Source organism: Nonomuraea sp. KM88 (assembly GCF_052245635.1).
GTDB lineage: Bacteria > Actinomycetota > Actinomycetes > Streptosporangiales > Streptosporangiaceae > Nonomuraea.
Genome location: NZ_JBQQCC010000026.1, coordinates 57,672 through 98,443 on the forward strand (window position 1 = coordinate 57,672; position 40,772 = coordinate 98,443).

The following is a 40,772-nucleotide window of genomic DNA, read 5'->3' on the forward strand; positions in this document are numbered from 1 at the left end:
AAGGGCCTGCTGGAGGAGCGCGTGGCGCGGCTGCTGGCCCTGGGCTACCCGGTCGAGCGGGTGACCGCCCGGCGGGCGCGGGCGCTGGAGCCCGACCTGGTGCCGCCGCCCGGCGGCGCCGAGTACGTGTTCTTCCCCGGCGAGGCGTACGTGCTGCCGCTGCGGCTGCTCGGCCGGCTGCTCGGCGAGGCCCGCGACCGTGGCGCGGTGGTCGAGTGCGGGGCCGAGGTCACGGCCGTCGAGACGGCACCGGCGGGCGCCAAGGTGACGCTGGCCGACGGGCGCACGTTCGCCGGCGACGTGGTGGTCACGTGCGCGGGCCGCTGGACGCAGCGGGTGGCCGCGCTGGCCGGGGCGGACGTCCCCATGCTGGATCCCGCCGTGTCCGGGACGGTCACCAACGGGTTCCTGGTCACCACGTCGCCGGTGCCTGCCCGGCTGTCCCGGGTGCTCACCACCGGCGGGCTCAACCTGCGCCCCGACGGCGGGGGCCGGCTGCTGCTGCAGGCGCTGCAGCTGGACGGGCTGGCCGACCCGGCGCTCCCGGTGCCGGGCGAGGTCGTCGACGAGATGCTCGGCCTGCTGCCGAAGGTGCTGCGCGCGACCGAGGGGGCGACGGCGGAGCGGGCGGTCGTCGGCCAGCGGGCGATGCCGGGTGACGGGCTCACCGTGGCCGGCTTCGCCGACGCCGGCCGGCGCGTCTACACGGTGGCCACGCACAGCGGGGTGACGCTGGCGCCGCTGCTGATGGAGGAGGTGGCGGGCGAGCTGTTCGGGGAGGAGTCCGCGCTGCTGTCGCCGTTCCGCCCCGGCCGCTTCGCCGACGGCGCCGTACGTCCCGCCCCGGTCCCGGCCCGCCGCCCCGGCCAGCAGTGACCGGGACCCCGGCCGGTCCAGGACCTTGGACAGGGCCGGTTCGGGGCCCCGGACAGGCCGGTTCGGGGCGGGACGCGGAGGTCACGTGACCGGGAGCCGGGCCGTCCAGTCCGTCACCCGCCGCAGGAACGTCGTCGCGGTCGGCAGGTGAGCGTCGCCCGGGGACAGCACCACGGCGTGGAACGCGTGCGGCATGCCGTCGTAGACGTCGAGCGCCGTGTCGACGCCGGCGGCGCAGGCGGCCTCGGCGAAGCGCCGGGAGTCGTCGAGGAGCACCTCGTCGCCGCCCGCGACGATGAGGAGGGGCGGCAGGCCGCGCAGATCGCCGTAGAGAGGCGACTGCGGCCCCTGGTCGGGGCGCGCGCCCGCGAGATACTGCTCGCCGATGGGGCCCATGATGTCCGGGTCGATGAGGTCGCGGCCCTTGTTGGCGCGGATGGACGGGCTCGAAACCGTGAAGTCGGTGACGGGGGAGACCGCCACGGCGCCCCCGGGCAGAGGGTCGCCGGCCTCGGCGAGCACCAGGAGCGCCGACAGCAGCAGCGTCCCGCCGGCCGACTCGCCGGCGAGCAGGATCCGCTCGGCGGGCACCTCCTGGGCGAGCAGGCTCCGGTGGACGGCCACCACGTCCTCGACGGCCGCGGGGTAGGGGTGGGCCGGCGCGAGCCGGTAGTCGACCGCCAGGGCGGGGCGGCCCGTCGCCTGGGAGAGACGGTGGGCCATGATCTGCTCCATGGCCGGGTTGCTGTGGGAGAAGCCCCCGCCGTGCACGTAGATCGTGACGCCCGCCTCGAGCTTCGCGCCGGGTGCGGTGACCCACATGCCGGGGACGCCGCCGGTCCGCGGCAGGACGGGGGTCATGTCGGCGTCGGCGTCGAGCGTGGGCGGGTCGGTGAACAACGTGCCGAGGTGGGAGCGTACGGCGGCTTTGGCTTCGGGCGTGATGGAGACGTGTGCGAGCTGCACGAAGGGTTCCTTCGATCAAGGTGTGGACGAGCACGGGTGAGCACGGCGTGGCGGTGGCGTCGGTGCCTCGGGCACGCGGGGATGAGCCGGGGGAGGCTCATGCGGGTCCGTACCAGGGCGCTGGGCGCCGTCATGGGCACGGAGGCGTCACGCGGGGCGCGAGAAGATCAGATGAGGCCCGTGAACATAGAGATCAACCCCCGGGTGTCAGGTGCCGCCCACCCGCCGCCGTCCACCTGGCGGCGTCACACGACACGTCGAGCATTACATCCGTGCCGCCGTGCGGTGTCAAGCACCGCCTGCGTCCTCACACTGGAATATTGGGGCTTGTGGGGTGGAGTGTCCTGTTCTAGGGTGTCGTCTGTCGACAGACGACAGATTGGCAGGTTCGATGTCCCCCCCACGTGACCGCAAGGGATTGCCGGAAGGCTTCGACAGCTCGGTGTTCCAATCTCGCCGGTTCGCCGACGAGGTCGCCACGATCATCCGGCAGCTCATCCTGTCCGGCCAGTTCGAGCCGGGAGAGCGGCTGAACGAGCTCAACCTCGCCGAGACGCTGTCGATCAGCAGATCGCCGATCAGGGAGGCGTTGCAGGCGCTGGCCGCCGAAGGCCTCGTGCGCGCCGTGCCCGGCCGGGGCATGTTCGTCGCGGCTTTCGACGCCGTCGCCATCGACCAGCTGGCAGAAGTGCGCCAGGCGCTGGAATGCAAGGCCGCCAGGCTGGCCGCCGAGCGCGCCGACGACGACCTGCTCGACGCGCTCGGCCGGCTGCTGGCCAGCACCAAGGCGGCCCTGGCCGACCCCGATCACCCGTACCCACGCGATCTGGACTTCCACCAGCAGGTTCTCGACATGAGCGGCAACCTGAAGCTGGTGGAGACGGCCAGGAGCGTGTCGAGGCAGTTCCAGCTCGCCCGGGCCCGATCGGGCGAGTCCCCGCCCCGCGCCAAGGCCGCCTTCGAGGAGCACTACCGCATCTACGAGGCGATACGCGCACGCGATCCGGAGGAGGCCGACGCGGCCATGCACGCCCACCTGGAGGCGTCACGGCAGAACGTCAGGCAGTTGTTCGAGGGGATGGCCGGCGATCTGCGAGACGCCGGCGCCCGCCGGCTGAACCTGGGGCGGCAGGAGGGGGGCCCGCCGTGAAACGCGCCCGTATGATCATCGATGGCCGCGCGGAGGACGGCGCCGACCGCTTCGCGTCGATCAATCCCTACACCGGCCAGGAGTGGGCGACCGTGCCCGCCGCGACCCCCGGCGACGTCGGCCGCGCCGTCGACGCCGCCCGCGGAGCCTTCCACGAGACCTGGCGCACCACGCCGGGCGTGCGGCGCGCCCAGCTCATGACCGCCCTGGCCGACCTGCTGGAGGCGCACGGCGACGCCCTGGCCACGATGGAGAGCAGCGACAACGGCAAGGTCATCCGCGAGACCCGCAACCAGATGACCTTCGCCGCGCGCAACCTGCGCTTCTTCGCCGGCTACGCCGACAAGATCTACGGCAGGACCGTGCCGCTGGACCACCCCGGCATGTTCGACTTCACCCGCCGCCGTCCCTACGGCGTCGCCGGGATCGTCACCGCCTGGAACTCGCCGATCGCCTTGCTGGCCAACAAGCTGCCCGCCGCGCTCGCCACGGGCAACACCGTCGTGGTCAAGCCGTCGGAGCACGCGTCGGTGACGACCTGCGAGCTGGGCCTGCTGGCCGCCGAGGCCGGTTTCCCGCCCGGCGTGGTCAACGTCGTCACGGGTGACGGGGCGGTGGGCGACGCGCTGACCGCCCATCCCGGCATCGACAAGATCAGCTTCACCGGAGGGAGCGCGACGGGCGCGCGCGTGGCCGAGGCCGCGGCCCGCCGCCTGATCCCGCTCACGCTCGAACTCGGCGGCAAGTCACCCAACATCGTCTTCGACGACGCCGACCTCGACCGCGCGATCGTCGGCGCCGTCGCGGGGATCTTCGCCGCGGCCGGGCAGACGTGCATCGCCGGCTCGCGCCTGCTGGTGCACCGCCCCATCTACGAGCAGGTGAGCGAGGCCATCGTCGCGCGCGCCCGCGCGATCCGCCTGGGCGACCCGCTCGACCCGGAGACCGAGATGGGCCCGGTGGCCAACCGCCCCCAGTTCGACCGGATCCTCGCTCTCATCGAGGCCGGCCGCGACGACGGCGCCACCCTGCTCACCGGCGGCCACGCCGCGGAAGGGCCGGGCCGAGGCTTGTTCATCCAGCCGACCGTCTTCGGCGACGTCTCCCCGGACATGCGCGTCGCCGCGGAGGAGATCTTCGGCCCGGTGCTGTCCATCATCCCCTTCGACGACGAGGACGAGGCCGTCCGCATCGCCAACGCCACCGACTACGGTCTCGCCGCCGGCGTCTGGACCCGCGACCTGGACCGAGCGCACCGCGTCGCCGACCGCCTGGAAGCCGGCTCGATCTGGGTCAACACCTACCGTTCCACCGCCGCCCAGGCCCCGTTCGGCGGCGTCAAGCGCAGCGGCTACGGGCGCGAGCGCGGCGAGGAGGCGCTCGCCGAGTACACCTACGTGCAGAACGTGATGATCGACTACTCGGGCTCCGCCAGGGACCCGTTCTCCATCCGCACCTGACCACCTCCTCCCAACGCTGCGACACCCTCCATCACTCCCTCACGGAGGTGACCCATGTCCGGACAGAGCCGGCGCGTCGCGCTGGCGACCCTGGTCGGGACCACAGTCGAGTGGTACGACTTCTTCATTTACGGAACTTCCGCCGCCCTGGTTCTGAACAAGCTGTTCTTCCCCGAGTTCTCGCCCACCGCGGGCACCCTGCTGGCTTTCGCCACGTTCGCCACCGGCTGGCTGGCCCGGCCGATCGGCGGTGTGCTGGCCGGTCACTTCGGCGACAAGCTCAGCAGGAAGACGATGCTCGTCGTCACCGTCGTCGGCATGGGCGTGGCCACGATGCTCATCGGCGTCCTGCCGACGTACGCGAGCATCGGTGTCGCCGCGCCCGCACTGCTGGTGGCGCTCCGCGTGTTCCAGGGGCTGGCCGTCGGCGGAGAGTACGGCGGAGCCGTCGTCATGGCCGTGGAGCACGCCCCAGAAGGGCGCCGCGGTCTTGCGGCGAGCTGGCCGCAGATGGGGGTGACTGCCGGGCTCGTGCTCGGCACGGCCGTCTTCTACGCCTTCCTCACCGCCATGCCGGAGGCGAGCTTCCAGGCCTGGGGCTGGCGCGTGCCGTTCCTGCTCAGCTTCGTGCTCGTCCTGGTCGGACTCGTGATCAGGATGCGGATCGTGGAGAGCCCCGCCTTCGAGAACGCCAAGCAGACGCAGGCCGTCGTGCGCCTGCCGCTGGCCGAGGTCGTCAGGCGCCATCCCGGCAGGGTCGTGCTGCTCATCGCCGCACACATCGCGCCCAACACCTACTTCTACACCTTCGCCACCTTCATCCTCGCCTACGCCACGACCACGCTCGGGTTCTCCAGCAGCACCGTGCTGGTCGCGGTCAGCGTCGCCGCGCTGATCGAGACGTTCACGCTGCCGGCGTTCGCGCACCTCTCCGACCGGGTCGGCAGGCGGCCGGTGTACATCGGCGGCCTGGCCTTCCTCGCGGCGTGCACGTTCCCCTTCTTCTGGCTGGCCGGCCAGGGATCGGGGCCGCTGCTGTTCGCCGGCATCGCCGTCTGCATGGCCGTCGGGCACGCCGCGGTGTACGGCACGCAGGCCAGCTTCTTCTCCGAGCTGTTCCCGACCTCGGTCCGCTACACGGGCCTCTCCCTCGGCTACCAGGTGGCCGGCGCGCTGTTCGGCGGGCCGTTGCCCTTGATCGCGACCGCGCTCGTCGGGGTCGGCGACGGCGGTCCCTGGTACTTCGCCGGGTACATGGCGTTCACCGCCGTGATCAGCGCGGTGGCTGCGTACCTGGCGCCCGAGACCTCGCGCCTGCGCATCGCCGACGCGCGGCCGGCCACGGCGGCCGGCGAGGGCGACTCCGCGTACGCGCCGAGCCGCTGAGACTCACCCCTGACGAAAGGAAGATCCTTGTCCATGACGGAGACCGACGTCGTCGTTGTCGGCGCGGGCAACGCGGGGCTGGTGGCGGCGCTGGCCGCGCACGAGGCCGGCGCCCGCGTGATCGTGCTGGAGGCTGCCGGGGAGGACGAACGCGGCGGCAACAGCCGCTTCTCCGGCGGCATCTTCCGCGCCGCCCACGACGGCCTGGAGTCGATACGCCCGCTGCTGACCGAGTCGGACGAGAAGGTGCTGTCCAAGGTGTCCGTCGCGCCGTACAGCAGGCAGCGCTACGCGGGCGACTGGCTGGCCACCTCCATGGGCCGCCCGCCGCGCGAACTGGTCGACACCGTGGTCGACGGGTCCTTCGAGACGCTCGAATGGATGCGGCGGCAGGGCGTGGAATGGGAACTCACCGCCAACAAGCTCTTCGACCTGGACAACCTGGACGGCGTCTACGCGCTGCCGCCCGGCGGCGCCATCCGCGCCAAGGGCGAGGGGGTCGGCCTGATGGAGCGGCTGTTCGCCGCCGTCGAGCGGGCCGGCATCGAGATCCGGTACGACGCGCCCGCCGCCGGTCTGATCACCAGTGGCGCGACCGTCGACGGCGTGCTCGTGCGCCGGCAGAACGGCTTCGACGAGGTTCGCGGGGCGGTCGTGCTGGCCAGCGGCGGGTTCGAGGCCAACCCCGAAATGCGGCTGCGTTACCTCGGCCCCGGCTGGGACCTGGTGAAGGTACGCGGTACCCGGTTCAACATGGGCACGATGCTCACCCAGGCGCTGCACGCCGGAGCCCAGCCGGCCGGCCACTGGGGCGGCTGCCACGCCAGCCCGCAGGACGCCGCGCACCCGCCCGTGGGCGACCTGCGCATGACCGACAAGCTGAGCCGCTACTCCTACCCGTACGCGCTCCTGGTCAACGGGGAGGGCCGGCGCTTCGTCGACGAGGGCGAGACCGAGGTCTGGCTGACCTACGCCAAGACCGGCAGCGCGATCATGCGGCAGACCGGCGGAGTCGCCTACCAGGTCTTCGACCAGAAGACCGTCCACCTGCTCGAACCCCGCTACCGCACCGGCACGCCCGTCGAGGCCGGTACGCTCGCGGAGCTGGCCGGGCGGCTCGGCGTGCCGGCGAACGCGCTGGCCGAGACGGTCTCGACGTTCAACCGTGCCGTCTCGGCCGACGCCGGGTCCCGGTTCGATCCGATGCGGCTGGACGGTGTCTCGGCCGAGCCGGCCGGGCAGCCGCCCAAGTCGAACTGGGCCCAGACGCTGGACGAACCGCCTTTCGTGGCCTACGCGGTCACCTGCGGCATCACCTTCACCTACGGCGGGCTGAAGATCGACACCCAGGCGCGCGTCGTGGACACGACGGGACGGCCGATGCCCGGCCTGTACGCCACGGGGGAGATCGCCGGCGACTTCTTCTACCACAACTACGCCGCGGGCTCGGGGCTCGTGCGCGGCGCGGTGTTCGGCAGGATCGCCGGGGGGAACGCGGCGGCGCGGGCCGCCGGTGGTACCGGGTGAGCGCCCTTCGCGCGCTGCTCGGCTCAGGACGGCTGCTCGTCGTGCCCGGCGCCGCCAACGCCCTGACCGCGCGGGTGATCGAGGACTGCGGTTTCGAGAGCGTCTACGTCACCGGCGCGGGGCTGGCCAACAGCCATCTGGCGGTCCCCGACATCGGGCTGCTGACCTTCAGCGAACTGCTCGCACACGTGGCGGCGATCCGCGAGGCGGTGAGCGTGCCGCTCATCGTCGACGCCGACACGGGCTTCGGCAACCCGATCAACGTCCGCCGCACCGTCCGCGACCTGGAACGGGCCGGCGCAGGCGCGATCCAGATCGAGGATCAGAGTTTCCCCAAACGGTGCGGCCACTTCGCCGGCAAGAGCGTCGTCCCCACCGGGGAGATGATCGCCAAGATCCGGGCCGCGGTGGACGCCAGGCGCGACGACGGCACCCTGATCGTCGCGCGCACCGACGCGCGCGCCGTGGCCGGGATAGAGGAGGCCTGCGCCAGGGCCAACGCCTACCGCGCGGCGGGCGCCGACGTGGTGTTCGTCGAGGCGCCCCGCTCGGAAGCCGAGGTGGAGCAGGTCGCGGCCAAGGTGCGCGGGCCGCAGGTCATCAACCTGGTGCACGGTGGTGTCACGCCCATGCTGCCCGAGCGGCGGCTGCGCGAGCTGGGGTTCGCGATCGCGCTGCACGCCAACCTGCCGCTGCTGGCCGGGCTGAAGGGCATCCAGGACGCGCTGCACACGCTGCGCGCGGGAACCGCTCCCGGCGAGTCGCAGCTCGCCAGCTGGGCCGAGCGGCAGCGGCTGGTCAGACGGCCGGAGTTCGAGGTGCTCGAGGCCCGCTACGCCACCTCGTCCCCGTCGGAGGAAGGAACGTCATGAGCACCAGACTCGGTTTCGTCGGCCTCGGCGTCATGGGCGGGCCCATGTGCCGTAACCTCGTGCGCCGCGCGGGCGTCCCGGTGACCGCGTTCGATCTTGACGCGAAGGCGCTGGACGCCTCAGGGGCGGACAGGGCGGGCTCGGCCGCGGAGGTGGCCGAGCGCAGCGACCTCGTCTTCCTGTCGCTGCCCGGCGGACCCCAGGTGGAGGCCGTCGTCCTGAACGAGCTGCTGCCGCGCGCGCGGGCGGGACAGACCATCGTGGACCTGAGCACCTCGCCCGTCGAACTGGCGCAGCGCCTCGCGGCGCGGCTGGCCGAGGCGGACGTCGCCTTCCTCGACGCGCCCGTCGCCCGCACCCGGCAGGCGGCCGTCGACGGCACGCTGAGCATCACCGTGGGCGCGCCCGACGCCGCCGCGTTCGCCCGCGTCGAACCGTACCTGCGCCACCTGGCGACCGAGGTGCGGCACTGCGGCCCGCCCGGCGCGGGCGCCCTGGTCAAGCTGGTGAACAACCTGGTCGTCTTCGAGACCGTCGTGGCGCTGGCCGAGGCCGTCACGCTGGCCAGGCGCACGGGGCTGGTGGACGACGCCACGCTCTTCGACGCGCTCGCGGCCGGCTCGGCGGCGAGCTTCGCCCTGGACAACCACGGCCGCAAGGCGCTGCAGCCGGACACCCACCCGCGCGGCGCCTTCCCCGCCGCCTACATGCGCAAGGACATCGGGTACGCCCTCGACCTGGCCGAGCGTGCGGGCCTGCGACTGCCCGCCGGGCGGCTCGCGCACGATCTGCTCGGCACCGCCTGCGCGCGAGGGCATGCCGAGGAGTACCACACCGTCGTCGTCAAAGTGATCGACCAGTGAGGTGAAGACCATGACAGCCCCGGCGCACGAGGTCTACGCGGTCAAGTTCGGCCAGCATCCCGGCGGCAAACGAGCGCAGTACTTCCACGGCTCCGCCGCCGAGCCGCTGGAGAAGCCCACCCAGCTCGACTACTTCGTCTGGCTGATCAGGTCGCCCGGCCAGGACCCGAGCCGCGACATCGTGGTCGACGTGGGGTTCACCGCGGAGACGGCGGCGCGCCGCGGCCGCGAGCACTGGCAGGCCCCGTCGCGGGCGCTGGAAGGGCTCGGCGCCGACTGCTCGGCCGTGCCGTACGTGATCCTTTCCCACTTCCACTACGACCACGTCGGCGACGTGGAAGCGTTCACCGGCGCCAAGTTCGTCGTTCAGGCCAGGGAAATGGCCTTCTGGACCGGCAGGCACGCCGCCCGCCACGAGTTCCGCAGGCTCGTCGAGCGCGCCGACATCGAGCGGCTGGCCGGATACGCGCTCGACGGCCGGGTGTTGTTCGTGGACGGAGAGCACGACGTGGTGCCCGGTGTGCGCGTGCACCACGTCGGCGGGCACACCGCCGGGCTGCAGATCGTCAGCGTGGCCACCGCGCGCGGCACCGTCGTGCTGGCCGCCGACGCCTCGCACCTGTACGCCAACGTCGAGGACGACGCGCCTTTCGGCGTCCTGACCGACCTGCCCGCGATGTACGACACCTTCGACCGCATGCGCGCCCTGGCCGCCGCTCCCGAGCTCATCGTGCCCGGGCACGATCCCGAGGTGCTGGCCAGGTTCGACCCGGTCGACGGCTTCGAGGGCCGGGCCGTCCGCATCGCATGAAACTGGGGAGGAACACCGATGGCTGACAACATGTGGGAGCCCGTGTGCGTCGTGGGGCTGGGCGCGATGGGCGGCGCCGTGGCGGCCCGCCTGGCCGCCGCCGGTCGCGAGGTCGTCGGCTATGACCTGGACGAGGTGGCCGTGCGCCGGGCGGCCGAGGCGGGCGTGACCGCCTCGGCCGGCCCGGCCGAGGCGGTCACGGGCGCGCGCACCGTCATCACCAGCCTGCCCGACGCGGCGGCGGTGCGCGCCGCGTGGTGCGGGCCCGGCGGACTCGTGCGGCATGCGGCGCCCGGTACGTTCGCCGTCGAGCTGAGCACGATCGACCCCGGCACGATGCGCGAGATCGCCGTCCCGGCGCGCGCGGCTGGGCTGCGCGTGGTCGACTGCGCGGTCAGCGGCGGGCCGGAGGAGGCGGCCGCGGGCGCGCTGGCGCTGATCGCCGGGGCCTGGGAGGCGGACCTGCGTGACCTCGAACCGCTGCTGGGCCGGATCGGCACGTCCATCGCGCACACCGGTGACATCGGGACGGGCAAGGTGGTCAAGCTCGTCAACAACCTGATGTCGATGGCCAACGTGCTCGTCGCGGCCGAGGCCTTCCAGATCGGCGTGGCCGCGGGCGTCGAACCGGAGCGGCACTTCGACGTGTTGTCGCGGAGCGGGGGACGCTCGCACCATTTCACCAAGAGGTTCCCGTGGGCCATCGCCGGCGACTTCCGCCCGCGCTTCACCGTCGCGCTCGGCGAAAAGGACCTCGGGCTCGGGCTCGACCTGGCCCGCTCGGTCGGCGTGCCCGCTCCCGCGGCATCCGTCGCGCGCTCGATGTACGCGATGGCCGTCGCTGAGGGGCTGGCCGGCCAGGACATCGTCGCGCTGAACCGGCTGTACCAGCGGTGGGCGGAGCGAGCGCATGAGTGAGCCGATTCCCGCCGTGCTGATGCGCGGCGGCACGAGCAAGGGCCTGTTCCTGCACGCCCGCGACCTGCCGCCGGCGGGCCCCGCCCGCGACGCCCTCATCCTCGACCTCATGGGCAGCCCCGACCCGATGCAGATCGACGGGCTCGGCGGCACGCACTCCAGCACCAGCAAGGTCGTCGTGGTCGAGCCTGGGGGCGACGGCGACGACGTGTGGTACTGGTTCGCCCAGGTCGGGGTGGACCGGCCGATCGTGGACTGGTCGGGCAACTGCGGCAACCTCACCTCGGCCGTCGGGCCGTTCGCCGTGGACGAAGGACTGGTGACGGCCGTCGAACCGGTGACGCGGGTGCGGCTGCGCAACGGCAACACCGGCGTGCGCATCCTGGCCGAGGTGCCGGTGCGCGACGGCAGGGCGCGCGCCGCCGGGACGCACCACATCCCGGGCGTCAGGCGGCCCGGCGCCCCGATCGTCACCCGCTACCTCGGCCTCGGGCCCTGCTATCCCGCGTCGGGGCCCGTGTCGCTGCTGGACGGCGAGGACGGGCCCGTCGAGGTGACCATCCTGGACGTCACCCACCCGTACGTGTTCGCCCGCGCCGAAGACCTGCGAGTGGACCTCGGCGCCGCGCCGCCCGCCGCGCTCGGCGCGGACGGCGCCCTGCTGGCCAGGCTGGAACGGCTGCGCGGCGCGGCGGCGGTGGCGCTGGGCCGCGCCGCGCAGCCGGACGAGGCGGCCAGGGACTCGCCGATCGTGCCGCGCATCGCGCTCGTCGGCGAACCCCTGGACGACGGTCACCACGTCGCCGCGCTCGGCGTGTCCATGGGCAGGATCCACCACGCGCTGCCGATGACGGCCGCGCTGTGCCTGGGCGCCGCCGTGCGCCTGCCCGGCACCGTCCCGTCGGGGGTGGCGCGCGGTGTGAGCGACGCAACGGTCCGCGTCAGGCATCCGCGCGGTGTCGTCGAGGTGCTGGCCGACGTCGACCCCGCGGCGTCGCCGCCCGTGCGGTCGGTGGGCGCGGTCAGGACCGCCCGCCGTCTCATGGAGGGGCGGGTGTACCCGGGCGGCGACTGATCGCGGCGACGCGGGTTCCCGTCCGGGCTGAGCGGGTACGCGTACCTCCTCCCGTGAGAAAGGCCTGGGGTACGGCGATGATCGAGAAACTGGCCGAGCTGGGCGAGTTCGGCGCGCAGGCCGCCGTCGCCCTCACCCGCAACGGGTTGCTGCGACCGACCCATCCGGCCGCGCTCGCCCGCGTGGTGGAGGCGTACCGGCATTTCCACGTGACCCCGGCCGCCGGGCTGGCGATGGCGGCGGCGCGCTGGCCGGACCGGCAGGCCGTGGTGGACGAGGACGGCGCGCTCACGTTCGCCGAGCTGGACGGGCGCGCCGCCGCGCTGGCCGCCGGCCTGCACCACCGGCTCGGCGTGGAGCCGGGAACGACGGTGGCGGTCATGTGGCCCAACCACCGCGGGTTCGCGGAGGCGGTCGCGGCCGTGTCCCGGCTGGGCGCGGACCTGCTGCTGCTCAACACAGGGCTGGCCGGGCCGGCCCTGCGCGACGTGCTGCGCCGCGAACAGGCCGACGTGCTCGTCGCCGCGCCCGGCCTGCCGCCGGTGGACTTCGCCGGGCGGCGGGCCGGCGACCTGGACGAGCTCATGCGCTCCGCCGCCCCGCCCCCTCCGGTGCCGCGGCGGCCGGGACGGCTGGTGCTGCTCACCTCGGGCACGACCGGCCTGCCCAAGGGCGCGCCCCGGCGGCTGTCGGTGGCGGGGCTGGCCGAGCCGTTCGTCGCGATGCTGGCCACCGTGCCGGTGCGCGGCGGCGAGCCGATGCTCATCGCGCCGCCGCTGTTCCACGGGCTCGGCATCCTCTGGTACGCGGTCGCGCTCGTGCTCGGATGCCCCGTCGTCCTGATGCGCCGCTTCGACCCCGACGCCGTGCTCGACGCCCTGGAGCGGCACCGGGCCGGCGCGCTGGTGGCCGTGCCGGCCATGCTGTCGCGGCTGCTGGCCCGCGAGCCCCGTGACCTGCCCGGCCTGCGGGTGGTGGTCTCCGGCGGTGCCGCGCTCCGGCCCGACCTGGCCACCGCGTTCATGGACGCCTACGGCGACGTGCTCTACAACCTGTACGGCTCCACCGAGGCCGGCTGGGCCGCCCTCGCCACGCCCGAGGACTTGCGGGAGGCCCCTGACACGATCGGCCGCCCGCCGCGCGGCGCCACCGTGCGGATCGCGGGACCGGACGGGGAGGAGCTGCCGGCGGGCGAGACGGGGCGGGTTCTGGTCGGCGGCGGGCTGGCGTTCGGCGCGCGGGCGGGCGAGCTGATGGGCACCGGCGACCTGGGCCACCGGGACGGGGGAGGGCTGCTGTTCATCGACGGCCGCGACGACGACATGATCGTCTCCGGCGGTGAGAATGTCTTCCCGCAGGAGGTGGAGAACCTCCTGGCCCGCCTGCCGGGCGTCGCCGACGTGGCCGTGCTGGGCGTGCCCGACGAGGAGTACGGCCGGCGCCTGGCGGCATATGTGGTCGCCGAGGAGGGCGTCACGCTGTCGGCCGACGAGCTCAAGAGCGCGGTGAAGGCGGAACTGGCGGGTTTCAAGGTGCCCCGCGACGTCGTGTTCGTGCCGTCGGTCCCGCGCAACCCGACCGGCAAGGTCGACCGCTCCCGGCTCACCGGCCGCTGAGCCCGCCGCAGGGCTCACCGGCCGCTGGGCGGGCAGTGGGGCTCACCGGCCGCGGGACCCGGAGGCCCGGGGGCCCGCCGGGGCCCGCCGGGCGCCCGGGCCCGCGCGTGCCTGCGCGACCGGCGGGTCAGGCGCTCTCGGGGAACGAGGCCGTCCCGTGAGGGTTGTCGATGACGTAGCGCCACTGGCCGTCGGGGTCGCGCCGGACGACGTCGGTGGCGGTGCCGGACATGTCGATCCGGCTGCCGTCCCCGGCGGTGCCCCGCATCGACCAGTCAACGATGAGCAGGGCGATGTCGCCGGCGACGTACACGTGCCGGGGGCGCGCCTCGATCGGCAGGCCGAAGCTTCGCAGGTGCTGGTTGGCGGCCAGGCGGCCGGCACCGGTGACGGGATGGCCGGGGACCGGCACGAGGACGGCGTCGTCTTCGTAGACGTGGTCGAGGGCCTGAGCGTCACGGGCGTTCATGGCCGCCACGAAGCGGGCGGCGGCGCTGCCGGGGTCGCCTGCGAGCATCACGCGAGGCCGGGAAGTGTCATGAGCGTTCATGACAAAATGATCATATCACGGATGGGGGTCGCCGGCGTCGGCGAGGGCGAGGGCGAGGTCGAGCGTGGCCAGCGCGCCGCCTTCCGGCGGGTTGGCGAAGGTGAGGCGGGCGCCCAGCACGCCGGCCTGGCCGGCGGCGATGGTCAGGCCCAGGCCGTGACCAGCGGTCGTCCGGTCGCCGCCCTTGCGGAAACGCGCCGGCCCGTCGCGCAGCAGATGGCCGGGGAATCCGGGGCCGCGGTCGTGGACGGTGACGCGGGCTCCGTCGACCACCACGGTGATCGGCGGCCGGCCGTGGAGGGCGGCGTTGGTGAGCAGGTTGGCCAGGATGCGCTCCAGGCGGCGCGGGTCGGTGGCCACGACGGCGGCGGCGCGGACCACGACCCGCGCGTCCGGGGCGAGCGCCGCCGCGCGGTGCGTGGTGAACTCCCCGAGGGCGACGTCGGACAGGGCGGGGCGTTCCGTGGCGGTGTCCAGGCGGGCCACCTCCAGCACGTCCTCGACGAGGGCGCGCAGGGCCTGGGTGCGCTCCCGCACGATGTCGGTCATCCTGCCGGGCGGCAGGAGCTCGGCGGCGGTGGTGAGGCCGGTGAGCGGGGTGCGCAGCTCGTGGGCGATGTCGGCGGTGACCCGGCGTTCGGCTTCGAGGCGGGCCCGCAGGGCGCCGGCCATCGCGTCGACGGCGTGGGCGAGCTCGGTGGCCTCGTCGTGGGAGCGGCCGCCGATCGCCGCGCCCACCCGGACGGTGGGGTCGCCGGCGCTGACGTGGCGGGCGGCGGTCGCCGCCCGGCGCAGCCGGTCCGACAGGCGCGCGCCGATGGCGATCCCGGCCAGGGTGCCGCCGGCGACGACCGCGGCCGAGCCCAGCAGCAGGACCCGGTCGAGCGCGGCCAGGTCATCGAGGCTGTGCCGGTAGTCGGAGCGCAACGACAGCACGTGGTCGCCGGTGCCGGCCGCCGCCCAGACGAAGGTGCCCTCGGAGGTCTGGCGCAGCGCGGTGGCGACCTGCCCGTCCCGTACCGCCGCGCGCAGATCAGCCGGCACGGCCGGGTCGTCCAGCCGGCTGCCGAAGGCCGGCTGGCTGCCGCGGTGATATTCGCGCAGCAGCAGCTGGATGCGTTCGGCCTGCAGGCGGTGGGCGTCGTCGGCCTGCTTGCGGGCGTAGGCGAGATGGACGATGAGGCTCAGCGCCACCGCCACGACGACGCTGACCGCGGCGACCGTGGCACTGATCTTCCAGCGTAGGCTCATCCGCCGTGCCCCCGTGGCCCGCCGCAGCCTCACTCGCCCTCCGCGCGCAGCTTGTAGCCGAAGCCGCGCACCGTCTCGATGCGTTCGCCGCCGATCTTGTTGCGCAGCCGCTGCACGTGGATGTCGGCCAGCCGGGAGTCGCCGCCGTAGGCGTAGTCCCAGACGCTTGCCAGCAGCACGTCCCTGCTGAGCACCGTGCCGGGCGACTCGGCGAAGCGCAGCAGCAGCCGCATCTCGGTCGGGGTGAGCGCCACCGGCCTGCCGCCGCGCAGCACCCGCATGCCGTCGACGTCGATCTCCACGTCGCCGAAGCGCAGCGGGCGGGCGCGCCGCCCGGCCGGAGCGCCGCCCTGAGCGGTGCGAGCGCTGCGGCGCAGCACCGCGCGGATGCGGGCCAGCAGCACCGAGCCGTCGAAGGGCTTGGTCACGTAGTCGTCGGCGCCCGCCTCCAGCCCGACCACCACGTCGACGGCGTCGTCCCGGGCCGACAGCATGATCACCGGGACGAGGCTCTCCTCGCGGATGCGCCGGCACAGGCTCACTCCGTTCATGCCCGGCAGCATCACGTCCAGCAGCACCACGTCGGGGGTGCGGGCGCGGAAGGACTCCAGGCCGGCCATCCCGTCGGCGGCGGTCGTGACCGTCAGGCCGTCGCGTTCGAGGGTCAGCTGGGTCACTTCCCTGATCACCTCGTCGTCCTCGACGAACAACACGTGCGGGGTCTCGGTGGCGTCCATCAGAGTCTCCCGAGGGGACCGTCGCCTTGAGGAGACGGGTGAATCGGGAGCGGGAGGGCCGTCAAGGCCCGAGCGTGCCCTGACCTGTCACATCTGCGCATCGCGGATGTCCTTTCTGGTTTTGTCGGCGCCAGCCGATATCGTGGCGTTGTCGTTACCGAACGTGACGGGAGGTGGGGTGTGCGCAGGTCGTTCCGGTTCCTGTTGCGCCCCACTGCCCGGCAGGCGGCGGCGCTGGCGGCGTGTCTGGAGGATCACAGGCAGCTCTACAACGCTGCCTTGGAGCACCGGCGCACCGCCTACGCCAGGGCGGGCGTGAGTGTCCGGTACGGCGATCAGTCGGCCGAGCTGAAACACATCCGTGCCGACGACTCGGGCGGGCAGGGGCGTTGGTCGTTCTCGTCCCAGCAGGCCACCCTGCGACGGCTCGACAAGGCGTTTCGCGCGTTCTTCGACCGCGTCAGGGCCGGACGCGCGCCGGGGTTCCCGCGGTTCAAGGGGCGTGGCCGGTTCGACACGGTTGAGTGGCCGAAGGACGGCGACGGCTGCCGGTGGGACTCCCAGCCCGAGCACCCGACCGTCGCCTACGTGCGCCTTCAGGGGGTCGGGCATGTCCGCGTTCACCGGCACCGGCCCGTGCGCGGCCAGGTGAAGACGATCAGCGTCAAGCGCGAGGGGTCCCGCTGGTTCGTGGTGCTGTCGTGCGACGACGTGCCCGCCGAGCCGCTGCCCGCCACCGGCGCGGTGGCCGGGATCGACATGGGCGTGGCCTCGCTCGTCACCACCTCCGACGGTGGCCGGGCGGCCAACCCCCGCCACCTGGCCGCCACCGCCGGCCGTCTGGCGGACGCCCAGCGAGACCTCGCCCGCAGGAAACGGGGCTCCAAGCGGCGGCGCAAGGCGGTGGCCCGCGTCACCGCGCTGCACGCCAAAGTCCGCCGTCAGCGGCTCGACCACGCCCACAAGGCCGCGCTCGCCCTGGTCCGCATCTATGACGTGATCGTGCACGAGGACCTGCGGATCGCGAACATGACCCGCTCGGCGTCCGGCACGACCGAAGCCCCCGGCCGGAACGTCGCCGCCAAGTCTGGGCTCAACCGGTCGATCCTGGACGCGGGCTGGGGGGTGTTCCTGACGATCCTCGCGCACAAGGCTGAAAGCGCCGGTCGAGAGCTGATCGCGGTGGACCCCGCCGGCACCTCCCGCACCTGTGCCCGCTGCGGGCACTGCGCACGGGAGAATCGCGTCACCCAGGCCGCGTTCGCCTGTACGGCGTGCGGGCATGCCGCGCACGCTGACGTGAATGCGGCGGTCAACATCGTGAGGGCAGGGCTTGCCCTTCGCCAGGCTGCGCAAGCGGCTTAGCGAGAAGCCGCTTCCTTCAGGGAGCGGAGGAGTCACGAAATCTCTGTTCAGCCTTTCGGGTCGTCTCACGCGCCGTCGAGGACGAGCGTGCGGCCGCTCCAGCGCAGTGGCGTCGTCCGCGTCGCGGTCGGGCAGGAGGCGGCGTCGCCCGGCCGGTATTCCGGCCGCACCAGGACCAGGGCCGCGTCGCGGACCTCGACGCGGCTGCCCGCGCCCTCGTGGGCGTAGACCCGCTCACCCGGCTGATCTCCGGCGAGCCGGTAGACATAGGTGCCGCGGGTGCCCTCGTATCCGCAACTCCGGCCCGGGCAGGTGTAGACGGTGACGGCCACCAGGCGGACGTGCCCCCAGTCGCCGGACAGGGAGATCTCCTCGGAGTAGACGGGGAACTTGCCGTGCTCGCACCGCCTGATCGCGGACGTGCTCTTGGTGCCCAGCCGTGGATCCTCCCGCAGCACCTGCAGGCCGTCGAGGTCGGACGGCGTGCCGGCAGCCGTCTGCGCCGGCGCGGGCGAGGCCCGCTCATGACTGGCCCGCCCCTCCACCCGCACCCGCGGATCGATCCCGCAGCCGGCCACGGCGGCCGATCCGGCCAGGGCGAGAGCGCACAGCAAGGCCCCCGCGACGGCGGACGGTTTTCTCAGCGACATGCCGCAGATAATACCTGCCGCGCATTGTTACAAGACCTATGGATTACCGCTGGCATTTCGATGTGAAAGCTGAAAGGAATCGACGGCGTCCGCCTTTACGGTGGTCGGCGTGGAGCTTCGCGTTCCGTCCCGGGCTCTGCGTCAGGGCCGGTGATGCGGCCGGAGACCATGCGGCCGATAACACGCGAGCCCTGTCGAAGAAATTCCGTGTCGCATTCAGAGAAGACATCGAAACGTTCGCCCGGAGAAAGCCGGACCATGTCCCCGCCTTGGAGGCTGACCTGAAATGAACCATCCCGTGGACGTTCCCCATGACGCCCCGCCGGCGAACCGACCCCGGCCCCCGCGGGGGCGGCTGCTGGGGCTGGACGCCGTGCGGGCGCTGGCCATCGTCGGCATGGTCTACATGCACGTCAGCCCGACCGGATGGCTGGCCCCGGCCCCCATGCCGGAGAAACCGGCGGTGCTCGACTGGGTCGAGCACGCCGTCTCCGGCCGGTCGATGAGCCTGTTCGTGCTGATGGCCGGCATCTCGGTGGCGCTGATGACCGGTGGGCCCGCGCCCCTGGACGGCGAGCGGCTGACGACGGCCAGGAGACGGCTCGCGATCCGCGCGGCCATGCTGTTGCTGATCAGCCTGTGCGTGGACCAGCTGTCCGGCATGAACCTGTCGATCCTCGAGTTCTACGCCGTGTGGCTGCTGCTGCTGATACCGCTGGTACGGCTGCGCCCGGGCACGCTCATGGCCGCCGCCGGCGCCCTCGGGGCCGCGCTGCCCGTCTTCTGCTTCGTCGTGCTCAACTACGGCCGCACCTGGGCCATCTCCCCGATGAACGCGGCCGGCGCCGAGCCGGCCTTCGGCCTGACGCTGCTGCTGAGCCCGCAGGACTGGCTGGCCAAACTTCACCAGCTGCTGATGGGCGGCGGTTTCCAGACGCCGTACGCGATCCCGCTGCTGCTGGCCGGACTGGCCATCGGCCGGCTCGATCTGCGCAGCCCGACCGTGCGCGCCAAGATGGCCGGCTGGGGCGCCCTGCTGGTGGCCGTCAGCTGGCTGGTGTCGTGGGTGGCGCTCGTCCCGCTGGGCGCCGAGCGGGCGCTGGCGGCGATGATGGAGTCCGCCGGCGGGCCGATGCTGCAGCCGTGGGCGTCGGTGCTGACCCTGCCGCCGCACCAGCTGTACGCGCTGAGCATCCCGATGGCGCCGATGATGACCGGGGTCGCGCTGCTGCTGCTGGCCGGGCTCCTCACCCTGCTGGAGCGGCCCGGCTGGCAGGTGGCCCTGCGGCCGCTGACCGCCGCCGGGAGCCTGGCGCTGACCTGGTACGCCGCTCACCAGGTCTTCATCGAGCGGGTGGCGGGCGATCCGCCCTACGCCTTCACCCTGTTCGCCGGCATGGCGGTCTTCGCCTTCGCCGTCTCGCCGCTGTGGTTGCGGTGGATGCGGCGCGGGCCGCTGGAATGGCTGGTCCACCGGGTCATCGTCATGGTCGTGCCGGACCGTCCGGTGCCGGACCGCGCGGGGGCCAGGCACAAGGCCGGCTGGTAGGCCGCGCGCGGTCGAGCCGAGGGGGACCCGCGCGAACCCTTCCCGGCTCGGCCGCCCGGCTCACCGGCCCCGGCGCCTGGCCAGCAGCAGGACGCACGCGATGGCGCCGAGCAGCACGGTGGCCAGTCCCGAGGCGCCGAGCGTCGCCTGCGGGCCCAGCGCCGTCGTGACCGGTCCGCCCAGCGCCGTGCCGAGCGGCGATGCGGTGAGCAGCGCCGCGCTGCGGGCGGCGAGCATCGCGGCCAGGTGCTCCGGCGGCGACTTCGCCTGCATGAGCGTCACCGAAAGCGCCACGAACGGCCCGTAGACCGCGCCGCCGACCCCGAAACACGCGACGGTCACGGCCACCGGCACGTCGAAGGCGAACGGCAGCAGCAGGAGCCCCCAGCCGAGCACGATGGCGACCGTCACGGGCCACAGCGGCAGCCGCCGCAGCGTGCCGGCCGCGAGCCCGCCGAGCACCGCGCCGGCGCCGAACACCATCCAGTAGAGGCCGAGCAGCGTGCCGGGCGCGCGCAGGTCGTGGGTCACGTGGAGTGGCAGGGCCACCTCGACCGGGCCGTACAGCAGGTTGAAGAACCAGGTGAGCGTCAGCAGCCCGAGCAGCTCGGGACGGGACCGCAACAACGCGAGCCCGCCGCGGGCGGCCGTCCGGTCGACGGGGGAGACGGGCCCCGACTCCGGCAGCCGCGTGCGCAGGACGATCACGGCGAGGAAGACGTAGGTGAGAGCGTCCAGGCCGAGCACGAGCGCGGAGCCGACGTACGTCACCAGCACACCCGCGAGCGCGGGGCCGGCGATCGTGGCGGCGAAGTTGAGCGAGCTGACGAGGGTGTTGGCGGCGAGCCGCTGCTCGCCCGGCAGCAATTCGGCCAGCAGGGTGTACTTGCCCGCGCTGCCCCACGCGTGCAGCAGGGACGAGCCCGCGAGCAGCACGACGTACAGCGGAAGGCTGAGCAGCCCCGCGAACCAGGCGAGCGGCACGGCGCCGAGGAACACGCCGCGCACCACGTTGTCGGCGAGCAGTATCCGCCTGGCCGGCACCCGGCGCATGCGGCGGCCGAGCACCAGCGCGCCGGCCACGCCCGGCATCGTGTACGCGGCCACCGCGCCGCCGACCCACAACCCGGCGCTCGCCTGCGGCGCGAGCTCGACGGCCAGCCACGCCACCGCGACGAAGCTCATCCCGTCCCCCAGGTACGAGACCGCGAAGCCGAGGATCAGCCGCCGGAACACCCGGTTGGCGAGCACCGGCCGGTAGGCGGTGGGGACGAGACGCCGGAGCACGGTAGGGACCTCGGAACGCGGCATCATGCACGGCGGATCGGTTCGGCGCGGCGGCGGTCGGGGTCCTCGTGCGGGAGGAAGGCCGCGTGAACGGTGATGCTCATGATGGTCACGTTAGGCGCGGGCGGGGAGCGGCGCTTCTCGATTCCTGCTGGGCCGGTCGCGAAAGGAGGCCCACGCGAGCCGCTGGATGAGGGCGACGCGTCCGGGGACGAGGCTTTCAGCGCGCGGCGGAGCGGGCGCGGTCCAGCAGGTTTAGCGTCAGGTCCGGCTCCAGGTCCTCGAGGTTCCACCGGGAGTCCCGGTAGGCGTGGTTGCTGACCCAGAACGCCATCACGCCGTCGTCCAAGGACCTGGCGTACGTCGCCAGCGACCAGGAGTTGCCGCCGTCGTGCCAGGCGATCCGGCCGTCGCCGGTGTCGAGCACGCTCCAGCCGTACGCGTACGACTCCTCCGAATCCGGCATCGGCGCGTACGGGGTGAAGAGCTTCTCCTTGGCGATGTCCGTCAGGACGGCGTCGCCGGTCAGGGCGCGGTGCCAGCGGAACATGTCGCGGGCGGTGGACAGGATGCCGCCGTTGCCGCGCAGGTTCCAGTACGGTCCGTCGGCCGCCCACGGATGGTCGTAGGGCCGGCCCCTGCTGCCGCCCCGGGCGTCGTACTCCACGGCCACCTGGTCGCGGTCCCACCTGGGCAGCGCGTACCCGGTGCTGGTCATGCCGGCGGGGGCGAACAGGTGCTCGGCCAGGAACTCCTCGTAGCCCATGCCGGAGACCTTCTCGATGATCGCGGCGAGCACGCTGTAGCCGAGGTTGGAGTACTGGAACCGCTCGCCCGGGGCCGACAGCGGGTCGGAGGCCAGCGCCCCGGCCAGCATGTCCTCGCGCGACTGTACGTCATAGTCGTCGCCGAGCGCCTCGGGCAGGCCCGCCGTGTGGGTCAGCAGGTGATGCACCGTGATCTGGCGTTTGCCGGGCGGGACCGGGCCGAGATGGGCGCTGACCGGGTCGCTGGTGCGCAGCCTGCCCATCGTCTCGAGCTTCAGGATCGCGGCCGCCGTGAACTGCTTGGTGATCGACATGACGTCGTACACCGTGTCGCAGGTCGCGGGGGTCCCGGCGGCGCGGTCGGCCAGGCCGAAGCCCTGGCAGTGAACGATCCGGTCGCCGCGCGCCGTGACGACCGTGCCGCCGGGTCCTTCGGGCAGCGTGCGGGCCAGGAAGGCGGCCAGGGGTTCGCCGGCGGCGGGGGAGCACGCGGCCATCGCCAGCACGAGCATCAGCAGCACACCGGTGCGCATGTGACCTCCAGGAGTCGGGAGGCACCAGTTGACCTGCGCCGCCGGACCTGCTCAACATGTCCGGGCGTCCGGGTTCGTACGGGACACCGTACGTCCAGGTCAGCGCGCAGGGCACCATCCGGAGATCGACACAGGAGCGAACCATGACCACCACCCCGCCCCCGTCCCCGGCCACCGGCGAGACCGCGTTCATGCACGAGCTCCGGCGTCTCAAGGCCTGGTCGGGCCTCAGCTTCCGGGAGCTGGCGCGCCGCGCGTCCGCCGCCGGTGACGCGCTGCCCTCCTCCACCGCCTCCACGATGCTCGGCAGGAACCGGCTGCCGCGCCACGAGGTCCTCGTGGCGTTCGTCCGGGCCTGCGGCCTCGACGAGGAGCAGGTGCGGGCGTGGGCGGACGCCCGCGCCGGGATCGCCGCCGGCACACCCGAGCCCGCACCGGCCTCCGCGCCTGCGCCGGCACCGGAGGCCGTGCCGGTGCGGCGCACGCGGGCCTGGAGGCGGCGGGTTCTGGCGGGAGCGGCGGCACTGGGCGTGATTCTGGCCGGAGGGGCGGCGCTGACGCTCGGAAGTGACTCGGTCGAGACGTACGAGACGACCGTCGTACGCTGACCCCGGCCGTCAGAAGGCGTTGACGAGGACGACGTACACGGTGGTGCCGAGGCCGACGCTCAGGATCGTGCGGCGGCCGAAGGCGAGGTGGACGCCGGCGGTGACGGCGACGGCGAGCAGCGCGTGGAGCGCCGCCCGTGGTTCGGCGGCGATGGTGCCGTGCAGGGTGGTGACGGCGAGGATCGCGAGGATCCCCACCGGCATCCACACCGACAGCTGCCGCACCGTCGCCGACGTGCGGAGCGCGCGCAGCGCCGCGAAAGGCATGGCGCGCAGGGCGAAGGTGATGCCGAACACGATCGCGAGGACGGCCAGCAGGTAGGGCGTGCTAGGCACCGGCGGCCTCCCCGACGGTCTTCCCGGCGCTCCCTCCAGCGGCCCGGCGGGTGGCGAGCAGGTGGCGGGCCAGCAGCAGGGCGAGGAACACCAGCAGCGCGGTGACCAGGGCGACGCCCGGAGTCAGCACGAGCGCGGCCGCGACGCTCGCCACCGCGAGCAACACGGACGGGATCTCGCGGCGCGAGCGGACCGCGTCCAGGGCGAGCGCCGTGAACAGGGCGACGAGGGCGAACTCCAGGCCCTTGACCGGGCCGGGCAGCGCCGTGCTGAGAGCGACGCCGGCCAGGCCGCCGCCGACCCAGTAGGCCTCGCAGGCGATCTGCATCGCCAGCAGCCGGGGCGCCGAGCGTTCGGCCTCGGGCAGGGCGGCGTTGACCGCGTACGCCTCGTCGATCATCGCGTAGACGGCGTACGCCTTGGCGAGCGGGTGCCTGACCACGTGCAGCGGGAAGGAGAAGGCGTAGAACACGTGACGGAAGTTGACCACCAGGACGGTCAGGGCGATCGCGCCCAGCGGCGTGACCGTCGCCGCCATCCCCACCACCAGCAGCTCCACGGAGCCGGCGAACGCGGACAGCGACAGGGCCGGGGCCAGCCACCAGGGCAGGCCGGCCTGGACGACCAGCAGGCCGAGCGCGATCCCCAGCGGGAGGATCCCCAGCCCGGCGGAGAACGAGTCGCGCACCCCGGCGGCGATCTGCTGCCGCCGGGTGGCTGGGAGTGACGTGGTGACCTGCGAGGGAACGTGTTGTCGCACCTCTCCATGGTCTCGCAGATCGCCCGCCATGTGGTTGCCGATGTTGCCCGCCGAGCCCGCTCTGATGCAATGTTCTCACTGTGGATGCGATAGATCGAGCAATTATCACCGAGCTGGAGCGCGAGGGGCGGCTGACGAACGTCGAGCTGGCCCACCGGGTCGGGCTCACCACGGGGCCGTGCCTGAGACGCGTCCAGCGGCTGGAGGCCGACGGCGTCATCCGCGGCTACCGGGCCGTCATCGACCCCGCCGCCGTGGGGAGGTCCTTCGAGGTGCTGATCGACCTCACCCTCGACTCGCAGGACGCGGGGACCGTCGAGCGCTTCGAGCGCACCCTGGCGCAGGCCGGGGAGGTCGTCGAGCTGCGCCGCCTCTTCGGCACCCCCGACTACTTCATGCGCGTGGCCGTCGCCGACCTGGCCGCCTACGAGACCTTCCTCAGCCAGTACGTCATGACGATCCCCGGCGTGAGGGGTGTCACGTCGAACTTCACGATGAAGAACATCAAGTCGGCCCCGTGACGGCGGCTAGATCCAGCCCTCCTCCCAGGCGCGGTGGGCGGCCGCGTGGCGGGAGGTGACGCCGAGCTTGGCCATGGCTCCCGACAGGTAGTTGCGCACGGTCCCCGGCGCGAGGTGGACCTGGGCGGCGATCTCCTTGACGGAGGCGCCCGAGCGGGAGGCGCGCAGCACCTCCAGCTCGCGGCCGGTGAGCGGGCAGTCGTCCTCGGTCAGCGCGGAGGCGGCGATGTCGGGGTCGACGTAGCGGCGCCCGGCCGCCACATCGCGGATGATCTCGGCCAGCCGGGCCGCCGGCGTCGTCTTGGGCACGAACCCGCTCACCCCCGCCGACAGGGCCCGGCGCAGCACGCCGGGGCGGGCGTGCCTCGTGACCAGGATGATCTTGGTGGGGAGTTCGGCCAGGATCTCCCCGGCCGCGCGCAGCCCGTCGGCCGGGGGCATCTCCAGGTCGAGCACGGCGATGTCGGGCCGGTGCTCGCGCGCGAGGCGCACCGCGTCGGTCGAGGTGGCCGCCTCGGCGGCCACCTCGAGGTCCTCCTCCAGGCTCAGCAGCGCCGCCAGCGCGCCCCTGATGAGGTCCTCGTCGTCGGCGATCACCAGCCGGATCATCACGCCTCCGAGTCTCGCGTACGTGGCGTGCGGCCGTCCACCGGCAGCGTGGCCGTCACGGTGAACCGGTCGCCGGCGTGTTCCCAGGTCAGCTCGCCCCCGGCCGCGGCGAGCCGCTCGGCCAGGGCGGTCAGGCCCGTGCCGGAGCCGGCCGGTCGGCGGGCGCCGTCGTTGGCGACGCGCAGCCGGGCCAGGCCGCCGGCGACCCGGTAGCCGACCTCGGCGTGCCGTGCCCGGCTGTGGCGCAGCACGTTGGTGGTGGCCTCCCGCATCACCAGGCCCAGCAGGTGGCGGGCGGTCTCCGGCAGGCCCGCCGGGCCGGAGGGGTCCGAAGGGTCGGCGGGGTCGACGGGGCCGGCGTGCGTCGTGGCGTCGATCCCGGCTGCGGCGAGCACCCCGGTGGCGTTGGCGATCTCGGCCTCCAGGGTGGTGCGGCGGTAGCCCTGCACGACGGCGCGGGTGTCGCGCAGCGCGTCGGCGGCCAGCCGGCGTACCTCCTGCATCTCCGCGGCGGCCCGGGCCGGGTCCGCCGCCGCCAGCCGCGCGGCCAGCTCGCTCTTGAGCGCGATCACCTGCAGGTGGTGGCCCTGGATGTCGTGCAGGTCGGCGGCGAAGCGCAGCCGCTCGTCCTTGACCGCCAGCTCCGCGGACAGGCGGCGGGCCTGGTTCAGCCGATCGGCGACGTCCCAGGACCACAACATGCCGAGGGTGACCCAGCCGGTCAGGGCGACCAGCCCGGCAGGGAGGGCGGCGGCGAAGAGCGGATCGTCGCCCAGGGCCAGCGCGACGCCGCCGCCCGCGACGCCGGCCGCGCCCGCCGCGGCGGCGACCAGCGCCCAGCGGCGCCCGGCCGGCAGGTACGTCGCGGCGATCGAGACCATCGTCGCCGGCGCGAAGGACCAGGCCCCGTACCCGCGGGCGGCCAGCAGCACCCCGCCGAGCACGGTCGCGCCCGCGCAGCCCGCGGCCAGCCACACCGCGGGCACGCGGCCCGGTGACCCGCCGGGATCGCCGCTCAGGCGGCGGCCGAACAGGACCGCGGCGGCCACGGCGGTGACGGCCAGCCCGCCCGCGGCGGGCGGCCTGGCCGCCGCGGGCACACCCGGATCCAGGATCCACGGCCCGCTGCTGAAGATCAGGAGGGAGCCGGTGAGGAGGATCAGGGTCCACCACGTGAAGCGGCGGAAGCTCCGCAGCCCCGTATCGGCAGGCAGGTCGCGCACGCGGCCATTCTCGCAGCAGTGCGGGTCCCGGCCGCCGCATGACAGATGTCATCAGACCGGGTGACACATCGAGGCCTGCACGTGCGGTTCCGGCCCTGTCGCGGGCGATCCCGCTCGGCCAGGCTGAACGTGGGACGGATACCCCGCCCCCCTATCAGGAAGGAACCGCGTCATGGCGAACTCGCACCTCACGGACGAGACGGCGACACGGAGCGCCGGGCATGAGGAGCCGGACACGGACCGCAGGACTCGCACGCACTGGGCTCGCTTCCTGGCGAACCGCTGGCCCACGGCGCTCGCCCTGGCCATGACCGCCCTGCCGTCGAGTGGCGGGGGTGAGGGCACGGGTGAGGGCGCTGTGGGCGTCTTCGCGCAGGTGCTGCCCCTGCTGCCGCTGCTGTACCTGGTCGTCGCCAAGCTGGGAAGGCGTGCGCTCACGTGGCCGCTGCTCGGCGCGGGGGTCGTCTCCGTCGTCGGGCTGCGGATGCTGGACGTGGTCGCGATCTCCACCGTCTACGTGTCGATCGCCCTGGTCGTGCTGGTGTGGGGCGCGCTCGACGGCCACCTGCGACGGACCGGCGAGTTCCGGCTGCAGGCGCTGGGCTGGGCGGTGTTCACGGCGCTCGCACTGACCGGGCTGGTCGCCGACCCCGACCTGGGCCGCTACGTGATCGCGGCCGGCTGGTTGCTGCACGGCGTGTGGGACTTCGTCCACCTGTGGCGGAACAGGACCGTGGCGCGTTCGTTCGCCGAGTGGTGCGGCGTCGTGGACGTCGTGGTCGCCTTGCAGCTGGTCGTCCTGGTGTGACGGGACCTCAGGCGGGGGCCGGCGCCGCTTCCGCCGGGTATCCACTGCAACTGCGCGCAGGAATGCCCGGCGGCGCTGGAACATCGCGGACTGGTGATCGACGATGGAGGGCCGTAAGCACCCCATCAACGGAAGGCCGATGTCATGCGTTCACGCTTATGGGCCGGGCTCGCCGTCACTGCCATCGCGGTGCTGCTCACGGCGCAGCCCGCGGCGGCCCAGGCGACGGTGGAATTCTCCGCCGACTCCGGCGACCAGTGCCGCTACGGCGTCACCGAGGGCACGCTGGAGTGGGTCGAAGGGCCCGTCATCCGGCCCACGGTCCGGGTCAAGGGCACCGTGTCGGACAGCGCCGGCTCGTCGATCTGCGCCCCCGACGAGATGCACTCCCGCGCCACCTACACCGCCTACAACGGCGCCACCGTCGTCGACTCCGGGGAGGCGAAGGCGGACGACGAGACCGCGGAGGTCTCGATCGGCCTGTCCGACCCGACCGGAGTCACCTCCATCGAGCGCGTGGTCGTGCAGGTGTGCCGCTACAGCAACTCCCCGTTCGGCACCAGCTACTGCGGCAGGGCGGCAGAGTACAAGATGCCCTGAGCCGTGAAAAGGGCGGCATCCCCTGCCGGATGCCGCCCCCGCGCTCTTGCCCAGCGCGTGAGCTTACTTGACGCCGCAGGTGGGAAGGCGGATCGACGGGGAACACGATCGCTTGGGGGGCGTCATGGTCACGTCGCGAGGCGTCTTCAGGCGCAAGCCGGTGGAGCAGATCGCCACCGAGCACGAGGGGGAGCTCGCCAGAACGCTGGGGTTGTGGCAGCTCACGGCCATCGGCGTGGGCGGCATCATCGGCGCGGGCATCTTCGCGCTGGCCGGCGCGGTCGCCAACGAGACCGCGGGACCCGCCGTGCTGGTGTCGTTCCTCATCGCGGGCGTCGCCAGCGCCGCCGCCGCGATGTCGTACGCCGAGTTCGCCGGAATGATCCCGAAGGCCGGGTCCGCCTACACCTACGGGTACGCCGTGCTCGGGGAGATCGTCGGCTGGTTCATCGGCTGGGACCTGCTGCTGGAGTACACCGCGATCGTCGCGGTCGTCGCCATCGGCATCTCCGGCTACTTCGGCTTCCTCGTGCAGCAGCTGGGGTTCGAGCTGCCCCCCTGGATGCTCGGCGCTCCCGGCACCGGCGAGGGGCGGGTCGTGGACCTGTTCGCGGTGCTGCTCTGCCTGTTCATCGCCTTCCTGCTGAACCTCGGCATCCGCAGCGCCGCCCGGTTCGAGACGTTCGTGGTGGGGGTGAAGGTCGCCGTCGTGCTGCTCGTCATCGTGGTCGGCTTCTTCCACATCAACACCGCCAACTACCACCCCTTCTTCCCTTTCGGGATCGGCGGGGCCATCACCGGGGCCGCCACCGTGTTCTTCGCCGTGTTCGGCTACGACGCGATGAGCACCGCGGCCGAGGAGTCACGCGACGCGCGGCGGCACATGCCCAAGGCGATCATCTACTCCCTCATCATCGCCATGGTGCTGTACGTGCTGGCCACGCTCGTGCTGACCGGCATGCAGAACTACCGGGAGATCGACCCCGAGAGCGGCTTCTCCTCGGCGTTCGCCTCGGTCGGCCTCTCCGGGCTGGCGTCCGTGATCGCGGTGGGAGCCATCATCGGCATCCTCACCGTGATGTTCACGTTCATGCTCGGCGTCACCCGCGTGTGGTTCTCGATGAGCCGCGACGGGCTGCTGCCGCAGTGGTTCGCCAAGGTGCACCCGGTACGGCGGGTGCCCTCGCGCGTCACCTGGATCGTGGGCGCCGCCTCCGCGGTGATCGCCGGGTTCCTGCCGATCCGGGAGGCCGCCGAGCTGACGAACATCGGCATCCTGCTGGCGTTCGTGGTCGTGTGCCTGGCCGTGATCGTGCTCCGCTACCGGCAGCCCGGGCTGCACCGCGAGTTCCGCACCCCCGGGATGCCGGTCGTGCCCGCCGTCGGGGTGGTCTTCTCGATCTGGCTGATCACGTTCCTGGACCCGGTGACGTGGCTGCGCTTCGCCGTCTGGTTCCTGATCGGGCTGGTCATCTACTTCGCCTACAGCCGCCGGCACTCCGCCCTGGAACGGTCGCCGGCCGGGACGGGCGAGCGCTGACGCGCCGTCGAGCCGTCCGGCTGGTGTCCTGCTGTGTCGGCGATCACACCGTGAAGGCGTCACGAAGCGAAGGTCGCAGGCGTCAAGAGAGGGACATGACCCTCACAGGCAAGGAACGACCATGCCGAAGACCCGCACCGCTCTCCTGCGCGACCTGCACAAGCCCGGGGACCCGCTGATCCTGCCCAACGTGTGGGACGCGGGCAGCGCCACCGTCGTGGCCGAGGCCGGCTATCCCGCCCTGGCGACCGCCAGCGCGTCCATCGCCGCCCTGCTGGGACGCGACGACCACGAGGGCGCACCCGTCGGCGAGATGTTCGACATCGCCGCCAGGATCATCAGGGCCGTGGACGTGCCGGTGAGCGTCGACGCGGAAGCCGGCTACGGCCTGCCGCCCGGCGAGCTCGTCGAGCGGCTGACCGCCATCGGCGCGGCCGGATTCAACATCGAGGACACCGACCACCGGGCCGGGGGACTGGTCGACGCCGACGCGCAGGCCGCGCGCATCGCCGCCCTCCGCGAGGCGGGCCCCGACCTGGTGATCAACGCGCGGGTCGACGTGTTCCTGACCGGCTCCACCTCGACCGAGGAGGTCGCCGAGCGCGGGCGTCGCTACCTTGAGGCCGGCGCCGACTGCGTCTACCCCATGATGGCCCCGTCGGAAGAGGTGGTCGGCGACCTCGTCAAGGCCGTCCCCGGGCCGGTCAACGTCGCCTGCATGCCCGGCATGGACCTGGGCAGGCTGGCCTCCCTCGGCGTCGCCCGCGTGTCCTTCGGCCCGCTGACGTACCTGACCGCGCTGGAGGCGCTCAAGACGATGGTGGGTCGCATCCGCGCGGGTCAGGACCCGTACGGGTCCTGACCCGCGGCGGGCGGGCGGGATCCTCCGCGGAGGTTCCCGCCCGCCCGAACCCGGTCAGGCGGACGTGCGGCCCAGGGCGCGCAGCTCGTCGGGGGAGAGCGCCGAGACGTTCTGGTCGATGGGGGAGTCGGAGTACTGGTGGATGGTCCAGGTCTTCCAGTCGGCGGGCGGCGTCACCGTGCCCTTCGGCTTGCTGTAGTGGGCCACCCACAGCGGGTACTCGGCCAGGCCCTTGCCGTAGGTGTCGGCGAAGTTCCAGCCGCTGTAGAACATCGGGGTGACCCCGGTCTCGGCCTTCACGTGCGACAGCCACGCCTTGGCCCAGGCGTTGACCTCCTCGACGGACTTGCCGTCGGTGGTCTCCAGGTCCAGCACCAGCAGGTCGCCGGGCTTGGAGGGCTGGGAGTTCACCATGGACAGGAAGTGCTCGGCCTCGGCGATGGGGTCGTTGCCGGGGTGTGCGTAGTGGTACGCCCCGCGCACGATGCCCTTCTTGCCCAGCTCGCTCCAGTGCCTGGCGAAGGCGGCGTCGCGGAAGTCGGTGCCCTCGGTGGCCTTGATGATGCCGAACTGCGCGGGGCTGGCGGCCCAGTCGTGCAGCGGCTGGTGGTTGGACACGTCCTGGCCGTAGGTGAGCGTGCGCTGCTCGGCCGCCTGGGCCGAGCCCGGCTCGACGGGCGACGCGTGCGCGGGCAGGCTCGCGCCCGCGATGGCGGTGGTCCCGGCCAGCAGGGCGCCGGCGGCGGACAGGGTGAGACGTCGCGTGAGTTCGCGCATGGGGGGATCGACTCCTTGCTTCCATGTGCCTACCGGGTTAGCTGACGGGTTCGGGCTTGGAAGTGCCCTACGCGCGCAGCCCTCGGCTGGCGTGCGATTCACCCCGGAAAGGTGGGTCCCCGGCTCCGCGCTGTGCGGATTCGGCCTGTCAACGTCGCGGCAAACGGTTCGGCAAGCGTTCGCCTGTGCCGTATGCCGTAATCCCAAGAAGGTATATAACGCCCCATAAACGCTGCAAGTGGTACAAATCCACAGGCAATGTCGTTTGCCATAGTAAAGCCCTGGATCGCCTCTCTCGCAGGCGTTCCAGGGCTTTGGCAAAGTTTTTCCGGCACCGTACGCGGGTCCCGCCGGAACGGGGCCCGTGATACTCCTGTGACGTGAGCGGGCGGCGTACCGCCTTCCGGCGCCGGGGCTCTCCGCCTACCGTTGCCCGGCGAGCCAGTCGTCGAACGTGGTCGGCGCGATGCGCGCGCCCTCGCCGGGCAGTAGCACGTCGCCCGCCATCGCCGGGCCGAAGATTCCCGACCACGTCGGCACGAGCCGAACCGTACGGCCCCGCGCCTCGTGGGTGCGCCGGGCCATGTCCACCAGGTCCTGCGGCTCGGGGCCCGCGACGTCGGCGTACCGCCCCCGAGGCTCCCCGGTCGCGAGCTCGGCGAGGACGCCGGCCACCTCGGCGGGCGCGATCGGCTGCACGAGCAGCGGCGCGATCGTGGCGACGCCGTCCTGTTCCGTCCAGCCCGCCACCATTTCGGCGAAGTCGTGGAACTGCGTGACCGGCACGATCGTCCACGGCACCGGCCCGGCGGCCACGAGGCGCTCCTGCTCCCGCTTGCCGGCGTAGTGGGCGTTGCCCTCGACGCGATGGATCCCGACGATCGACAGCAGGACGTGGTGGCGCACCCCCGCCCGCTCCTCGGCGGCCAGCAGGTTGCGCGTGGTGGCGCCGAAGAACGCCACCGTCTCCTCCGGGCCGGCCGCCGGCGCGTTGATGGCGTCGACGACCGCCTCCGCACCGGCCAGGGCGTCGTCGAGCCCGTCGCCGGTCGCCAGGTCCACGCCGAGCGAACGGCTGATGCGCACGACCTCGTGGCCGTCGCGTTCAAGGGCCGCGACGGTGAGCGCCCCGATGTTCCCGGTCGCGCCGGCGACAGCGATCCGCATGATGATCCCTTCAATCATGGACTAAACGGATCCATAATAGCTGCGATAGAATCGGGGCGTGAAGCTGCCTGTGAGCACCGAGTGGGTTCTGCACTGCGCGACCACGCTCGCCCAGCTCGAGCCGGGAGCCAGCGCGTCGGCGGCGCAGCTCGCGCTCCACTACGACCTCCCGGCGGCCTACCTCACCAAGCAGCTCAAGGAGCTGGTCAAGGCCGGGCTGCTGGCCGCGTCCACCGGCCCGAGGGGAGGCTTCCGGCTGGCGCGGCCCGCCGCCGAGATCACGCTGCTGCAGATCGTCGAGGCCGTCGACGGCCGGTCCACGCCGTACGAGTGCCGCGAGATCCGTCAGCAGGGACGCGGCGCGCTGCCCCCGGAGGAGTGTGAGCGCATCTGCGTCCTCGCCGAGAAGATGGCCGACGCCCACCGGGCATGGCGGGCCAGCCTCGGCGACGTCACCCTCGCCGACATCCTTGCCGAGCTGCCGGAGTGGGCGCCGGCCCGCACCCGGCAGCGCCTGTCGGGCGCCACGTAGCCGGAGGCCGGATCGCGGGCTCGCCGCGCATCGGGCGGAACAGCCGGCCGTTTCCCGGTATGTCCTGTTACGCGACGGCACCGATCGGGTCCGGCGCGCCGATCAAGCGGCGCGGTCCCAGAATTCGGCGAGCAGGCCGTTCAGCGTCTCCGGCGCGTCCGCCTGGGGGCAGTGGCCGGCGCCGGAGACCGCCGTGTGACGGCCGCCGATGCGTTCCGCGGTGATGCGGGCGCAGGCCATGAGCGGGACGCCCCCGCGCTCTCGGTACAGCTCGGGCTCGCTCTCCCACGTCCCAGAGACCACCAGCTTGGGGAACGCGGCCACCCGCAGCGCGGCGAGCGGGATCCCGGCCTCCCAGCACACCCGTTCGCGCACCGCGTCGGGGCGGCGAGCGGCCCGCGATCATGGCACCCACCCCGCCGTACGAGTGGCCGACGAGGTGTGCGCCGTCGCCGAGCAGCTCGGCGATGTCGTCGGCGTCGGCCAGGTAGTCGCTGGGGAACCTCTCACCGGCATCCGGGCTGCGGCCGTACCCGCGCCGGTCCATGAGCAGCAGGCGGAAGCGGCCGGCCAGCGGCGCCTGGGCGGCGAAGCCGTAGTCGGGATCATCGCCTCAGCTGGTGGAGCCGTGCACGAAGAGCACGGGCGGCGCGCCGTGCGGGCCCAGCTCGGTCACGTGCACGCTGCCCTGCAGTGGCCCGTTCGCACGGAACAACGGCGTGGCGGTGGGAGGGGACATGTCACTCCTATACAGCGTTCAATCTCTTAAACACTGTATAAGAGCGCTGAACGATGAACGTCAACCCGGGGTACGGTGATCCCGTGTCCTCCGCAGACTTCTCCGACGGGTCCGTGTGGCTGCGTCCTCAACGGCCGCCGCGCGACCGCCGGCTCACCCGGGACCAGATCGTTGACGCCGCCGTGACCGTGCTCGACTCCGACGGGCACCGCGGCCTGTCGATGCGCCGGATCGCCGCCGACCTCGGGGTGACCGCCGGGTCGCTCTACTGGTACGTGCGCACCAAGGACGACCTGCTCGAACTGGCGCTGGACCGCGTTCTGGGAGAGGTGTGCGCCGTGCCCGAGGAGCCGGACTGGCGGCGGGCGCTGGCCACCCTGGCCCGCCACAACCGCGACATGCTGCTGCGGCACCAGTGGGCGCTGTCGGAGCTGACCCTCCGGCCGACCCTGGGGCCGAACGCGCTGGCGCTGGCCGAAAGACGGTTGCGCCTGCTGGCCCGTGCCGGGTTCGCCGACGCGGACCTGGACGCGGCGATGGCGACCGTCAACGACCACGTGGTCGGGTCGGCCATCGCCGAGATCGCCTGGCGCGACACCCTGGCGCGCATGAGCGAGGCCGGAACCGGCTGGGACGAGCGGGCCGCGGGATTCGTCCGCGAGATCACCGATCGCCACCCGCTGCTGGCCGGCAGGATGGCCGCCACCAGCGAGATCGACGTGGAGCGCGAGAGCGAGCGGCGGTTCGAGTTCGCCCTGGAGTGCCTGCTCGACGGCCTGGCCGCCCGCCGCGCCGCCGGCAAGGGGACCGCCGGGTAGCGGGACGCGGGCCGCCCAGGTGCTGCTCCGGCACCTGGACCGCCCCTCGGTTCGCCAGGTCGAGGGGGTCGGTCACGCGCCAGGGGCGTGCGGGGTGAAGCGGACGAACGGTATGTGCCGCCCCACCTCCCGGTAATCCGCCACGCTGCCGTCGACCGCGAAGCCCATGATCTTGCAGAGCTGGCGGGCGGCGGCGGGGTGGCGGGGCGCGTACGCGGCCATGATCTCCGCGCCCTGCTCGTCCGGGATCGGCGCGGCGGTGGCCCGCAGGGCGCGTCCCCCCACGTGCAGGGTCACCTCGGGATCGGCCAGGACGTTGCGGTACCAGTCGGCGTGCCGCCCGAACCCGGAGGCCGCCACATAGCCCTGCTCGTCGCGCTGGACAACCTCGATCACGGCCTGGCGAGGCCGGCCGGAGACGCGGCCGGTGTGGGTGAGCAGCATGATCCGCTGCCCCAGCAGCCGGTCCAGGCCGACCCGGTACAACGCGATGGGAAGGCGCCACAACCTGCGGCGCAGCCCGGTCGGCGGCGCGGGCTTCTTGACGATCTCCATGTCCGGTCCTTTCGAGGTCGGGCGTGTGCGGCGGAAAGGGAGCCCTTCGCCGCGCTCACGAGGGGTCAGGCGTCGCCAGCAGGTCCTCCACCGCGGACAGCGCCGCGCCGACGGGAAGGTCGCCGTCGATCATGTAGTGCAACATCAGCCCGTCGATCGCCGCGACGACCAGCGTGGCGACGCCGTCCAGGCGGTTCGTCGTCCAGCCGGGGCGCGCCCCGCGCAGACGGTCGGCGATCAGCGCGCGGGCCTGGCGCAGCTCGTCGCGGAGCACCACGCCGAGCGCGGGATCGCGGGTGGCGCCCGCGATCAGCTCGGCTGCCAGCCGGGTCGTCTGGTCGTCGCCGGTCGCCTGGGGCAGCAGGCGCCGCACGGTCGCCAGGGCCGCGCGCTCGTCCGCGGCCTCCAGCAGCTCGGTGACCAGCGGGCCGAGGATGAGTTCTGTGGCCTGCTGGAAGATCGCCGTGTGGAGCCCGGCCAGCCCGCCGAAGTGATAGTGGATCAGGCCGGGATTGGTGCCGGCCCGCTGGGCCACGGCACGGGTCGTGACGCCCTGCCAGCCGTCGTCCCGCAGCACCGCGATGCCGGCCGCCACGAGTTGCTCGCGGCGGCGATCCCCGCGCGGCGAATTTGGTCGGTCGGCCAAGTTGGTCATACGGCCAAACTAGCAGAAGGGCCCGGGAAACGGAAAGCGCGACCAGCCCCGCCTAGGGTGGAGATCATGATTGCCATTCGGAGCGCCTCGCCCAGGGACGTGGCGGCGATCGCCGAGCTGATGGCCCGCCGCCGGGAAACGTACGAGCAGTACCAGCCGGTCTTCTGGCGGCGCGCGGCCGACGCGCAGGCCCGCCACGCCGCCTTCCTCGCCACGCTGGTGGAAGACTCCAAGGCCATCTGCCGGGTGGCCGAACGAGAAGGCCGCTTCGCCGGATTCGCCATCGGCTCGCTCGTGCCCCCGCCACCGGTGTACGACCCGGGCGGGCCTGCGTGCGCGCTCGACGACTATGCCGTGGCGGACGACGGTGACTGGGCCACGATCGGCACCGACCTGCTGCGCGCGGTCACGGAGGAGGCGAGGCGGCGCGGGGCGGTCCAGGTCGTGGTGGTGGGCGGCCACGCGGATGAGGCGAAGCGCGAGGCGCTCCGCCTGGCCGGGCTGTCCATCGCGGCCGAATGGTGGACCGCCCCGCTGTGACCGCGGCACCCGCGGGACCGCCCGGCCCCGGGTCAGGGTTCGTCAGCGAGGTGCCTGACGATCTCGGTGTGGTCGGCGGCGGGCGGCAGGCGTCCCGCCGCCTCCGACCACGGCTCGGTCGCTGCCCTGCCCAGCAGGAGCGGGACGCCGGTGGCCTCGGCCAGTTCGACCGCGTCTTTCGGCTCAGGCGGGACGGTTCTGCTGTTCGATGTACTGGCGCCTACCTCGACTTCTCCGGCGTGCCCTGAACGACCGGCGTGCTGGAGCCGAAGGTCAAGGAGCTGGTCTTCGACGCCTCCGCCACGCACCTGTACGAGCCCGGGCTGAAGTTGCACGTGCGCAACGCCCTGGGCCACGGCGCCACCGCCGAGGAGATCACGGAGGTGCTCGCCATCGTCAGCGTGGTCGGCATCCACGCCGTCACCGAGGCCGCGGCCATCCTCCAGGAGGAGCTGAGCTGCACGGCCCCATGACCCCGGATGACCGTGGCGCGGCGTCCGGGGTCATGGGGTGCCGCGCCACGGTCAGGGGGTGGCTCAGCCCGCGCTGCAGGAGACGGACGGCCAGGTGTGGTTGCCGTTGTGCTGGATCGTCACGCCCCAGTTGTTGCCGTTGCCGTTGGGTCTGGCGTTCAGCACCTGGGAGCTGGGATAGCTGGCGCTGATGTTCCACGTGGCGATGATCTTCGCCGGAGACGGCACGTTCATCGTCACGGTCCAGTTGCTCGAACCGCTGACCGACACGGAGAGGTTGTACCGGTCGCTCCACTGCTGGCCCGCCGACAGCGTCGCCGTGCAACCGCCCGGGTTGCCGGGGTTGCCGGGGTCGGGGTTGCCGCCGCCGGAGCCGATCGTGATGTTGGAGTTTCCGCTGCTCTGGTAGCCCTCGGTGGCGAGGATCATGTAGTCGTGGCTGCCCATGTTCATGCCGTTACGGGCCCACGCGTCGAAGTGGTTGCCCGAGGTGATGCTGCCGCCGGTCCTCCTCTGCTGCCGGACGCTCCAATACTGGTCGAACGTCCTGGTGCCCTCGATGGAGGGGGCGTTGTAGCGCGTCGTCTTGTAGATGTCGTACGTGCCGCCGTCGCTGGTGACCGTGCCCCGGTATTCGCCCGTGGGCCGGTAGCTGCCCCAGTTGTCGACGACGTAGTACTCCACGAGCGGGTTCCTCGTCCACCCGTAGAGCGTCAGGTAGGCGTTGCCCGACGGGTTGAAGCTGCCCGAATAGCTCACGGTCCTGCGTCCGCCGGTGCTCCAGCCCTTGCCGGCGACGAAGTTCCCGGTGTTCCTCCATGAGGTGCTGTAGTTGCCGCCGGAGCCCAGCTCCATGGAGACCGTTCCGTTGCTGTCGGTCCAGAACGAGTAGAAGTAGCCGTTGTTGGTGCCGGTCTGGTTGGAGGTGATGGCCGCGTTGGCGACGGACGGCAACATCGCGGTGACCACGGCGAGCACCACAGCTCCTGCCCGGGCGGCGAACAACCTGGCGCGGCCGCGTCTGCGGCGGGGGGTGGGGGCGTCGTTCATGTGCGTGCTTCCTCCTCGTGAGGGCTCGCTGGGGGCGGGCAGCGACAGTGTTCGTCCGACCCTGGCGGGCTGTCAACGACGCCCGTTCGAACGTGGGTTTTCGGCCAGTATGCGGTGTCTTTGTCGGGCATCTTGCCTGGTCGCCGGGCATGGCCGGCTAGTCGTGCCGAGCCAGGCTTATGAAACTTTCAATATCCATCCGAAACATTCGGTGCGCACGATGACGGGCCGGCCGGCGCCGGATCGAGCTTTCCCCGGGCTTTCCTGGTTGCCCGAATCCGGCTTGTGTGCACTTCGACGCAGACGCGCGGGCGGGTCCGGCGCAGAGTGGTCCTCGCAAGCCAGGACGTCCGAACGGCGGAACACCGGGCCGGGCGCCGCAGTCTGACAAGCAGGCCCGCCGCCGAACCATGAGCGACAGCACGATCACCTCGACCACCAGCAGGACGATGGCCGTCCTCGGAACGATCGCCGCCCTGGCCGGCGGTGTCCTGACCACCGGCCCCATGACCGGCACGGCCCAGGCCGCGCCGGTCGCGGGGGCCGCGGCGCAGGCGAGCGCTCACCCGTACGACGGGAAGGACCCCTACCGGAGCGGATGCGCCAGGACCAAGGTGAACACCGGGAAGAAGGCCTCGCTGAAGAACGAGGTCGGTGACCGGCTGGGCACGATCCGGCTCTACTACTCCCGTCACTGCGGCACCAACTGGGGAGAGGTCTCGGTCTCCGAAAGCGGCACCGGCACCATCACCGTCTTCGCCAGCTCCAAGAGCAGATCCTTCACCTACCGGGCAGGCAACGGCGGCCACCACTGGGGCAACATGGTCCACGCTCCCAGCGGCGTCTGCGCCAAGGCCACGGGCAGCGTGAAGTTCGGGATCGGCCGCGCCGGCAAGGGCAGCGGCACCACGGGGAGGGCGTGCGGCTGACCCGACGCGTTCCGGATGCGGGCCGGCCGGCCTGGCCCCGGCACCATGGCGATGTGGTGCCGGGGCCATGCCCATTCCCGCGCGCCAAGCCTCGCGATCACCCGTTGCCGCCGCCCGCGACGTCGACGACCCAGACGACGCCGAAGCGGTCCCTGAGCATCCCGTAGAGCGCGGACCACTGCGCGGGCGCCAGCGGCTGCACGATGTCGGCTCCGGCGGAGAGCTTCTCCCAGTACGCGGAGATCTCCTGCGTGGTCTCGCCGCGAAGGGAGAGGAAGAAGGCGTTCTCGCCCTGGTTCCACGGCATGTGCGCGGGCACGTCGTACGCCATCACGTGAAAGCCGTCGCCGGCGAGCAGTTGGCCCCACGTCACCTGGTCCGCGTCGGCGGGATCCCGCACGTTTCCGGCGTCCTTGTACGTGATGACCGCGAGGTCGCCCCCGAACACGGACTGGTAGAACTCGAGCGCCGCGCGGGCCTCGCCCCGGAAGTTCAGGTGGGTCACGGACTTGACGGCCATGTCTCGGCTCCTAGCCTCTTGGATTGTCGTTCTCCGAACGCCGTTGTCCGGCGCGAGAGTCACCGTCGCAGCGGTAGCGGCCAGGGTGTGGCCGCTACTCGGGGCATCATGGAATCATGCCGAAGACCTCAGCCCGGCTGCTGTCGTTGCTCTCGCTGCTCCAGGCGCGCCGGGACTGGCCGGGGGCGCTGCTGGCCGAGCGGCTCGACGTCAGCCCGCGCACCGTGCGCCGCGACGTCGACCGCCTGCGCGAGCTGGGCTATCCCATCGTGGCGTTCAAGGGACCCGACGGCGGTTACCGGCTCGACGCGGGCGCGGAGCTGCCTCCGCTGGTGTTCGACGACGAGCAGGCCGTCGCTCTGGCCATCGCGCTCCAGATGGCGGCCACCACCGGCGCCGGCATCGAGGAAGCCGCGGCACGCGCGCTGAACACGGTCCGGCAGGTCATGCCCGCACGGCTGCGCCGCCGGATCGACACCTTCCAGGTCACGGCCGTCGAGCGGCCCGCGGTCCGGCCCGGCGCGCAGGTCGGCGGCGGCGTGCTCATGGCGCTCAGCGCCGCTGTCCACGGCCGCGAGGTGCTGCGCTTCGACTACGCTCCCGTGGCCTCGCCGGGGGTGGACGGCGAGGGCATGGGCGATCCGCCGCGCCGGGTGCAACCCCATCATCTCGTCACCTGGGGCGGGCGGTGGTACCTGGTCGCGTGGGATCTCGACCGGGACGACTGGCGTACTTTCCGCGCCGACCGGATCACCCCGCGCACCCCTGCGGGGCCCCGCTTCACCCCGCGCGAGCTGCCCGGAGGTGACGTGGCCGCCTTCGTGGCCGGCAGGTTCCTTGGCTCCGGGGGCGCCGGGGGCTGGCCCTGCCGCGGCGAGGTGATCCTCGGGGCGCCCGCCGCCGACGTGTCCCGATACACCCGCGACGGGGTCGTCGAGGAGCTCGGCCCGGACCGTTGCCGGCTGGTCCTGGGCTCGTGGTCATGGACCGGTCTGGCCGCCGCCATCGGCAGGTTCGACACCGCCATCGAGGTCGTCGGCCCCGCCGAGCTCAAGGACGCCTTCGCGCACCTGGCCCGCCGCTACGCCACCGCCGCGACCGCGAGAAGTTGACGAGATCGACCCGGCTGTGACATTCTGAAGGCGGCAGCGAGGTTGACACTAATATTAAGTGTAGACATTCGTTTCTCTTCTGCGTTATGCTGCTTCCCTCGCGCTGCCCTCTGACGGCCCGGCTTCTGCCGGGCGCTTTGCGTGCGCGCAGTTCGATTCCATCCGTGCCTTCCGGAAGGACTTCTGTTGGCAGCCTCGCGCAACGCCTCCGCCATACCCGCCGGTCCCCGTCGCGTGTCATTTTCGCGCATCCAGGAGCCTCTCGAAGTTCCTGACCTTCTCGCTCCGCAGACCGAGTCGTTCGACTGGCTGCTCGGCAACGAGAAGTGGAAGGCCCGGGTGGAGGCGGCCGGCCAGGCCGGGCGCAGGGACGTCCCGACCCAGTCGGGTCTCGAAGAGATCCTTGAGGAGATCAGTCCGATCGAGGACTTCTCGGGGACGATGTCCTTGTCGTTCCGCGACCACCGGTTCGAGCCGCCGAAATACTCGGTGGACGAGTGCAAAGACAAGGACATGACCTTCTCCGCCCCGATGTTCGTGACGGCGGAGTTCATCAACAACACCACCGGTGAGATCAAGAGCCAGACGGTGTTCATGGGCGACTTCCCGCTCATGACGCCGAAGGGCACGTTCATCATCAACGGCACCGAGCGTGTCGTCACCTCGCAGCTGACCCGTTCGCCCGGCGTCTATTTCGAGCGCAACGTCGACAAGACGTCCGACAAGGATCTGTACGGCTGCAAGGTCATCCCGTCCCGGGGTGCCTGGCTGGAGTTCGAGATCGACAAGCGCGACAGCGTCGGTGTGCGCATCGACCGCAAGCGCAAGC

The 40,772-nt window shown here is 72.5% G+C and carries 44 protein-coding genes, 1 pseudogene and 1 riboswitch (1 of these 46 only partly in view); of the genes and pseudogenes, 26 read left to right on the top strand and 19 right to left on the bottom strand.

Translation table 11 applies throughout. The features are described from left to right. Positions 1-876: the 3' portion of an NAD(P)/FAD-dependent oxidoreductase gene (locus ACTWPV_RS44660; RefSeq protein ID WP_443156438.1), read on the top strand. Its footprint begins 267 nt before the window's first position; the window shows 876 of its 1,143 coding nt (coding positions 268-1,143); its start codon lies off the left edge, out of view; its stop codon occupies positions 874-876. A gap of 81 nt (positions 877-957) precedes the next feature. On the opposite strand, the gene ACTWPV_RS44665 is transcribed toward ACTWPV_RS44660, so the two are convergent. Beyond that, positions 958-1,842 (bottom strand): alpha/beta hydrolase, encoded by an 885-nt coding sequence (locus ACTWPV_RS44665; protein ID WP_443156439.1) that lies wholly within the window; start codon positions 1,840-1,842, stop codon positions 958-960. A gap of 391 nt (positions 1,843-2,233) precedes the next feature. Between ACTWPV_RS44665 and ACTWPV_RS44670 the strand changes: the two genes are divergently transcribed. From ACTWPV_RS44670 to ACTWPV_RS44715, 10 genes are all read left to right on the top strand, one after another. After that, positions 2,234-2,992, top strand: a complete 759-nt coding sequence (locus ACTWPV_RS44670) for a GntR family transcriptional regulator (RefSeq protein ID WP_347650093.1) — start codon at positions 2,234-2,236, stop codon at positions 2,990-2,992. Continuing rightward, positions 2,989-4,452 (top strand): aldehyde dehydrogenase, encoded by a 1,464-nt coding sequence (locus ACTWPV_RS44675; RefSeq protein WP_443156440.1) that lies wholly within the window; start codon positions 2,989-2,991, stop codon positions 4,450-4,452. The genes ACTWPV_RS44670 and ACTWPV_RS44675 overlap by 4 nt, the downstream gene beginning before the upstream one ends. Positions 4,453-4,506: 54 nt before the next feature. Continuing rightward, the gene (locus ACTWPV_RS44680) at positions 4,507-5,838 is read left to right on the top strand and encodes an MFS transporter (protein WP_347650091.1); all 1,332 of its coding nucleotides are present in this window, start codon (positions 4,507-4,509) and stop codon (positions 5,836-5,838) included. 33 nt (positions 5,839-5,871) lie between these two features. Then, the gene (gene tcuA, locus ACTWPV_RS44685; RefSeq protein ID WP_443156441.1) at positions 5,872-7,365 is read left to right on the top strand and encodes an FAD-dependent tricarballylate dehydrogenase TcuA; all 1,494 of its coding nucleotides are present in this window, start codon (positions 5,872-5,874) and stop codon (positions 7,363-7,365) included. Beyond that, positions 7,362-8,237 (top strand): isocitrate lyase/PEP mutase family protein, encoded by an 876-nt coding sequence (locus ACTWPV_RS44690; protein WP_443156442.1) that lies wholly within the window; start codon positions 7,362-7,364, stop codon positions 8,235-8,237. Before tcuA ends, ACTWPV_RS44690 begins: the two co-directional genes overlap by 4 nt. Then, on the top strand, positions 8,234-9,100 hold the full coding sequence (locus ACTWPV_RS44695) for an NAD(P)-dependent oxidoreductase (RefSeq protein ID WP_443156443.1): 867 nt from the start codon (positions 8,234-8,236) through the stop codon (positions 9,098-9,100). Before ACTWPV_RS44690 ends, ACTWPV_RS44695 begins: the two co-directional genes overlap by 4 nt. 10 nt (positions 9,101-9,110) lie before the next feature. Beyond that, positions 9,111-9,911, top strand: coding sequence for an N-acyl homoserine lactonase family protein (locus ACTWPV_RS44700; protein ID WP_443156444.1), 801 nt, complete (start codon positions 9,111-9,113; stop codon positions 9,909-9,911). 18 nt (positions 9,912-9,929) lie between these two features. Continuing rightward, on the top strand, positions 9,930-10,829 hold the full coding sequence (locus ACTWPV_RS44705; protein WP_443156445.1) for an NAD(P)-dependent oxidoreductase: 900 nt from the start codon (positions 9,930-9,932) through the stop codon (positions 10,827-10,829). Further along, complete coding sequence (locus ACTWPV_RS44710) at positions 10,822-11,904, top strand: PrpF domain-containing protein (protein WP_443156446.1); 1,083 nt, start codon at positions 10,822-10,824, stop codon at positions 11,902-11,904. Before ACTWPV_RS44705 ends, ACTWPV_RS44710 begins: the two co-directional genes overlap by 8 nt. A gap of 77 nt (positions 11,905-11,981) precedes the next feature. Beyond that, on the top strand, positions 11,982-13,520 hold the full coding sequence (locus tag ACTWPV_RS44715) for an AMP-binding protein (protein ID WP_443156447.1): 1,539 nt from the start codon (positions 11,982-11,984) through the stop codon (positions 13,518-13,520). Positions 13,521-13,647: 127 nt separating this feature from the next. Here the strand turns inward: ACTWPV_RS44715 and ACTWPV_RS44720 are convergent, their stop codons facing one another. The 3 genes from ACTWPV_RS44720 to cseB are packed head-to-tail and all read right to left on the bottom strand — an operon-like array spanning position 13,648 to position 16,058. Further along, positions 13,648-14,070, bottom strand: coding sequence for a YybH family protein (locus ACTWPV_RS44720; RefSeq protein ID WP_443156448.1), 423 nt, complete (start codon positions 14,068-14,070; stop codon positions 13,648-13,650). 15 nt (positions 14,071-14,085) lie between these two features. Further along, positions 14,086-15,321 (bottom strand): ATP-binding protein, encoded by a 1,236-nt coding sequence (locus tag ACTWPV_RS44725; RefSeq protein WP_443156449.1) that lies wholly within the window; start codon positions 15,319-15,321, stop codon positions 14,086-14,088. Between the two features lie 29 nt (positions 15,322-15,350). Continuing rightward, positions 15,351-16,058 (bottom strand): two-component system response regulator CseB, encoded by a 708-nt coding sequence (gene cseB / locus ACTWPV_RS44730; protein WP_443156450.1) that lies wholly within the window; start codon positions 16,056-16,058, stop codon positions 15,351-15,353. A gap of 180 nt (positions 16,059-16,238) precedes the next feature. On the opposite strand from cseB, the gene ACTWPV_RS44735 reads away from it, so the two are divergent. Then, positions 16,239-17,423, top strand: a complete 1,185-nt coding sequence (locus ACTWPV_RS44735; RefSeq protein WP_443156451.1) for an RNA-guided endonuclease InsQ/TnpB family protein — start codon at positions 16,239-16,241, stop codon at positions 17,421-17,423. A gap of 65 nt (positions 17,424-17,488) precedes the next feature. On the opposite strand, the gene ACTWPV_RS44740 is transcribed toward ACTWPV_RS44735, so the two are convergent. Further along, positions 17,489-18,073 (bottom strand): hypothetical protein, encoded by a 585-nt coding sequence (locus tag ACTWPV_RS44740; protein ID WP_443156452.1) that lies wholly within the window; start codon positions 18,071-18,073, stop codon positions 17,489-17,491. 298 nt (positions 18,074-18,371) lie between these two features. On the opposite strand from ACTWPV_RS44740, the gene ACTWPV_RS44745 reads away from it, so the two are divergent. Beyond that, positions 18,372-19,622 (top strand): heparan-alpha-glucosaminide N-acetyltransferase domain-containing protein, encoded by a 1,251-nt coding sequence (locus ACTWPV_RS44745; protein ID WP_443156453.1) that lies wholly within the window; start codon positions 18,372-18,374, stop codon positions 19,620-19,622. Positions 19,623-19,682: 60 nt separating this feature from the next. On the opposite strand, the gene ACTWPV_RS44750 is transcribed toward ACTWPV_RS44745, so the two are convergent. Together ACTWPV_RS44750 and ACTWPV_RS44755 are read right to left on the bottom strand one after the other, a co-directional pair. Further along, entirely contained in the window at positions 19,683-20,909 is a 1,227-nt protein-coding gene (locus tag ACTWPV_RS44750; protein ID WP_443156454.1) for an MFS transporter, read from the bottom strand. 220 nt (positions 20,910-21,129) lie between these two features. Further along, positions 21,130-22,209 carry a serine hydrolase domain-containing protein gene (locus ACTWPV_RS44755; protein WP_443156455.1) on the bottom strand — a complete coding sequence of 360 codons (1,080 nt, stop codon included), beginning with the start codon at positions 22,207-22,209 and terminating at the stop codon, positions 21,130-21,132. 143 nt (positions 22,210-22,352) lie between these two features. Between ACTWPV_RS44755 and ACTWPV_RS44760 the strand changes: the two genes are divergently transcribed. Next, on the top strand, positions 22,353-22,817 hold the full coding sequence (locus ACTWPV_RS44760) for a helix-turn-helix domain-containing protein (protein ID WP_443156456.1): 465 nt from the start codon (positions 22,353-22,355) through the stop codon (positions 22,815-22,817). Between the two features lie 9 nt (positions 22,818-22,826). On the opposite strand, the gene ACTWPV_RS44765 is transcribed toward ACTWPV_RS44760, so the two are convergent. Together ACTWPV_RS44765 and ACTWPV_RS44770 are read right to left on the bottom strand one after the other, a co-directional pair. Further along, entirely contained in the window at positions 22,827-23,153 is a 327-nt protein-coding gene (locus ACTWPV_RS44765; RefSeq protein ID WP_347650075.1) for a branched-chain amino acid transporter permease, read from the bottom strand. After that, on the bottom strand, positions 23,146-23,913 hold the full coding sequence (locus ACTWPV_RS44770; RefSeq protein WP_443156457.1) for an AzlC family ABC transporter permease: 768 nt from the start codon (positions 23,911-23,913) through the stop codon (positions 23,146-23,148). Before ACTWPV_RS44770 ends, ACTWPV_RS44765 begins: the two co-directional genes overlap by 8 nt. A gap of 80 nt (positions 23,914-23,993) precedes the next feature. Here ACTWPV_RS44770 and ACTWPV_RS44775 point away from each other — a divergent pair, with 80 nt between their 5' ends. Continuing rightward, positions 23,994-24,434, top strand: coding sequence for an Lrp/AsnC family transcriptional regulator (locus tag ACTWPV_RS44775; RefSeq protein ID WP_347650073.1), 441 nt, complete (start codon positions 23,994-23,996; stop codon positions 24,432-24,434). A gap of 6 nt (positions 24,435-24,440) precedes the next feature. On the opposite strand, the gene ACTWPV_RS44780 is transcribed toward ACTWPV_RS44775, so the two are convergent. Further along, on the bottom strand, positions 24,441-25,043 hold the full coding sequence (locus tag ACTWPV_RS44780; RefSeq protein ID WP_347650144.1) for a response regulator transcription factor: 603 nt from the start codon (positions 25,041-25,043) through the stop codon (positions 24,441-24,443). Beyond that, on the bottom strand, positions 25,043-26,266 hold the full coding sequence (locus ACTWPV_RS44785) for a sensor histidine kinase (RefSeq protein ID WP_443156458.1): 1,224 nt from the start codon (positions 26,264-26,266) through the stop codon (positions 25,043-25,045). The genes ACTWPV_RS44780 and ACTWPV_RS44785 overlap by 1 nt, the downstream gene beginning before the upstream one ends. A gap of 172 nt (positions 26,267-26,438) precedes the next feature. Here ACTWPV_RS44785 and ACTWPV_RS44790 point away from each other — a divergent pair, with 172 nt between their 5' ends. From ACTWPV_RS44790 to ACTWPV_RS44805, 4 genes are all read left to right on the top strand, one after another. After that, complete coding sequence (locus ACTWPV_RS44790; RefSeq protein WP_443156459.1) at positions 26,439-27,074, top strand: hypothetical protein; 636 nt, start codon at positions 26,439-26,441, stop codon at positions 27,072-27,074. A gap of 144 nt (positions 27,075-27,218) precedes the next feature. Further along, positions 27,219-27,674: a hypothetical protein gene (locus tag ACTWPV_RS44795; RefSeq protein ID WP_443156460.1), complete on the top strand. Its 456-nt coding sequence runs from the start codon at positions 27,219-27,221 to the stop codon at positions 27,672-27,674. 124 nt (positions 27,675-27,798) lie between these two features. Beyond that, positions 27,799-29,214 (top strand): amino acid permease, encoded by a 1,416-nt coding sequence (locus ACTWPV_RS44800; RefSeq protein ID WP_443156461.1) that lies wholly within the window; start codon positions 27,799-27,801, stop codon positions 29,212-29,214. Positions 29,215-29,335: 121 nt separating this feature from the next. Beyond that, positions 29,336-30,076, top strand: coding sequence for an isocitrate lyase/PEP mutase family protein (locus ACTWPV_RS44805; RefSeq protein ID WP_443156462.1), 741 nt, complete (start codon positions 29,336-29,338; stop codon positions 30,074-30,076). Positions 30,077-30,130: 54 nt separating this feature from the next. Here the strand turns inward: ACTWPV_RS44805 and ACTWPV_RS44810 are convergent, their stop codons facing one another. Continuing rightward, positions 30,131-30,853: a glycoside hydrolase family 25 protein gene (locus tag ACTWPV_RS44810; protein WP_443156463.1), complete on the bottom strand. Its 723-nt coding sequence runs from the start codon at positions 30,851-30,853 to the stop codon at positions 30,131-30,133. Positions 30,854-30,864: 11 nt separating this feature from the next. Then, positions 30,865-31,009, bottom strand: a riboswitch (cyclic di-AMP (ydaO/yuaA leader). A gap of 267 nt (positions 31,010-31,276) precedes the next feature. Further along, positions 31,277-32,020, bottom strand: coding sequence for an SDR family oxidoreductase (locus tag ACTWPV_RS44815; RefSeq protein ID WP_443156464.1), 744 nt, complete (start codon positions 32,018-32,020; stop codon positions 31,277-31,279). Between the two features lie 58 nt (positions 32,021-32,078). Here ACTWPV_RS44815 and ACTWPV_RS44820 point away from each other — a divergent pair, with 58 nt between their 5' ends. Continuing rightward, a complete protein-coding gene (locus ACTWPV_RS44820; protein WP_347650065.1) occupies positions 32,079-32,552 on the top strand; it encodes an RrF2 family transcriptional regulator in 474 nt (157 codons plus the stop codon). Between the two features lie 67 nt (positions 32,553-32,619). On the opposite strand, the gene ACTWPV_RS44825 is transcribed toward ACTWPV_RS44820, so the two are convergent. Together ACTWPV_RS44825 and ACTWPV_RS44830 are read right to left on the bottom strand one after the other, a co-directional pair. Next, positions 32,620-33,126: an alpha/beta fold hydrolase gene (locus ACTWPV_RS44825; RefSeq protein WP_443156475.1), complete on the bottom strand. Its 507-nt coding sequence runs from the start codon at positions 33,124-33,126 to the stop codon at positions 32,620-32,622. Between the two features lie 39 nt (positions 33,127-33,165). Beyond that, on the bottom strand, positions 33,166-33,291 hold the full coding sequence (locus ACTWPV_RS44830; RefSeq protein WP_443156465.1) for a hypothetical protein: 126 nt from the start codon (positions 33,289-33,291) through the stop codon (positions 33,166-33,168). Positions 33,292-33,374: 83 nt separating this feature from the next. Between ACTWPV_RS44830 and ACTWPV_RS44835 the strand changes: the two genes are divergently transcribed. Beyond that, entirely contained in the window at positions 33,375-34,109 is a 735-nt protein-coding gene (locus ACTWPV_RS44835) for a TetR/AcrR family transcriptional regulator (RefSeq protein WP_443156466.1), read from the top strand. 72 nt (positions 34,110-34,181) lie between these two features. On the opposite strand, the gene ACTWPV_RS44840 is transcribed toward ACTWPV_RS44835, so the two are convergent. After that, the gene (locus ACTWPV_RS44840) at positions 34,182-34,664 is read right to left on the bottom strand and encodes a nitroreductase family deazaflavin-dependent oxidoreductase (protein WP_443156467.1); all 483 of its coding nucleotides are present in this window, start codon (positions 34,662-34,664) and stop codon (positions 34,182-34,184) included. Positions 34,665-34,719: 55 nt separating this feature from the next. Further along, a complete protein-coding gene (locus ACTWPV_RS44845; RefSeq protein ID WP_443156468.1) occupies positions 34,720-35,319 on the bottom strand; it encodes a TetR/AcrR family transcriptional regulator in 600 nt (199 codons plus the stop codon). A 66-nt stretch (positions 35,320-35,385) separates the two neighbouring features. Here ACTWPV_RS44845 and ACTWPV_RS44850 point away from each other — a divergent pair, with 66 nt between their 5' ends. Both ACTWPV_RS44850 and ACTWPV_RS44855 read left to right on the top strand, forming a co-directional pair. Next, complete coding sequence (locus tag ACTWPV_RS44850; RefSeq protein WP_443156469.1) at positions 35,386-35,859, top strand: GNAT family N-acetyltransferase; 474 nt, start codon at positions 35,386-35,388, stop codon at positions 35,857-35,859. A 257-nt stretch (positions 35,860-36,116) separates the two neighbouring features. Next, positions 36,117-36,332, top strand: a complete 216-nt coding sequence (locus ACTWPV_RS44855) for a carboxymuconolactone decarboxylase family protein (RefSeq protein ID WP_443156470.1) — start codon at positions 36,117-36,119, stop codon at positions 36,330-36,332. A 63-nt stretch (positions 36,333-36,395) separates the two neighbouring features. Here the strand turns inward: ACTWPV_RS44855 and ACTWPV_RS44860 are convergent, their stop codons facing one another. Next, a complete protein-coding gene (locus ACTWPV_RS44860) occupies positions 36,396-37,382 on the bottom strand; it encodes a glycoside hydrolase family 11 protein (protein WP_443156471.1) in 987 nt (328 codons plus the stop codon). 410 nt (positions 37,383-37,792) lie between these two features. On the opposite strand from ACTWPV_RS44860, the gene ACTWPV_RS44865 reads away from it, so the two are divergent. Continuing rightward, the gene (locus ACTWPV_RS44865; RefSeq protein ID WP_443156472.1) at positions 37,793-38,311 is read left to right on the top strand and encodes a DUF2690 domain-containing protein; all 519 of its coding nucleotides are present in this window, start codon (positions 37,793-37,795) and stop codon (positions 38,309-38,311) included. 97 nt (positions 38,312-38,408) lie between these two features. Here the strand turns inward: ACTWPV_RS44865 and ACTWPV_RS44870 are convergent, their stop codons facing one another. Next, the gene (locus tag ACTWPV_RS44870; RefSeq protein ID WP_443156473.1) at positions 38,409-38,831 is read right to left on the bottom strand and encodes a VOC family protein; all 423 of its coding nucleotides are present in this window, start codon (positions 38,829-38,831) and stop codon (positions 38,409-38,411) included. Between the two features lie 116 nt (positions 38,832-38,947). Between ACTWPV_RS44870 and ACTWPV_RS44875 the strand changes: the two genes are divergently transcribed. Both ACTWPV_RS44875 and ACTWPV_RS44880 read left to right on the top strand, forming a co-directional pair. After that, positions 38,948-39,943 (top strand): helix-turn-helix transcriptional regulator, encoded by a 996-nt coding sequence (locus ACTWPV_RS44875; protein ID WP_443156474.1) that lies wholly within the window; start codon positions 38,948-38,950, stop codon positions 39,941-39,943. A gap of 186 nt (positions 39,944-40,129) precedes the next feature. Beyond that, positions 40,130-40,772 (top strand): annotated as a pseudogene (locus ACTWPV_RS44880) (DNA-directed RNA polymerase subunit beta); the annotation flags it as partial.

Coding starts and splice junctions, on each gene's coding strand:
- tcuA (WP_443156441.1), top strand. CDS start 5,872: ATGACGGAGACCGACGTCGTCGTTGTCGGCGCGGGCAACGCGGGGCTG.
- ACTWPV_RS44755 (WP_443156455.1), bottom strand. CDS start 22,209: ATGCGCACCGGTGTGCTGCTGATGCTCGTGCTGGCGATGGCCGCGTGC.
- ACTWPV_RS44845 (WP_443156468.1), bottom strand. CDS start 35,319: ATGACCAACTTGGCCGACCGACCAAATTCGCCGCGCGGGGATCGCCGC.
- ACTWPV_RS44710 (WP_443156446.1), top strand. CDS start 10,822: ATGAGTGAGCCGATTCCCGCCGTGCTGATGCGCGGCGGCACGAGCAAG.
- ACTWPV_RS44705 (WP_443156445.1), top strand. CDS start 9,930: ATGGCTGACAACATGTGGGAGCCCGTGTGCGTCGTGGGGCTGGGCGCG.
- ACTWPV_RS44680 (WP_347650091.1), top strand. CDS start 4,507: ATGTCCGGACAGAGCCGGCGCGTCGCGCTGGCGACCCTGGTCGGGACC.
- ACTWPV_RS44790 (WP_443156459.1), top strand. CDS start 26,439: ATGGCGAACTCGCACCTCACGGACGAGACGGCGACACGGAGCGCCGGG.
- ACTWPV_RS44780 (WP_347650144.1), bottom strand. CDS start 25,043: ATGATCCGGCTGGTGATCGCCGACGACGAGGACCTCATCAGGGGCGCG.
- ACTWPV_RS44700 (WP_443156444.1), top strand. CDS start 9,111: ATGACAGCCCCGGCGCACGAGGTCTACGCGGTCAAGTTCGGCCAGCAT.
- ACTWPV_RS44725 (WP_443156449.1), bottom strand. CDS start 15,321: ATGAGCCTACGCTGGAAGATCAGTGCCACGGTCGCCGCGGTCAGCGTC.
- ACTWPV_RS44795 (WP_443156460.1), top strand. CDS start 27,219: ATGCGTTCACGCTTATGGGCCGGGCTCGCCGTCACTGCCATCGCGGTG.
- ACTWPV_RS44870 (WP_443156473.1), bottom strand. CDS start 38,831: ATGGCCGTCAAGTCCGTGACCCACCTGAACTTCCGGGGCGAGGCCCGC.
- ACTWPV_RS44830 (WP_443156465.1), bottom strand. CDS start 33,291: ATGTCCCCTCCCACCGCCACGCCGTTGTTCCGTGCGAACGGGCCACTG.
- ACTWPV_RS44715 (WP_443156447.1), top strand. CDS start 11,982: ATGATCGAGAAACTGGCCGAGCTGGGCGAGTTCGGCGCGCAGGCCGCC.
- ACTWPV_RS44850 (WP_443156469.1), top strand. CDS start 35,386: ATGATTGCCATTCGGAGCGCCTCGCCCAGGGACGTGGCGGCGATCGCC.
- ACTWPV_RS44865 (WP_443156472.1), top strand. CDS start 37,793: ATGAGCGACAGCACGATCACCTCGACCACCAGCAGGACGATGGCCGTC.
- ACTWPV_RS44860 (WP_443156471.1), bottom strand. CDS start 37,382: ATGAACGACGCCCCCACCCCCCGCCGCAGACGCGGCCGCGCCAGGTTG.
- cseB (WP_443156450.1), bottom strand. CDS start 16,058: ATGGACGCCACCGAGACCCCGCACGTGTTGTTCGTCGAGGACGACGAG.
- ACTWPV_RS44815 (WP_443156464.1), bottom strand. CDS start 32,020: ATGCGGATCGCTGTCGCCGGCGCGACCGGGAACATCGGGGCGCTCACC.
- ACTWPV_RS44840 (WP_443156467.1), bottom strand. CDS start 34,664: ATGGAGATCGTCAAGAAGCCCGCGCCGCCGACCGGGCTGCGCCGCAGG.
- ACTWPV_RS44810 (WP_443156463.1), bottom strand. CDS start 30,853: ATGCGCGAACTCACGCGACGTCTCACCCTGTCCGCCGCCGGCGCCCTG.
- ACTWPV_RS44740 (WP_443156452.1), bottom strand. CDS start 18,073: ATGTCGCTGAGAAAACCGTCCGCCGTCGCGGGGGCCTTGCTGTGCGCT.
- ACTWPV_RS44720 (WP_443156448.1), bottom strand. CDS start 14,070: ATGAACGCTCATGACACTTCCCGGCCTCGCGTGATGCTCGCAGGCGAC.
- ACTWPV_RS44695 (WP_443156443.1), top strand. CDS start 8,234: ATGAGCACCAGACTCGGTTTCGTCGGCCTCGGCGTCATGGGCGGGCCC.
- ACTWPV_RS44670 (WP_347650093.1), top strand. CDS start 2,234: ATGTCCCCCCCACGTGACCGCAAGGGATTGCCGGAAGGCTTCGACAGC.
- ACTWPV_RS44805 (WP_443156462.1), top strand. CDS start 29,336: ATGCCGAAGACCCGCACCGCTCTCCTGCGCGACCTGCACAAGCCCGGG.
- ACTWPV_RS44760 (WP_443156456.1), top strand. CDS start 22,353: ATGACCACCACCCCGCCCCCGTCCCCGGCCACCGGCGAGACCGCGTTC.
- ACTWPV_RS44800 (WP_443156461.1), top strand. CDS start 27,799: ATGGTCACGTCGCGAGGCGTCTTCAGGCGCAAGCCGGTGGAGCAGATC.
- ACTWPV_RS44875 (WP_443156474.1), top strand. CDS start 38,948: ATGCCGAAGACCTCAGCCCGGCTGCTGTCGTTGCTCTCGCTGCTCCAG.